Genomic DNA, 57,671 nt, shown 5'->3' with positions numbered 1-57,671 from the left:
GTCCAGCAGGCACACCACGGGATTGGAGTCCAGCAGCCCCTGCTCGACGGCGGCCCGCACCACCAGGTCCCGCCGCTCGGCGGCGCCCTCCGCGCCCCGCCGCTCGGCAGCACCCTCCGCGTCCCGCCGCCCGGCGGCGCCCCCACCGACCCCGCGCCCGGCGGCGCCTTCCGTGTGCGTCTCGGCAGCCATGTGCTTCAGCCAATCATCCGGCGGGTCCGCCTGCAGCTGTTGACTGAATCTATTCAGCCAGCCAGGATGTGAATAGATTGACCAACACCGGAGGAGGCACCGCCATGTCAGGACCCCGCCCCGTACGTGCCGCGCGAGGCACCGAGCTCAGCGCCCTGGGATGGCAGCAGGAGGCCGCGCTGCGGATGCTCCAGAACAACCTCGACCCCGAGGTCGCCGAGCACCCCGACAAGCTCGTCGTCTACGGCGGCACCGGCAAGGCCGCCCGCGACTGGCGCTCGTACGACGCGATGGTCCGCACCCTCCAGACCCTCAAGCAGGACGAGACGATGCTCGTCCAGTCCGGCCGCCCGGTCGGCGTCATGCAGACCCACGAGTGGGCGCCGCGCGTCCTGCTCGCGAACTCCAACCTCGTCGGCGACTGGGCCAACTGGGAGGAGTTCCGCCGCCTGGAGCAGCTGGGTCTGACCATGTACGGCCAGATGACGGCCGGTTCCTGGATCTACATCGGCACCCAGGGCATCCTCCAGGGCACCTACGAGACCTTCGCCGCCGTCGCCGCCAAGAAGTTCAACGGCACCCTCGCCGGCACCATCACCCTGACCGCCGGCCTCGGCGGGATGGGCGGCGCCCAGCCGCTGGCCGTCACCATGAACGACGGCGTCGCGATCTGCATCGACGTCGACCCGCGCGCCATCGAGCGCCGCATCGAGCACCGCTACCTGGACGTCAAGGCCGACAACCTCCGCCACGCCCTCCAGCTGGCCGTCGAGGCCCGCGACGCCCGCAAGCCGCTCTCCATCGGCCTGCTCGGCAACGCCGCCGAGCTGCTCCCGCAGATGCTGGCCGAAGGCGCGCCGATCGACATCGTCACCGACCAGACGAGCGCCCACGACCCGCTCGCCTACCTCCCCGTCGGCGTCGACTTCGACGACATGGCCGCCTACGCCGCCAAGGACCCGGCCGGCTTCACCACCCGCGCCCGCGAGTCGATGGCGAGGCACGTCGAGGCCATGGTCGGCTTCATGGACGCGGGCGCCGAGGTCTTCGACTACGGCAACTCCATCCGCGGCGAGGCCCAGCTGGCCGGCTACGACCGCGCCTTCGCCTTCCCCGGCTTCGTCCCCGCCTACATCCGGCCCCTCTTCTGCGAGGGCAAGGGCCCCTTCCGCTGGGCGGCCCTGTCCGGCGAGGCCTCGGACATCCACAAGACGGACAAGGCGATCCTCGACCTCTTCCCGGAGAACGAGTCCCTGCACCGCTGGATCAAGATGGCGGGCGAGCGCGTCCACTTCCAGGGCCTGCCCGCGCGGATCTGCTGGCTCGGCTACGGCGAGCGCGACAAGGCCGGCGAGCGCTTCAACGACATGGTGGCCTCGGGCGAGCTCGCCGCCCCGCTGGTCATCGGCCGCGACCACCTGGACTGCGGTTCGGTGGCCTCCCCGTACCGCGAGACCGAGGCCATGCTCGACGGCTCGGACGCCATCGCCGACTGGCCGCTGCTCAACGCCATGGTCAACGTCGCGTCCGGTGCCTCCTGGGTCTCCCTGCACCACGGCGGCGGCGTCGGCATGGGCCGCTCCATCCACGCCGGCCAGGTCACCGTCGCCGACGGCACCCCGCTCGCGGGCGAGAAGATCCGCCGCGTCCTGACCAACGACCCGGGCATGGGCGTCATCCGCCACGTCGACGCCGGCTACGACATCGCCGAGACGGTCGCCGACGAGCGCGGCGTCCGCATCCCGATGCGCGAGCAGTCCGCGTGAGCGAGGCACATGTCCCGGGCGCGGGGGTTTCCGGGCCGAGTGCGGCACCGTCGCCGGGGGCTCAGCCCCCGGCCCCCGCTTCGAACGCCGGCGCGGCCGGAGCGGACGGGCGGGGGGAAGGCAGCTCCTTCCACGGGATGTGGGCCGACCTCGCGCCCATCGGCCGCCACGCGGAGTCCGGCGGCTACCGCCGCTTCGCGTGGACCGGGGCGGACGCCGACTGCCGGACCTGGTTCCGGGAGCAGGCGGAGGCCCGCGGGCTGACGTACGAGACCGACCGCAACGGCAACCAGTGGGCCTGGCTCGGCGATCCCCTCGCGGGCGACGCCGTGGTCACCGGCTCGCACCTGGACTCCGTCCCCGACGGCGGGGCCTTCGACGGCCCCCTCGGGGTGGTGTCCTCCTTCGCGGCCCTGGACGAACTCCGCAGGAGGGGCGCGGAGTTCGCCAGGCCCCTGGCCATCACCAACTTCGGTGACGAGGAGGGGGCCCGGTTCGGGCTCGCCTGCGTCGGCTCCCGGCTCGCCGCCGGGCAGCTGACCAAGGAGAAGGCGTACGAACTCCGCGACGCGGACGGCATCAGCCTGCCCCGCGCCATGGAGGCCGCCGGCTACGACCCCGGGACCATCGGGGCGGACCCCGAGCGCCTCGGCCGCATCGGCGCCTTCGTCGAGCTCCACGTGGAACAGGGCCGGGCCCTGGACCTGTCCGGCGACCGCGTGGGCATCGCCTCCGCGATCTGGCCGCACGGCCGCTGGCGGTTCGACTTCCACGGGGAGGCCAACCACGCCGGCACCACCCGCCTCGTGGACCGCCGTGACCCGATGCTCACGTACGCGGCGACCGTGCTGGCGGCCCGCCAGGAGGCGGCCCTCACCGGGGCCGTCGCCACCTTCGGGAAGATCGCGGTCGAGCCCAACGGGGTCAACGCCATCCCCTCCCTCGTCCGCGGCTGGCTCGACTCCCGCGCCGCCGACCAGGCCACCCTCGACACGGTCGTCACCGCCATCGAGAAGGCCGCCCGCGAGCACGCCGACCGGGACGGGATCGACCTGGACATCGTCCGCGAGTCCTTCACCCCGGTCGTCGAGTTCGAGCACGCGCTGCGCGACGAGCTCAACCGGATCCTGGGCGGGGCCGTCCCCGTCCTCGGCACCGGCGCGGGACACGACGCCGGAATCCTCTCCGCGGCCGTGCCGACCGCGATGCTGTTCGTACGGAACCCGACCGGCGTCTCCCACTCCCCGCGGGAGTTCGCCGCCGAGGACGACTGCGTGGCCGGCGTCCTCGCCCTCGCCGACGTACTGGAAGGCCTAGCGTGTCGCTGATCGCGCACAAGACGTACTGGCTGGAGCACGCCTGGCTCGGCACCCATGTCGAGCCGGGCGTCGCCCTGGAGGTGAACGGGGACGGCCGGATCGCCGCCCTGCGCACCGGCGTGGCCGCCCCGCCCTTCGGTACGGAGGTCCTGCGCGGGCTGACGCTGCCGGGACTGGCCAACGCGCACTCCCACGCCTTCCACCGGGCGCTGCGCGGCACGGTCCAGGTGGGCTCCGGGACCTTCTGGACCTGGCGCGAGTTCATGTACACGGTCGCCCAGAACCTCACCCCGGACAGCTACTTCGCGCTCGCGCGCGCCGTGTACGCCGAGATGGCGCTGGCCGGCATCACCAACGTCGGCGAGTTCCACTACGTCCACCACGCCCCCGGCGGCGTCGCCTACGCGGACCCGAACGCCATGGGCGAGGCACTGATCGAGGCGGCCGCCGCGGCCGGCATCCGGATCACCCTGCTGGACACGGCCTACCTGTCGGCGGGCTTCGGGGAGGCACCGAACCAGCACCAGCTGCGCTTCTCCGACGGCACCGCCGACGCCTGGGCGGAGCGGGTGAGCGCCCTCAAGCCGCGCGACCACGCGCTGATCGGCGCCGCGATCCACTCCGTCCGCGCGGTCCCGGCGGCGCAGCTGGCCACCGTCGCCCGCTGGGCCGAGGAGCGCCAGGCCCCCCTGCACGTCCACCTGTCGGAGCAGACCGCCGAGAACGACGCCTGCCAGGCCGCCCACGGCCGCACCCCGACCCAGCTCCTGGCCGACCACGGGGTGCTCGGCCCGCGCACCACCGGCGTCCACAACACGCACCTCACGGACGAGGACATCGCCCTCCTCGGCGCCGCCACCACCGGCACCTGCATGTGCCCCACCACCGAACGCGACCTCGCCGACGGCATCGGCCCCGCGACCCGCCTCCAGCAGGCGGGCAGCCCGCTCTCCCTGGGCAGCGACAGCCACGCGGTGATCGACCTGCTGGAGGAGGCGCGGGCGATGGAGCTGAACGAGCGGCTGCGCAGCCGGACGCGGGGGCACTGGACGGCGAACGCGCTGCTGGCCGCCGCGACGGCCGACGGGCACGCCGCTCTCGGCCGGCCCGACGCGGGGCGCCTCGCGGCGGGCGCGCTCGCGGACTTCACCACCGTCGCGCTGGACTCCGTACGGACGGCGGGCCCGCTGCCGCGGCTCGGTGCCGAGACCGCCGTCTTCGCGGCCACCGCCGCCGATGTCCGCCACACGGTGGTGGCGGGCCGCCACATCGTCCGCGACGGCCACCACACCCTGGTCCCGGACGTCGCGTCCGCCCTGTCCGAGTCCATCGCGGCCCTGCGCGCCTGACGGCCCCCGCTTCCTGACGGCCCCCGCTGCGCGGAGCCTCCCCCACCCCGCCCCTTCCCGAAACCGGGGGCTCCGCCCCCAGCCCCCCGCCGGGCTCCGCCCGGACCCGCGCCTCAAACGCCGGCGGGGCTGAAATGGCGCTCCGCGCCATCCAGCCGCCGGGCGGGCGTATCCAGCCTCGCCGGCGTTTGAGGCGCGGGGGTGCGGGGGCGGCGCCCCCGCCGGGGTCCGGGGCGGAGTCCCGGGAACGGGGGGCTGGGGGCGGAGCCCCCAGTTCGGGAAGGGGCGGGGTGGGGGAAACAAAACCACTCGACCACCACGAGGAACCATGACGACCACCACCGCCATCACCAACATCGGCAGCCTCGTCACCAACGACCCCGCCCTCGGCGAAGGCCCCCTCGGCCTCATCGAAAACGCGGCCGTCGTCATCGACGGCGACCGCATCGCCTGGGTCGGCCCCGCCGACAGGGCTCCCGCCGCCGACGCCGCGTTCAACGCGCAGGGCCGCGCCCTGATCCCCGGCTTCGTCGACTCGCACTCCCACCTCGTCTTCGCCGGCGACCGCACCGCCGAGTTCAACGCCCGCATGTCCGGCCGGGCCTACTCCGCCGGCGGCATCCGCACCACCGTCGCCGCCACCCGCGCCGCCTCCGACGCCGAACTCGAAGCCAACCTGCTGCGCCACCTCCACGAGGCCCGCCGCCAGGGCACCACCACCTTCGAGACCAAGTCCGGCTACGGCCTCACCGTCGCCGACGAGGCGCGCGCCCTGCGCATCGCCGCCGCGCACACCGAGGAGGTGACCTACCTCGGCGCGCACATCGTCTCCCCCGACTACGCGGACGACCCGGCCGGCTACGTCGACCTCGTCACCGGCGAGATGCTGGCGGCCTGCGCCCCGTACGCCCGCTGGGTGGACGTGTTCTGCGAGAAGGGCGCCTTCGACGGGGACCAGGCCCGCGCGATCCTCACCGCGGGCGCCGCCGCCGGCCTGGTCCCGCGCGTCCACGCCAACCAGCTGGGCCACGGCCCCGGCGTCCAGCTCGCCGTGGAGCTGGAGGCCGCCTCCGCCGACCACTGCACCCACCTCACCGACGCCGACGTGGACGCCCTGGCCCAGGCCGCCGGCACCACCGTCGCCACGCTGCTGCCGGGCGCCGAGTTCTCCACCCGCGCGCAGTGGCCCGACGCCCGCCGCCTGATCGACGCGGGTGCGACCGTCGCGCTGTCCACGGACTGCAACCCCGGCTCCTCCTATACGAGTTCCATGCCGTTCTGCATCGCGCTCGCGGTCCGGGACATGCGCATGACCCCCGACGAGGCCCTCTGGTCGGCCACCGCCGGCGGCGCCCGCGCCCTGCGCCGTACCGACATCGGCACCGTCACCCCCGGAGCCCGCGCCGATCTCGCCCTGCTGGACGCCCCCAGTCACGTCCACCTGGCCTACCGGCCGGGTGTCCCGCTCGTTTCCGCGGTGTGGCAGAAGGGTGTCCGCGCCCACTGACCAACGGTCAATTCCGGCCTGCCCTTTGTCTTCCCTCCGTAAGGCCCCGGGCGTACCTTGAGCCACCAATCTGATGTGTCGTCAGTAACTTGTGGTCCCGAGGTCCGAGGGGAAGACGAAGGTGTCCGACCGGAAACGCTCCACCGCGCTCGCGCTGGCCTCCGCGCTGGCGGCCGGATCGGCGGTCCTGCTGGCCGCCCCCGCAGCCCACGCCGACGTCGTCGACGTCGCGTACGACTGCAAGACCCCGATCGGGGACAAGTCGGCGGTCTCGCCCATCGACATCAAGGCCGTCAAGGAAGGCGACGGCTACAAACTGACGATGTCCTTCCAGAAGGGCGTCTCCTCCAGCCCCGTCGAGCTCGGCAAGGGCGCGATGAGCCCCAGCGCCGTCATCCTCGTCGACGGCGCCGAGAAGGCCTCGGTACCGGTCTCGGGCCCGCCCAACCCCGAGGCCGTGCCCGCCAACACCCCCATCAAGATCACCGACCTCTCGGGCACCTACACCCCCAAGAAGAGCGGCAAGGCCACCTTCACCGCCGGCGTGCTCACCATCAAGGCACTGGGCACCACGACCACCTGCACCCCCGGCAACAGTCCCAAACCGTCCCTGGAACTGGACGTCACGGCCGCCGGCGGCTCCGGCGCGCAGTCCGGCGGAGGTTCCGGGGAGGACACCCTCCCGCAGACCGGACCCACCGACTCCGCCCTCGCCCTCGGTACCCTCGGCGGCACCGTGCTGCTCTCCGGCGCCGCCGGCGTGCTCTGGCTGACCCGGCGCGGCCGGCGGGCCGGGTCCTGAACGGAGCACCCCCGGCCATGCCCGTGCTCCGCACCCGCCCCCGGCTCGGGGCGCTGCTCCTCGCGGCCGCCGTGCTGCACATGGCCCCCGCGGTCCCGGCCGCCGCCGACGAGCCCGGCTGGACCGCCGAGCCCGCCGCCGGCGAGGCCGCGGCCCGGGCCGGTGGCGTCCGCCCGTACTTCTACCTCGCGGGCACCGCCGGCACCGTACTGGAGGACCGGCTGACCCTGGCCAACCCCACCGACCGGGAACACACCGTCACCCTGCGCGGCGCCGACGCCTACAACACCGCCGACGGCGCCCTCGCGGTACGCCCGGCCGCAGGCCGCCCGACGGACACCGCCACCGCCGCCGGGGCGTGGTTCAGCTTCGGCGCCGGCGCCACGGTGAAGATCCCGCCCCGCACCCGTGCGGTGGTCCCCTTCACCGTCACCGTCCCGGCCTCCTCCCCGCCCGGCGATCACCCGGCCGCCGTGGTCGCCACCGAAGCCGGCCACGGGGTGCGCGTACGGGTCCACCTGCGGGTCAGCGGCCCCACCCTGGCCGCCCTCACGGTCGAGGACGTCGCCGTGCGCGGCAGGGGCCCGGCCGCGGTCGTCGCCTACACCCTCGTCAACCGGGGCAACGTGGCCCTCACCCCCCAGCCGTCCCTGCGCGCCGACGGCCTCTTCGGCCCGCTCCCCGGCCGCGGCGCCCGCACCCTGCCGGTGGAACTGCTCCCCGGCCAGCGCGTGGAGCTGACCGAACCCTGGCCCGGAGCCCCGGCCTTCGACAAGGTCCGCCTGCGTCTCACGGTCACCGCCCCCGGCGGAGCCCGCGCCACCGCCACCGCCTCGGCCTGGTGCGTGCCCGGGGGGACCACCGCCCGCACCGGCCTCGGCCTGCTCGGCCTCGGCGGGACCGCGCTCGGCGCGCTGCTCCTCGTACGCAGCCGGCGGACCCGCCGGGACCCGCCCGACGGCACGGCGCCCCCGGCCGGACCGACGACCCCCGCACCGGAACACGAACTGACGGGAGCCTCCAGGTGAGAAGAGTCGGAGCCCTGCTCGCCGCGGTGGCGGCGGCGTGCGCGCTCGCGCTGCTCCCGGCTGCCCCGGCCGCAGCCGCCACGGCCACCGCGTCCGCCGCCGTCTTTGCCGAGCCGAAGCCCGCCGTGACGCTCTCCCTCCAGGAGGCCGCCAAGGGCACCGAGATCACCGTCAACGGCACCGGCTGGCCCGCCAAGACGCTGGTGATGCTGCTGGTCTGCGGCCAGAACATGATCGGCGGCACCAACAGCTGCGCCAACGCCGACGGCACCGCCGTCTCGGTCGCCGACGACGGCCGCTTCGCCGCCAAGCTGCCCGTGGTGGCACCGCCCAAGCCCTGCCCCTGCGTCGTCAACGTCACCTCCGTCAACGGGGACCAGTCGACCGTCGCGACCCCCCTGAAGATCACCGACCACCCGGTGGCCGAGCTGCCCGCCGAATCCGGCACGGCCCGCCTCGCGATGCTCACCGGCGTCCGGCTGGAGGGCGAGGACGGGGTGCTGACCTGGTTCGGCGCCCCGCCCAGCCGCACGTTCAAGGTCACCGTCGGCAATCTCGGCTCGGCCCCGGTCAAGGACCCCGTCTTCCAGCTCGGCACCGCCCACGGGGTGTTCGCCCCGCTGTGGGAAGAGGTCCGCTGGAAGGGCACGATCCCGCCGGGCGGCAAGGCGGAGGTCGCCCTGGACGCCACCCTGACCGCGGGCGCGTACGGCGACTACACGATCTCCCTCAAGTACGGCGAGACGGTCGTGGCCACCCAGCCCTGGGGCGTGGACCGCCCGTACGGGGTCCTGCTCTTCTGGGGCCTGCTCCTGCTGGTGATCCCGGCCGCGGTCTTCCGCATCGGCATGGCCGTCGTCGACAAGGTCCGCCCCCGCGCCCCGGGCGCGGCCGGCCGCCACCGCGGCGCGCGGCTCCCCGAAGCGGCGGCGGCCGTGACGGCCCGGCTGCCGAGGATCCCCGCGGTACGGCGCTCCGCGCCGGCCGGGTCGGAGCCGCCGGCGGGATCCCCCCAGACGACCACGGCGGTCCTGCCGTGGTTCACCCCGGACAGCGCGCCGGGCCCAGCACCACAGGCGTCCGCACCGTCTGAGAACCGTTCGACGACGAAGGGACATTCGTGAAGACCCAACGGAGGGTGAGCGCGGCCGTGGTCGCGCTGCTGCTCGGCGGCGCGGGTATCGCCATCGGGGTTTCCCCCGCCCAGGCCGCCGAGGCCACATTCAAGGTCAAGTGCGTTCCGCCGGCCGGCGGCGGCGACCCGGTGGAGGGTGAGACCACCGCCAAGATCAGCGCTCCGGCCACCGCCAAGGTCGGCGACGAGGTGGACGTGTCCTGGGAGACGGTGAAGCCGGCCTCGAACAACACGGACCTGATGGACATACCGCAGGACTCGGTCCAGCCCACCGGCTGGATCACGGTGGGCGGCGGGGGCGGCGAGCTGAAGGTCGTCGGGGAGAAGAAGAACCCGCCGATCCCGAAGAAGGCGCCCATGGTGATGTCCACCATGAAGGGCAAGCTGAAGCTCACCAAGGCCGGCAAGGTCACCCTGACGCCCGGCAAGTACGACGTCGCCGTCACCTTCTCCTTCGGCACGTTCGTCACCAAGTGCGCGCCCGTGGGTGAGGTGAGCGTCGGGGCCACCATCGACGTGGCGGCCGGCTCCAGCGGCGGCACGACCAGCGGGGGCACGACCAACGGCGGCACCACGAGCGGTGGCACGACCGGCGGGACCACGACCGGCGGGACGACGACCGGCGGGACCACGACCGGTGGAACCACCAGCGGCGGCTCCACCAGCGGCGGAGGCGGCGGTCAGACCGACTTCCCGGGCAAGGCCGTCGAGGTCGCCTTCGACTGCGGTCCGGTCGTCCCCGGCGGCATCAAGACCCCGGTCACGATCAACGCCAAGAAGAACGGCGGCAGCTACGACCTGACCGTCAAGACGGCGAAGGGCGCGATGGCCGCGCCCATGGCCCTGCCGGCCGGGGCCCTCAAGCCCTCGATGAACGTCAAGCTCGGCGGCGCCGACAGCGGCACGGTCAAGGTCTCCGGCCCGGCCAACGCGGAGCCCATCCCGGACAAGGCCCCGGTCAGCCTCAACGACATGACCGGGACCTACAAGCCGGGCAAGAGCGGCAAGGTCACGCTGAGCCCGGACCAGCTGACGATCGACGTCACGATGGCCCCGGGCTCGACGCCGATCAACGTTCCCTGCAAGGCGACCAGCAGCGGCGTCTCGCTGGAGCTGGACACCGCCGCCCAGCCGGGCGGCTCCGGCTCCCCGTCCACCACCGGCGCCGCCACCACCACCTCGGGCGGCCTCGCCGAGACCGGCGCCGAGGACGAGGGCGGCATCAAGGCCCTCGCCCTCGTCGCCGGCACGGTGATCCTGCTCGGCGGCGCGGTGTTCACGTTCACCCCGTGGCGCCGCCTGCGCGGCACCCGGTAACCCCGGCAGAACGCGGAGCGGCCCGGCACACCGTGAGGCGTGCCGGGCCGTTCCGTTGGTTCAACCCCGGGCGGGGGTGCGTCAGTGGACGCCGCCCATGAGGGCCTGGACCTTCTTGCGGTAGGCGTAGACCGCGAAACCGGCCAGGGCGGCGGCGGCCGCCTGCAGGGCGATCACGCCGAGGCCGTTGAGGTCCACACCGGCGATGGAGAGCAGGCTGGTGATGCAGTCACCGGCGGTGACCGCGAGGAACCAGACGCCCATCATCTGGGAGGCGTACTTCTGCGGGGCCATCTTGGTGGTGACCGAGAGGCCGACCGGGGAGACGCACAGCTCACCGATGGTCTGGATCATGTAGATCGAGACGAGCCACATCGGGGAGACCTTGACGTCGCCGCCCGCCATGTTCATCGGGACGATGAAGACGAAGAACGAGGCACCGATCAGGACCAGGCCCATCGCGAACTTCACGATGGTGTTCGGCTCCTGGTTCTTACGGGCCAGCCACAGCCACAGCCAGGCGAACACCGGGGCCAGGGCCATCACGAACAGGGGGTTCAGCGACTGGTACCAGGTGGCCGAGAAACCGAAGCCGAACATGGTGCCCGCGGTCTTGTCGTCCGCGAACAGGGACAGCGTGGAGCCACCCTGGTCGTAGATCATCCAGAAGACGGCGGCGGCGATGAAGAACCAGATGTACGCGGTCATCTTGGACTGCTCGGCGCCCGACAGCTCCTTGTCGCGCTTGATGCGCGTCAGGACGGCGATCGGGATGATCAGACCGGCCAGCGTCAGCGGGACCAGGGCCCAGTTCAGGGTGTAGGCGCCGAGGGCGACCACGGCACCGTAGAAGACGGCGATGCCCAGAACGGCGAAGACGACCTTGGTGAGGACGGCCTTGCGCTCCTCCGGCGACAGCGGGTTCGGGACCAGGCTGCTCTTCGGGCTCAGGTGCTTGGTGCCGAGCAGGAACTGGGCGAGGCCCAGGCCCATGCCGACGGCGGCCAGGGCGAAGCCCAGGTGCCAGTTGTGCTCCTTGCCGACCGTTCCGACGACCAGCGGAGCGACGAAGGCGCCGAGGTTGATGCCGATGTAGAACAGCGTGAAGCCACCGTCACGGCGCGGGTCCTCGGGACCGTCGTAGAGGTGGCCGACCATCGTCGAGATGTTGGCCTTCAGCAGGCCGGAGCCCACCGCGACGAGGATCAGACCGACGAAGAACATCGCCTGACCGGGCAGGGCCAGCGACAGGTGGCCGCCCATGATGACGAAACCGGCGATGGCGACCGTCTTGCGGGCGCCCCAGACGCGGTCGCCGAACCAGCCGCCGGGCATGGCCATGAGGTAGACCATCGACACGTACACGGAGTAGATGGCCGTGGTCGTGGCCGCCGTCATCGCCAGGCCGCCGCCCTGGCTGCCCGTGGCGGCGTCGGCGCCGCCCGAGACCAGGTAGTAGACCAGAAGTGCGCGCATGCCGTAGTAGGAGAAACGCTCCCACATCTCGGTCATGAACAGAGTGGCCAGGCCACGGGGGTGGCCGAAGAAGGTCTTCTCGGCGGACGCCGCAGAACCCTCCGTCAGGCTGGAAGCCATGGTCGATCCTTGCTTGCTCGGGACGCCTGGCTTCGTGAGCTCATCAGCGCCCGGTGGGGGGTGGCCGGCACCGGCGACGGAGGCCCTGCCCCACGCCCTGGGGTCCGCCCCCCTGGTGCGGGGAGCGAGGGAACATCCGTAACCGGGATCCACGCCCGTCCGCGCATCCTCGCGCGGCGGGCCCGGCCCACAGGTCATTCACTGTCATCAAGCCCGGACAGGCCAGTCGCAAGACTGCCCGGTCCGGTCAGGACAGAAATAGAGACCTTTGGCTCGGTTTTCGGCACAAAGGTCCCTGAGGTAGTGCATCAGGCGTCTCGCCACCATACGACACGACACGGCGGCATATGAATGGACTTGAGATATGGATCACAGGCGGCGCGGGAACCGCCCGACCATATTCGAAGGTGGGTAGTAGGTCATAAGCGCAGATAGGCAGGGGTCTGCAGGCACGACCCTGGTTTCACCTCCTGCGGACTACCATCACCCACATGACGCGTGTACTGCTCGCCGAGGACGACGCATCCATCTCGGAACCCCTGGCCCGCGCCCTGCGCCGGGAGGGCTACGAGGTCGAGGTCCGGGAGGACGGCCCCACCGCCCTGGACGCCGGACTGCAGGGCGGCGTCGATCTCGTCGTCCTGGACCTGGGCCTGCCGGGCATGGACGGCCTGGAAGTCGCCCGCCGGCTGCGAGCCGAGGGCCACGGCTTCCCGATCCTGGTCCTCACCGCCCGCGCGGACGAGGTCGACACGGTCGTCGGCCTGGACGCCGGCGCCGACGACTACGTGACCAAGCCCTTCCGCCTCGCCGAGCTGCTGGCCCGCGTCCGGGCCCTGCTCCGGCGCGGCGCCACCGAGGCCAACCAGCCCCCCGCCACCCACGGCGTGCGCATCGACGTCGAGTCGCACCGCGCCTGGATGGGGGAGGAGGAGCTCCAGCTCACGGCCAAGGAATTCGACCTGCTGCGGGTCCTGGTCCGCGACGCCGGCCGCGTCGTCACCCGCGACCAGCTGATGCGCGAGGTCTGGGACACCACCTGGTGGTCCTCCACCAAGACCCTCGACATGCACATCTCCTGGCTCCGCAAGAAGCTCGGCGACGACGCGGCCAACCCCCGGTACATCGCGACCGTCCGGGGCGTCGGCTTCCGCTTCGAGAAGAGCTGACCTCCCCCTCGCCATGCGCCGCCGACTGATCAACTCCACGCTCGCCGTGGTCCTCGTCGTGATCGCCGTCTTCGGGGTCTCGCTGGTGATCGTGGAGACCCGCACCATCACCAGCAGCGCCCAGGACCGCGTCGCGTCCGAGGCGCTGCGCCTGGTGGGGGTCGTCGAGTCGAACGTCCTGGAGAAGAAGCCCGTCGACCCCGAGGCGCTCGCCGAGCAGCTCGGCAGCGGCCGCTACGCCCGGATCACCGTCCCGGGGCAGCCGGCCGTCGAGGTGGGCGAGCGGATCCCCGACAGCGTCATCCGGGGCACCGCGCGCGGCGAACAGGGCGAGGTGGTGGTCGTCGAGGAGTCCCGCTCCACCGTGACCAAGGAGGTCGGGCGGACCCTGGCGGTGGTCGGCGCCGTGGCCCTGCTGGCCGTCGTGGCGGCCGTCCTGCTCGCCGTACGGCAGGCGAACCGGCTGGCCTCCCCGCTCACCGACCTGGCCGAGACCGCCGAGCGGCTCGGCTCGGGCGACCCGAGGCCCCGGCACAAGCGGTACGGGGTCCCCGAGCTGGACCGGGTCGCGGATGTCCTGGACTCCAGTGCCGAGCGGATCGGCCGGATGCTCACCGCCGAGCGGCGCCTCGCCGCGGACGCCTCGCACCAGCTGCGCACCCCGCTGACGGCGCTGTCGATGCGGCTGGAGGAGATCACGGTCACCGAGGACCTGGAGACCGTACGGGAGGAGGCGACGATCGCCCTCACCCAGGTGGAGCGCCTGACGGACGTGGTGGAGCGGCTGCTCACGAACTCGCGGGACCCGCGGACGGGCTCCGCGGTCCCCTTCGACCTCGACGAGGTCGTCAAGCAGCAGGTGGAGGAGTGGCGGCCCGCCTACCGCAGCGCCGGCCGGGCCATCGTGCGCTCCGGGAAGCAGGGCGTACGGGCCTTCGGCACGCCGGGAGCCGTCTCGCAGGTACTGGCGACGCTGGTGGAGAACGCCCTGATGCACGGGGGCGGCACGGTCGCGCTGCGTACCCGGGTGGTCGGGAACCAGGCGGTGCTGGAGGTCACGGACGAGGGCCCGGGGGTCCCGCCGGACCTGGGGAACCGGATCTTCGAGCGGGCCATCAGCGGCCGCAACTCCACCGGGATCGGCCTCGCCGTCGCCCGGGACCTCGCGGAGGCGGACGGCGGGCGTCTCGAGCTGCTCCAGGCGCAGCCGCCGGTCTTCGCCCTCTTCCTCAGCCGGACGGCGCCGGAACGGGCCGAGCCGGAGGCCACGGTCCGCTGACCCGCGGGACCCGCCCCGTCAGCTGTTCGCGGGCTCCGGCTGGGGCTCGGGCAGGGGCTCCGGCGCGCGGTCGGGCCGCGGCAGCGGGGCCGGCTCCGGCATCGGCTCGGCCTGCGGTTCCGCGGCCGGCAGGGCCCTGAAGACCCACGTCCGGTACGACCAGAAGCGGAAGACGGTGGCGGTGCCGATGCCGATGAACTTGAAGACGTTGCTGGCGACCGGGCCGTCCCAGCCGAAGCCGTAGGTGGCCGTGTACAGCACGCCGTTCTCGATGACCAGGCCGATCGCGCTGAAGGCGGCGAAGAGGGCCAGCTCGCGGGTGCGGCCGCTCTTGGCGCGGTCGCGGTAGGCGAAGTAGCGGAAGCCGACGTAGTTCGTGGCGATGGCCACGACGGTGGCTATCACGCTCGCCCGCACCACCTGGAGATCGGTGGTGTTGCGGATCAGGTTGAAGACCCCCAGGTTGACCAGGACACCCAGGCCGCCGACCGCCCCGAACTTCGCGACCTCGCGAACGAGAGCGCGGGCGCGTTCGAGGACGGATCCGTTCCTCGGCGTGCTCATCAGATGGTTCAGTCCCTGTCGGTCACCGCCCCGCACGGGGCGTCCGGTGTTCCAGTTCAACCCACCCATCGTAAGTGTCACCCCTGTGGTCCGTCTGTGCCTTCGGGGAGCGTGCGACGCACGGCACACCGGGCCCGGCCGACGGGTCCGCGCCACTCCCCGCGTCCGGATGGCGGAATACCGCCGGATACCCTGGAGGAGTGACGTTCCCGGTAGTCGGCATGGTCGGCGGCGGACAGCTCGCCCGCATGACCCACGAGGCGGGTATCCCCCTCGGCATCAGATTCAAGATCCTCAGTGACACCCCACAGGACTCGGCGGCCCAGGTCGTGAGCGACGTCGTCATCGGCGACTATCGCGACCTGGAGACGCTGCGCGCCTTCGCGCGCGGCTGCGACGTGATCACCTTCGATCACGAGCACGTACCCACCGAACACCTCAGGGCCCTGGAAGCGGACGGCATCCCCGTCCGCCCGGGGCCCGACGCGTTGGTGCACGCCCAGGACAAGGGGGTGATGCGCGCGAAGCTCGACGAGATCGGCGCGCCCAGCCCCCGCCACCGGATCGTGCGCGATCCGGCGGACGTGGCGGCCTTCGCGGACGAGGTGGGCGGCTTTCCCGTCATCCTCAAGACGGTGCGCGGCGGGTACGACGGCAAGGGCGTGTGGTTCGTCCGCACCCCCGAGGACGCGGAGGCCCCCTTCAAGGCGGGCGTCCCGGTCCTCGCCGAGGAGAAGGTGGACTACGTCCGCGAGCTCGCGGCCAACATCGTCCGCTCCCCGCACGGCCAGGCGGTGGCCTACCCCGTCGTCGAATCCGTCCAGGTGGACGGGGTCTGCGACACGGTGATCGCCCCCGCCCCGAACCTCTCGGAGGCCCTGGCGGGCGAGGCCCAGGCCCTCGCGCTGCGCATCGCCAAGGAGCTCGGCGTGACGGGCCACCTGGCGGTGGAGCTCTTCGAGACCACCGACGGCCGCATCCTCGTCAACGAACTGGCCATGCGCCCGCACAACAGCGGCCACTGGACCCAGGACGGTGCGGTCACCTCCCAGTTCGCCAACCACGTCCGCGCGGTCCTGGACCTCCCCCTGGGCGACCCGCGCCCCCGGGCCCGCTGGACGGTCATGGCGAACGTGCTGGGCGGGGACTACCCCGACATGTACGCGGCGTACCTGCACTGCATGGCCCACGACCCGCAGGTGAAGATCCACATGTACGGCAAGGACGTGAAACCGGGCCGGAAGGTCGGCCACGTCAACACCTACGGCGACGACCTGGACGATGTGCTGGAGCGCGCACGCCACGCTGCCGACTACCTCAGAGGAACGGTCACGGAATGAGCACCTCCCCAGCAGGCCCCGTCATCGGCATCGTCATGGGCTCCGACTCGGACTGGCCGGTCATGGAGGCCGCCGCCCAGGCCCTGGACGAGTTCGAGATCCCCTACGAGGTCGACGTCGTCTCCGCGCACCGGATGCCGCGCGAGATGGTCGCGTACGGGGAGGAGGCCGCCGGGCGCGGCCTCAAGGCGATCATCGCGGGCGCGGGCGGCGCCGCACACCTGCCCGGCATGCTCGCCTCGGTCACCCCGCTGCCCGTCATCGGCGTCCCGGTGCCGCTGAAGTACCTCGACGGCATGGACTCGCTGCTGTCGATCGTGCAGATGCCCGCCGGAGTTCCCGTCGCCACCGTCTCGGTCGCCGGGGCGCGCAACGCAGGTCTGCTCGCCGTGCGGATGCTGGCGGCGCACGACACCGAGCTGCTGGCCCGGATGCGCGAGTTCCAGCAGGAGCTGAACGACCAGGCGACCGAGAAGGGCAAGCGGCTGCGTACGAAGGTGGCGGGCGCGGAGTCCTTCGGATTCGGCAAGTGAGCGCGGCGCAGCGCCTGGCCGAGGCGCGCGAGCTGCTGGCCGAACACCCCGTCGTGGACGGCCACAACGACCTCCCTTGGGCGCTGCGCAAGCAGGTCCGCTACGACCTGGACCGGCGGGACATCGCCGGCGACCAGTCGGCGTACCTGCACACCGACATCCCGCGGCTGCGGGCCGGCGGCGTCGGCGCGCAGTTCTGGTCGGTGTACGTGAGCACCGAGCTCACCGGTGACGAGGCGGTCAGCGCCACCCTGGAACAGGTCGACGCCGTCGGCCAGCTGATCGACCGTTACCCCGCCCACCTGGCAGGGGCGCTGACGGCGGACGACATGGAGGCGGCCCGGGCCGAGGGCCGGATCGCCTCGCTGATGGGCGCCGAGGGCGGCCACTCCATCAACAACTCGCTCGCCACCCTGCGGGCCCTGCACCGGCTGGGCGTGCGGTACATGACGCTCACGCACAACGACACCATCGACTGGGCGGATTCGGCGACCGACGAGGCCCGGCACGGCGGCCTCACGGACTTCGGCCGCGAGGTCGTGCGCGAAATGAACCGCATCGGCATGCTGGTCGACCTCTCGCACGTGGCGGCGACGACGATGCGCGACGCCCTCGCGGTCTCCGCCGCGCCGGTGGTCTTCTCGCACTCCTCGGCGCGCGCGGTCTGCGACCACCCGCGCAACGTCCCGGACGACGTGCTGGCGCAGCTCCCGGCCAACGGCGGGGTGGCGATGGCCACCTTCGTACCGAAGTTCATCCTCCCGGAGGCCGTCGAGTGGACGCTGGCCGCCGACGAGAACCTGCGGGCGAACGGCCTCCACCACCTGGACACCACGCCCGAGGCGATGGCCCTGCACCGGGCCTTCGAGGCGGAGCGCCCGCGCCCGGTCGCCACGGCGGCGACGGTGGCCGACCACCTGGACCACATGCGCGAGGTGGCCGGCGTCGACCACATCGGCATCGGCGGCGACTACGACGGCACGGCCTTCACCCCGGCCGGGCTGGACGACGTGGCGGGCTACCCGAACCTGATCGCGGAGCTGCTCTCCCGCGGCTGGTCCCGCGCCGACCTGGCCAAGCTGACCTGGTCCAACGCGGTACGCGCGCTGCGCGACGCGGAGGCGGTGGCCCGTGACCTGTCGGCCTCCCGGGGCCCGTCGAACGCGGTGATCTGACGGGGGTCCGGCCCTGACCGGCCGGACCCCCCGGGCTCACGGCGGTTGCGTTGCCCGGCGTGACCTGCGGACTTCACCCGAATGCCGCATCCGCCGGGCGACCCGGGCGTCCCACATGTCACGGTGGCAGCATCTCTCCCTGCTGCCGCCGAGACCGGAGCGAACGCCATGGCCGACCTGCAGGATGAACCCCACTCAGTGGGCATCGGAGCAGAAGACCTTCCCGCACCCACGGTGGTGACCGCCGCCCTCGACCGGGCCGCCGTGCTGCTGTCCGAGCATCCCGTCGCGGACGGGTGCAACACCCTCGTCTGGACGCTGCGCCAGAGCCCGTACCACGACATCGACAAGCCGGGTGACAGCGGCGTCGACACCGACCTCCCGCGGCTGCGCGCCGGCGGGGTCGGGGCCCAGTTCTGGTCCCTGCTGACCCCGCCGCCCGAGCCCGCGGCCGCCGACCAGCTGGTCTCCGACACCCTCGAACAGATCGACGTGGCGCTCGCCCTGATGCGCCGCTACCCCGACAACCTGCGCCTGGCGCTCACCGCCGACGACATGGTGGACGCCCGCAACCGCGGGCGCATCGCCTCGTTCCTCGGCCCGGTGCCCGGCCGCACGCTGACCGATTCCCTGGGCGCGCTGCACGCGTTCCACGCGCTGGGCGTACGGATCCTCGCGCCGGCGGGAGCGCCCTGGGCCCAGGAGGGTCTGACGGCCTTCGGCCACGAGGTGGTCAAGGAGGCGAACCGGCTGGCGATCGTGCTGGACCTCACCGGGTGCGATCCGGCGGTGGCCTGCCAGCTGGCGGGCGCGTCCAAGTCCCCCGTGATCCTCTCGAACACGGCGGCGGCGGCACTGAACCCGCACCCCCGCAACGCCACCGACGAGGTCCTGCTCGCCCTGCGGGCGGCGAACGGCCTGGCGATGGTCACCTTCGAGACCGCCCGCACCGGCGACTCCCTGCACGCGGTGGCCGACCACCTCGACCACGTCCGCGCGGTCGCGGGCCCCGAGTGCGTCGGCCTCGGCGCCGCCTTCGGCACCGAACCCCACAACCCCCGCCCGGCGGGCCTGACCGACCCCTCCGGCTACCCGCTCCTGATCGCCGAACTCCTGGAACGCGGCTGGCCCGAGACGGACATCGCCCTCCTGACCTGGGGCAACGCCCAGCGCGTCATCCGGGCGGCGGAATTCGTCTCCCGCGCCGCCCAACACCGCCGCCCCAAGAACTCGTGACGCGGCCAGGGCCGGAAGCCGGCCCCGCCCGTCTCGAGGCGGCGGGGCCGGAGATCCAGACCCGCCGGGGTTCGGGGCGCGGGGCGCGGGCGGAGCCCCGGGAGGGGGCGCCGCACCGCCGCGTGCGTCAGGCCCTCGGGCGGCCCATCGCCCGGTAGGTCCACCCGGCGCTCCGCCACCGCACCGGATCCAGCGCGTTGCGGCCATCCAGGATGAGCCGGTCCGTTGCCACCCCACCCAGCTCCACCGGATCGAGGTCACGGAACTCGCGCCACTCCGTCAGGTGGAGGACGACCTCGGCCCCCCGGACCGCCTCCACCGCGGAGCCCGCGTAGCCCAGCGTCGGGAAGACGCGCCGCGCGTTGTCCATGCCCTTGGGGTCGTAGACGGTGACCTGCCCGCCCTGGAGGTGGATCTGCCCGGCCACGTTCAGGGCGGGGGAGTCGCGGACGTCGTCCGAATCCGGCTTGAAGGTGGCGCCGAGCACCGCCACCCGCTTGCCCAGGAACGACCCGCCCACCGCCTCGCGCGCCAGCTCCACCATGTGCCCGCGCCGCCGCATGTTGATCGAGTCGACCTCCCGCAGGAAGGTCAGCGCCTGGTCGGCGCCCAACTCGCCGGCCCGTGCCATGAACGCCCGGATGTCCTTCGGCAGGCAGCCGCCGCCGAAGCCGATGCCGGCGCGCAGGAACTTCGCGCCGATCCGCTCGTCGTAGCCGATGGCCTCCGCCAGCTTGACCACGTCGCCGCCGGCGGCCTCGCACACCTCCGCCATCGCGTTGATGAAGGAGATCTTCGTGGCGAGGAAGGAATTGGCGGCGGTCTTGACGAGCTCGGCCGTCGGGAAGTCGGTCACCACCAGCGGGGTGCCCTCCGACATCGGCGTCTCGTACACCTCCCGCAGCACCTTCTCGGCGCGCTCGCCCTGCACGCCGATCACGATCCGGTCGGGGTGCAGGGTGTCCTGTACGGCGAAGCCCTCGCGCAGGAACTCCGGGTTCCAGGCCAGCTCCACCTCCTCGCCGGCCGGGGCCAGCGCGGTCAGCTTCGCCGCCAGCCGCTCCGCCGAGCCCACCGGCACCGTCGACTTGCCGACGACCAGCACCGGCCGCGTCAGGTGCGGGGCCAGGGATTCGATCGCGGAGTCGACGTACGACATGTCGCACGCGTACTCCCCGTGCTTCTGCGGAGTGTTCACGCACACGAAGTGGACGTCGCCGAAGGCGGCGACCTCCTCCCACGACTGCGTGAAGCGCAGCCGCCCCGTCGAGCCCGGCAGCCCGGCCACGTGCGCGCCCAGCAGCTCCTCCAGCCCGGGCTCGTACATGGGCACCCGGCCCGAGGCCAGCATCTCGATCTTCTCCGGCACCACGTCCAGGCCGAGCACCTCGAACCCGAGCTCCGCCATCGCCGCGGCGTGCGTGGCACCGAGGTAACCGGTGCCGATCACAGTGATCCTGAGGGGGGCCATGGGTGCTCCAGAGGTGCGGGGCCGTTTGCGGCCACTGAGCATAGTCGGGCCCGCCCGGGGGGACGTTCCCAGGAGCGCCGCCGCTGTCACGCAGCTCACGTGGGCCGTCCATATCGCCATGCGTGTCCGGACACTAAGCTTTGGGTTACTTAACGGTAGTTAGCACACGCATCACCCTGGGGAGTGAGAGATCTTGGCGGGTTCTGCCGACTTCGACCTGTACCGCCCGGCCGAGGAGCACGACATGCTCCGCGAGTCCGTCCGCTCGCTCTGCGAGGCCAAGATCCTCCCGTTCGCCGCGGCGGTCGACGAGGAGTCCCGCTTCCCGCAGGAGGCCCTCGACGCCCTGGTCGCCAACGACCTGCACGCCGTCCACGTGCCCGAGACCTACGGCGGCGCGGGCGCCGACGCCCTCGCCACCGTGATCGTGATCGAGGAGGTGGCCCGCGTCTGCGCGTCTTCCTCCCTCATCCCCGCGGTCAACAAGCTCGGCTCCCTCCCGGTGATCCTCTCCGGCTCCGAGGAGCTCAAGGCCAAGTACCTCGGCCCCCTGGCCAAGGGCGACGCGATGTTCTCGTACGCGCTCTCCGAGCCCGACGCGGGCTCCGACGCGGCCGGCATGAAGACCCGCGCGGTCCGCGACGGCGACTTCTGGGTCCTCAACGGCGTCAAGCGCTGGATCACCAACGCGGGCGTCTCCGAGTACTACACGGTCATGGCCGTGACGGACCCGGAGAAGCGCAGCAAGGGCATCTCCGCCTTCGTCGTGGAGAAGTCCGACGAGGGCGTCTCCTTCGGTGCCCCGGAGAAGAAGCTCGGCATCAAGGGCTCCCCGACGCGCGAGGTCTACCTCGACAACGTCCGGATCCCCGCCGACCGCATGATCGGCGCCGAGGGCACCGGCTTCGCCACCGCGATGAAGACCCTGGACCACACCCGCATCACCATCGCGGCCCAGGCGCTCGGCATCGCCCAGGGCGCCCTGGACTACGCCAAGGGCTACGTCCAGGAGCGCAAGCAGTTCGGCAAGCCGATCGGCGACTTCCAGGGCGTGCAGTTCATGCTCGCGGACATGGCCATGAAGATCGAGGCCGCCCGCCAGCTGACCTACGCGGCCGCCGCCAAGTCCGAGCGCGTCGATTCCGACCTCACGTTCTTCGGTGCCGCGGCCAAGTGCTTCGCCTCCGACGTGGCCATGGAGGTCACCACGGACGCCGTCCAGCTCCTCGGCGGCTACGGCTACACGCGTGACTACCCGGTGGAGCGCATGATGCGCGACGCGAAGATCACGCAGATCTACGAGGGCACCAACCAGGTCCAGCGCATCGTCATGGCGCGCAACCTGCCGTAGGGGCCCGACCCCGCCGGACGCGAGGTCTCCCGGTCCGCGACCGGGGGACCGCGTGCGTTCCGGCCGGCGCCACCGCCTAGGCTGTGCGCCGGTCGGCCCGGGCGCGGGGCCTCAGGGGGGCGGGAACAGGATGTCCAGAGCAGATCGTCACATAGCGGAGATGCTCCGGCAGATCGCCCGTCGGCAGGACGTCGTCGACATCGCCCCCCAGGGCTCCAGGGCGAAGGCGGCCGCCCTGGCGTACGCGGCGGAGCAGTACGGCTACACGTACGGCGCGGCCTACCGGACGGGGTACAAGAACTCGCTCGTCCAGGTCCGGATGTACCGCGACCCGCGGCCCGAGGCGCGCGCCCGCGAGGCGGCCACGCTCACCGCCCATCCGCAGGCGGGCAACGGCGGGACGGTGCCGGGGCTGCGGCCGGGGTCGCTGAAGCCGGTGACCGGGGCGGCCGGCGCGGTGGCCGTGCTGAACGACCTGGTCACCTTCGACGTCATGGCCCTGTACGTCGCCGACCGGGGCCAGATGGTGAAGGGCTACCTCGCCTGCGCGGCCCTGACGGCCCTCCTGCTCATCGACAAGTCGCCGGTCGAAGCGCTGGCCTCCGGCGGGGCGCTCGCGCTCTTGCTCACCGCGGCGCTCAGGACGGGCTCGATCCGCCGCGCGAGGTGCGCACGGCGGCTGACGGACGCCGGGTTCTTCGCGGTGCGCGACGAGCAGGGCCGGCAGCGGTTCCTGCGCCCGGGGCAGCAGTTGCCCGGACACGCGAACCCGTTCGCGTCCTAGGGCCGGTCGTCAGACTCCCGTCGTCGCCCGAGGGCGGGAGTTTGACGACAGGCCCTAGGGCCTGGCCTGCGGCGCAGGCCGACGCACGCATCAAGCCGCGCGCGCCCATGGGGGGCACTCGCATGGGCTAAATTTGGGGCTTCGTACGCCGGAATCGGTTGGGGAGAACGCAATGACGGAAGCGATCCTGCTGGTCGGCGGACAGGGGACACGGCTGCGTCCGGTGACGGTCAACACGCCCAAGCCGATGGTCCCGACGGCAGGCGTCCCGTTCCTCGCCCACCAGATAGCCAGGGCCGCCGCCGCCGGCGTCACCCACATCGTGATGGCCACCTGCTACCTCGCCGAGGTCTTCGAGCCCTATTTCGGCGACGGATCCGACTTCGGCCTGCGCCTCGAGTACGTCGTCGAGGAGGAGCCGCTCGGCACCGGCGGGGCCATCCGCAACGCCGCGCAGCGTCTGACCGGCGGTCCGGACTCCTCCGTCCTCGTCTTCAACGGGGACATCCTCACCGGCCTGGACATCGCCGGCCTCGTCGCATCCCACAAGACCGCCGACGCCGACGTCTCCCTGCACCTGGTGCGCGTCGAGGACCCCCGGGCCTTCGGCCTGGTCCCCACCGACTCCGAGGGGCGGGTGCTGGCCTTCACCGAGAAGCCGCAGACCGCCGAGGAGATCATCACCGACCAGATCAACGCCGGCTGCTACGTCTTCCGCCGCAGCGTGATCGACTCCATCCCGGCCGGGCGCCCCGTCTCCGTCGAGCGCGAGACCTTCCCCGGCCTGCTCGCCGCCGGGGCCAGGCTGCACGGGGTCACCGAGAACACCTACTGGATGGACCTCGGCCGGCCCGAGTCCATCATCCAGGCCTCCGCCGACCTGGTCCGCGGCGTCGTCCCCTCCCCGGCCGTACCCGGCCGCCGGGGCGAGTCCCTAGTGCTGCCCGGCGCCCAGGTGGCCGCCGGCGCCAAGCTGTCGGGGGGCACCGTCGTGGGTGCCGGAGCCCGGATCGAGGCCGGAGCGGTCGTCCAGGGCTCGATCGTCCTCGACGGCGCCGCCATCGGCCCCGACGCCCAGGTGAACGCCAGCCTCGTCGGCGCCCGCGCCTCGGTGGGCGCCCGTACGGTCCTGGACGGCGCGGTGATCGGCGACGGCGCGGTCGTGGGCGCCGACAACGAACTGCGCGCGGGGGCCCGGGTGTGGTGCGGGGCCGAGCTGCCGGCCGCCTCGATCCGCTTCTCCCCGGACGCCTGAAGAACGGCCCTCCCGGCCCCGGTCGGGGGCCGGGAGGGCGAGCCGGTCAGTTACCGCGGACGGTGACCTTCTCGTCGTTCTGGATCTGCTTCACCAGCTGCTGCACCTTCGCCTTGTCCCAGACGAGGTTGCCGGCGTGCTGGCCGGAGATCGGCATGTTCATCGAGACGCCGTCGCCGCCGTTGACGCCCTTCATCGCGAAGAACATCTGGCCCATGTCCCACAGGCCCATGTCCCTGTCCACGATCAGCGTGTCCAGGCCCGCGCCCAGCAGCGGGTAGAGCTCGAAGGGGTTCAGGACGGTCGACGGCGTCGCCGCCTGGCTCGCCAGCGCCGACAGGAACTTCTGCTGGTTCTTCGTCCGCTGCAGGTCCGACTCCGCGAAGGCGTAGCGGGTCCGTACGAAGGCCAGCGACTGCTCGCCGTTCAGCGTCTGCTTGCCCGCCTTGAAGTCGGCTCCGGACTTCTCGTCCTTGAAGCCCTGCTCGATGTCCAGCTCCACCCCGCCCAGCGCGTCCACGATGTTCGCGAAGCCGGCGAAGCCGATCTCCGCGTAGTGGTCGATGCGCAGGCCGGTGTTGTGCTCGACCGTGCGCACCAGCAGCTCCGGGCCGTCCTCCGCGTACGCCGCGTTGAGCTTGACCCGCCGCCCCTGCGCCGGGAACTTCTTGCCGGACTGGGAGCCGACGAAGGAGGGGATCTCCACCTCCGAGTCACGCGGCAGCGAGATCATCGTGTTCCCGCTGGAGCACTTCGCGAGGATCATCATCGAGTCGGTCCGCTTGCCCTCGGCCGAGCCCGTGTGGAGCTTCTTCTTCTCCTCGTCGGACATGCCCTCGCGGCTGTCGGAGCCCACGATCAGGTACGTGGTGCAGTCGCCCTCCTTGGGGCGCTCGATGACCTTGGAGAGGTCCACCTCGCGGCGCACCTTTCCGTCGGCCCAGAAGTAGGTGGAGACCGTGGTCACCAGCAGCGCGGAGACCAGCACGATCGAGCCGATCTTGATCCGCCTGCGCCAGTCCGGCGCGGGGCCGGGCGCCCGTCCGGGCCCCGCCGGGGGCTGCCCGGGGCCGCCGGGCCTGCCCGGAGCGCCGCCCGCGGGCGAACCGTAGACCTGGCCGGTGTTGTAGCCGCTGTCGTAGCCGCCGTAGGTGTCGGGGCTCTGCGCCTGCTGCGGGGGCACGGAGGGCCTGCCCGGGCGCGCGGGCCGCTGGGGCTGGGGCGGCACCGGCGGCCGTCCGGGCTGCTGCGGGGGCCGGGGAGGCTGCTGCCGCTGCACGTGGCGCATCCGCTGCGCCCCCTCGGGCTGCGCCTGCGCGCTGCCGCGCCCGTACCCGTCGTCGCGGCGGCCGCGGTCCTCGCGGTCGCCGTTCCACCCTGCCGGCCATTCATTCATGCGCCCAAGGATGCCTGGCCGGGCGTGTCGTCCGACAGCCCGGGGCGGTTTCCGTACCCCGGCTGTTGCAGAGCTGATGCCTGCCCTGCGCATCTAAGGTGGCCGTATGACAGAGATAGCGGACGCGCCGGCCGGGAAGCCGGTCTCGGCCTCCCGGACCACCCTGAGCCACATCATGACCGCCAACGACACCAACCTCCTCGGCACGGTACACGGCGGAGTGATCATGAAGCTGGTGGACGACGCGGCCGGCGCCGTGGCCGGCCGCCACTCCGGCGGCCCGGCGGTCACGGCCTCCATGGACGAAATGGCCTTCCTCGCTCCCGTACGGGTCGGTGACCTCGTGCACGTGAAGGCGCAGTGCAACTGGACGGGCCGCTCCTCCATGGAGATCGGCGTACGGGTCCTCGCGGAGCGGTGGAACGAGTCCACCCCCGCCACCCAGGTCGGCAGCGCCTACCTCGTCTTCGCGGCCGTGGACGCCGAGGGCAAGCCCCGCCAGGTGCCGCCCGTCCTCCCCGAGACGGAACAGGACGAGCGGCGCTACCAGGAGGCCCAGATCCGCCGCACCCACCGCCTGGCCCGGCGCCAGGCCATCATGGCGCTGCGCGAGGAGCGGGCGGCCCAGGGCTTCGACGAGTGACCCCGCCGGCCCGTGGCCCCGCCGACGCCGGGGCCACGGGCCGCGTCACTGTCCGCAGACCACCTGGTCGCCCGTGACCACCCCGAAGGAGCCCTGGTGGGGTTCCTCCGCCCGCACCGGCACCACCTTGCGGTAGTCCGAGCCCGCGATCACCAGCACCGTCCGGCCCTGGCCCGCCACCGCCCGCAGCTCGCTGCCCGGCAGCGCGGTCGACACCGACCGGGCGGAGCGGTCCCAGCGCGGGTCGTAGGCGACCACCGTGCGCCTGACCTCGCGGCTGGCGCCGTTGCCCGGGGCGCCGGTGGTGTCGAAGCCCGTGGCGCGCAGCGCGGCGTCGACCCGGCCGCCCAGCCCGTCGATCCGCGTCCCGTTCTCCACCTGGACCCGGACCTGCTGCGGGGGCACGTCCACCGGGACCGCCGCCGGCGGGCCGCCGGTCTTCCCGGGCCGGGGCGGGGCGAGCGGCCGGTCCTCCCGTAGCGCCTCGAACAGCTTGGCGGCCTCGGGCTCGTCCCACTTCACCGTGGAGCCGATGCCCTTGACCGGGAAGGAGGGATTGCCGACGGGCACGGAGGCGAATTCCGAGGAGGAGGGGCTGAAGTCGCGCATCGCCTGTCCGAGGGCGAGCATCTGCTCCGAGCCGAATCCCGTGTCGGCCCGGACGGAGCCGAGCAGCGTGGAGCTGACCTGCTTGAACTTCACCGGGTTGAGCAGCACCCCGCCGCCGGTCGCCTGTTTGATCAGGGCGGCCATGAACCGCTGCTGGCGCTGCATCCGGCCGAGGTCGGAGGCCCCGTCGACGTGGCGCGAGCGCACGTACTGGAGGGCCTGTCCGCCGCTGAGCCGGTGGTTGCCCGGCAGCAGGTCGAGGCCGGTGTTCGGATCGCGCATGGTCTTGGCGGTGCAGATGTCCACGCCGCCCACCGCGTCGACCGTCTTCATGAAGCTGGTGAAGTCGACCTCCAGGTAGTGGTCGATCTTCACCCGGGTCATGTTCTCGACGGTCCGCACGGTCAGATTGGGCCCGCCCTCCGCATAGGCGGCGTTCAGCTTCACGGGATGCGCCTTGTGCGCCTTGCCGGTCACCAGGTCCTGGTGCGCGGGCACCTCGGCGTAGCTGTCGCGGGGCAGGCTGACCACGCTCGCCCGTTCGCGGTCCGCCGACAGGTGGACCAGCATGATCGTGTCCGTGCAGTGGCAGGGGGCCCCGCCGAGGCGGTACTCGCGCTTCTCCTCCGGGCTGATCTTCTCCCGGCCGTCGGTGCCGACCAGGAGGACGTTCAGGCCGTGCCCGGCCTGCGGGCGGTTCTTCATGTCCTTGAACGGGTCCACCCGCTCGATCCCGGTGTCCAGGCCGGTCATCACGGCGTGCCCGACGGCCCCCGAGACCAGTACCGCCACCGCCAGCCCGCCCGCGAGCCGCACCCCCCACCGGGGCCGCTGACCCCGGCGCCGGACCGGTCCGCCCGTACCGCCGCGCCGTACGCGCTGCGGCTGGGGCGGCCTGGCGGGACGGGTGGGCCGGTGCGGCTGGGGCACGGTGGACACCTCCGCGGGATCAGCTGGGGGACCGGTCGGGGGACGGGTCGGATCGGTCTGATTCGTCAGAACAGTAGGCCCATACGATCAGCCGCTGTCCGTACCGCTCACTCGGCGCGCACCCGGTTCCCCCGTACGCGGTAACGTGACACCGGTACCCGACCGTGAAGGACCACATGCCCGCCCAGCAGCCCCCCGTCTCGGTGATCATGCCGGTGCTCAACGAAGAGCACTACCTCCGCGATTCCGTCCGCCACATCCTGGAACAGGAGTACGCGGGCGAAATGGAGGTGGTGATCGCGCTGGGCCCGTCCACGGACCGCACCGACGAGATCGCCGCCGAACTCGTCGCCGAGGATCCCCGAGTCCACACCGTCCCGAACCCCACCGGCCGGACCCCGGCGGCCCTCAACGCCGCCATCAAGGCCTCACGTCACCCGATCGTGGTACGCGTCGACGGCCACGGCATGCTCTCGCCGAACTACATCGCCACCGCCGTACGCCTCCTGGAGGAGACGGGCGCGCAGAACGTCGGCGGCATCATGCACGCCGAGGGCCAGAACTCCTGGGAAGAGGCCGTCGCCGCCGCGATGACCTCCAAGATCGGCGTCGGCAACGCGAAGTTCCACACCGGCGGCGAGGCGGGCCCGGCCGAGACCGTCTACCTCGGCGTCTTCCGCCGCGCCGCCCTGGAGCAGGCGGGCGGCTACAACGAGGAGTTCATCCGCGCCCAGGACTGGGAGCTGAACTTCCGCATCCGCGAGGCCGGCGGCCTGATCTGGTTCTCCCCGGAGCTGAAGGTCCAGTACCGCCCGCGGCGCTCCGTACGGGCCCTCGGCAAGCAGTACAAGGACTACGGGCGCTGGCGGCACGTGGTGGCCCGCTACCACGCGGGCTCCATCAACGTCCGCTACCTGGCCCCGCCGACCCTGGTCTGCGCGATCACGGCGGGCGTGGTGGTGGGCGCGGCGCTCACCCCGTTCGGTTTCGCCGTCCCGGCCGGCTACCTCGCGGCGATCGCCCTGGGATCCGTCCCGGCGGGCAAGGGTCTCTCCCTCAAGGCGCGGGCGCAGATCCCCGTCGCGCTGGCCACCATGCACATGTGCTGGGGCTACGGATTCCTGACCAGCCCGCGCGCGCTCGCCGAGAAGGTCATCGCCAGCCGCCGCCCGATGGCGCACCGCGACCCCTCGCAGGTCTGAGACGTACGAAGGGGCCCGGAGCGGCGACTGTGGTCCACACAGCCGCCGCGCCGGGCCCCTTTCGCGTACGCGGCCCCGGATCCCTGCTCACATGGGCGCAGGGCGCTCCCCGCGCGTCAGCCGGGGCGCGCGGTCACCAGGTGAAGCCCGGCTGGATCGGCATGCACGCCTGGTCGTTGTCCCCGTTGAGGGCGTGGGCGGAGTCCGGGGCCTTGGTCGGGGCGGGCGGCGGCGGGGTGGGCGCGTCGCCGGTCCGCCAGTCCTTGCCGACGAACAGGGTGATCCCCGCTACCTCGTCGGACTTCTGCACCGCGGAGGCAGGCAGGCCGAGTGCGGTGGCCACGGCGGCGGCGTCCGCCGCCTGGGAGTCACCGGCGAAGCGGATCACCGTGGTGTCCTCGGCCCCGGTCTGGGTCTCGGCGGTGGCCTTGGTGAAGCCCTTGCCGGTCAGCAGCGCGGCGACGTCGCTCGCCCGGTTCTTGGCCCTGGCCTGGGCCCCGTCCTTGCCGCCCGTGGCGTTGCGGACGGCGACCGCGATCCTGGAGGGCGGCGCGGCGGGCGTGGCCGCGGCGGTGGCCGGCGGCTGGGCCGGGGGAGCCGAGGTGGTGGCGGGCGCCGGCGAGGCGCCGTTCGCGGGGGTTCCCGAGCCCTTGCCGTCGAGCGCGATGTCCTCACGGATCATCCTGAACACGTCCTCGGCCTCGCCCGCCATGGGCTCGACCCGGCCGTCCATGCCGGGCCGTGTGCTGTACACCCACGGCATGGTGGTCATGGTGATCCGCCCCGGCGGGACCTTCTTGAGCTCCATGCTGAGGTCGTACAGCTTGTCGATCTTGTTGAGGCCCGGGTCCACGACCATGGCGTCGATGGCCGCCTTCGCGAGGCTGTTGAGCTTGACCGGGTTGGTGAGCTTGGCGTTCTTGCGGAACTCGCGGGCCATGGAGTTCATGTACTGGTGCTGGGCGTGGGTGCGGCCGATGTCCGTGCCGTCCTCGAAGCCGTAGCGGGTGCGCAGCCACTGCAGGGCCTGCTCGCCCTGGATGACGGTCGTGCCCTTCTGCAGCTTCAGACCGGAGCCCTTGCCGTCGCGGGTGCGCGAGTGGACGTTCTGCTCGACGCAGACCGGGACGCCGCCGATGGCGTCCGCCATCGAGACCACGCCCTTGAAGTCGATCATCATGAAATGGTCGATGGGTATCTTCGTCAGCTCGATCCAGGCGGCGACCGTACAGCCCGGTCCGCCGCGCTGGAGGGACTCGTTGGTCTGGACGAGTCCCTGGCTCTCGGGGTGCACCTTGCCGTTCGGCTCGGTGCACTTGGGCATCTTCAGCATCGTGTCGCGCGGCATCGACACCACGGACATGTTGCTGCGGTCGGCGGACAGGTGCAGCAGCATCTGCACGTCCGCGAGCGGCGGGCCGTCGAAGGTGTCCGTGGCCCCGCCGAGGGCCTGGTTGGCCGCGTCGTCGCGCGCGTCGGAGCCGATGAGGAGGATGTTCAGCGGGGTCTGACCGAAGGCATTGGGCTTGGAACCGCCCAGTTTGGTCTCGCCGAGGTTCAGCGGGTCCGTCTTGATGCTGCCGTTCAGATGGCGGTAGTAGAGGTAACCGGCCGCCGCCGTCCCGAGTATGAGCAGGGACAGGACGGACGACACCCAGCGCAGCACGCGCCGCCGGCCCCGCCGGGTGGGACGGCCCGCCGCCCGTCTGGCCGATCTGGATCCGCCCCGCGGTGGGGGCACCGTGCCGGGCGCGCCCGCACCGCCGCCGGGTATGTCCCCGGCGGCCTGGGCGACCGCCCCCTCCCCCCGCACGCTGCTGTGCCTCACGTGTCCCCCCTCGAAATCCCTGATGGTCGGTGGTGCCGGTCGCACCGGCACCGGCGCGCTATTTCGCGCAGACGGCCTTGTCGGCCTGGGCCTGCTGGACGTCCTTGGACAGCTCCTGCGGAACCGGGGGTGCCAGCGGGGCACCCGGTTCCTTGAAATCCGGTCCCAGCGTCAGCTTCATCGGCGTCCTCGCCGCGGCGTCCGCCGTGCCCATCTTCATCGCGCCGGCCGGGAGCCCCAGCATCTCGGCCAACGCCCGGGCCTGGTCAGCCTGGTTGGGCGCGTACTCGAGCTGCGTGGCGCCGACCTTCGCCGGGGCGTTGCCCTGGTTGCCGGCCTTGGACACGCCCTTGGTGTTCTGCAGCCAGCTCAGGGTGGTGGACGCGGAGCCCTTGGGGCCGCCGCCGTTGTAGACGTCCACCCGTACGTCCGCCGCCGGCGCCTTGGCGCCCTGGAGCAGCGCGTCCTGCTTGGCCTTGGCGTCCGCGTCGGCCGCGTCCTTCGCGGCCTGTTCCTTCTTCTCGACCTCCGTGAGCGAGATGTCCCCCCGGATCATCGCGAGCAGCGGCTCGGCCAGCGGCTGGTCGACCACGACGGTGGCCCTCCGGTTCGCCGGCTCGTCCGGGTTGTCGCGTACCGGCACGGTCGTGAAGGTGATGTTCTTGAGGTCTATGTCCTTCAACTCGCCCGCAAGGTCGGTGAGTTTGTTGATGGACCCCAGACCCTGGTCCACGGTCAGCGACTTGGTGGCCGCCTCCGCGAGCGAGAAGAACTTCTTCGGACTCGTCAGCGTTTCCTTCGACTTCATCTCGCGCATCATCGAGCCGAGGAACTGCTGCTGCGTCTTGATCCGGTCCAGGTCGCTCTCGTTGCCGAAGGCGTGCCGGGTCCGTACGAAGGCCAGGGCCTGCTCGCCCGACAGCCGGTGCTCGCCTTCCGACAGCTTGAGCTTGGAGTCCGGGTCGTCGACGGCCTTCGCCAGGCAGACGGGGACTCCGCCGACCGCGGTGCTCAGGGTCTTCACCGCGTTGAAGTCGACCATCATGAAGTTGTCGACCTCGATCCCGGTCAGCTCCTTCACGGTGCGCATCGTGCAGCCCGCGTCACGCCCCTCCTGGCCGAGGCTGTTGTTGAAGCGGGTGGCCTTCGTGCCGTGGATCTCCTTCGTCGAACCGTCCGGCTGCTTCGTGGGGCAGGACGGGATGTCGGTGATCAGGTCGCGCGGGATGGACAGCGCGGTGGCGTTGGAGCGGTCCTTGGCGACGTGGAAGAGGATCGTGGTGTCGGCGTGGCCGACGCTGTCCTTGTCGCCGTAGCCCTCGTTGCCGGCGCCGCTGCGCTTGTCGGTGCCGATGACCAGGATGTTGATGGCCTGGTCCTTCTTGAAACCGCCCGTGCCGGCGCCCGCGACGTCGGTGACGCTGAGGTTGCCGTTCAGGTGGTCGTAATAGAGATACGCGCCCACCGCGCCGCCCACCAGCAGGAAGGCCAGCGTTCCGCCGGTGACGACCAGCCCCTTCTTGCGCCGGCCGCCGCCACCGCCGCCCTTGCGGGAGCGGCCGCTGCGCCGGCCGCCGGGCGGGCCGTCGCCGCGCCGGGGCCCCGGTACGGAGGGGGAGGGGGCGGTGGGGGCCGGCGCCGAGGGGGAGGCTCTGCGCGGCGGGGCCACCGAGGCGCGGCGCGTTTGCGCTGCGGGGTTGCCCAGTCGCAATTCGTAGTTGCCGGTGCGGGGGTTGAGCACCCACTGGTCTGCGGGGTCGATTTCATCGGCCCGTCCACGGCTCTGCGCATCCACGGTTGCTCGAATCCTCCGTCGGGTGCCTCGCGACGCGCCTCCCCCGGGGCGCACGGTCAACGATCCGGCTGTCGGGTGCCCGGTCTCTGGTCCGGCCGGGCCACCGGATCGCTCACCTTATCCGTCAGGTTCGGCTGCAAACCATGCTGGTGACAAATTCCACTCCCCTTATAACGGGGCGAACCGCCCATCCCACTCGGTTCGGTCACCGGCTTTTGGGATTGCTTTACCGGCAGTCGGTGGTCCCCGCGGTGGTCCCGGTAAAGGTGGGGACGGGGGTCGGGGCCGGGGCGGTTCCACTGCCGGCGGGATCGGTCGGGTCGGCGGCCATCGCAGCCCCCGTCACCTTCGCGGACCCCGTCGTGACCAGGGGCTCCGGCTCCGGCTCCGGCGTGGGCGGCGGTGGGGCGACGGTGACCGGCAGGTCCATCCGCAGCTGCCGGAACAGCCGGGCCGCGTCCGGCTCCACCAGCTCGTCGCGGTTGGGGTCGGCGGCGTAGGGCTTGCGGGGCACGGTCAGGAACATCACCTGGGCGGTCGGTATGTCCCGTATGCCCCGCGCGAGTTCGTACAGGCCGCGCAGCGAGGCCAGCCCCGGGTCCGTGGTCACCGAGGAGGTCGCCGCGTCCAGCAGCGGGTACAGCCGGGCCGGATTGAGCAGAACACCGTTGCTCTGCACCTTCTTGACGAGCGAGCCGAGGAACTGCTGCTGGCGCTCCATCCGTTCGGTGTCGCTGCCGTTGCCCAGGCTGTAGCGGGCCCGCACGAAGCCGAGTGCCTGCTCGCCCTGGAGGGTCTGGCGCCCGGCGGGCAGCCGCAGCTTGGCCTCCGCGTCGGCCATGGGCTTCCTGAGGCAGACCTCCACCCCGCCGATGACGTCGACCATCTTCTTGAAACCGCCGAAGTCGATCACCATGTGGTGGTCGACCCGGATCCCGGTGAGGTTCTCCACCGTACGGATCGTGCAGGCGGCCCCGCCCCACTGGAAGGCCCAGTTGAACTGGGCGAACTGCTCTTCGGTGCGGTTGCCGTCCGTCCTCAGGCAGGCCGGTATCCGCGTCATGAGGTCCCGGGGTATCGACACCGCGGTCGCGCTGCGCCGGTCCGCCGGCAGGTGCAGCAGGATCGTGGTGTCCGAGCGCTGGGTGCCCTGGTCCTGCCCGTACCGGGCGTTGTCGCTGCCGGAGCGCGAGTCCGAGCCGATCAGCAGGATGTTCTGGGCCCCGCCGGCGAAGTGGGCCGGCCGCTCACGTTCGTAACGCCGCAGCTCGGCCGCCGCCGACGTGTCCTCCGTGATGTTCCCGTCGAGCTTGTTGTAGAGCCACCAGCCTGCGGCCGCCCCCGCCAGGACCAGGAAGGCCATCCCGAGACCGACCCAGCGCAGCAGTCGGCGCCTGCGGCTGCGGGGCGGCCTGGAACCGCCTCCGGCGGCCGCGCCGGTCCCGCCCGGTATGCCTGCGCTGTTCGTCACTGGCGTCCGTCCCCTCGCCGCTACGACAAGCAGCCGTACGGGTGAGCACGGCCACTGCCGATCCTCCCTCCGGGGGGCGAAGGCAGCCCGGGGGCAGGGCCCCGTCTAGGGCCATGTGGGTGATAAATGGACGATTCCGGTAGGGATCGGTGGGTTCGCAGGGGGAGGGGACGGGAGGGGGACCGGGCCGGGCCGGTCCCCGCCGGGCCGGGGAGGGCCGCGGCCGCCCGTCAGACCGTGTGGGTGACGCGCTCGCTCTCGGTGCGCTGCGCCAGCCCGTCGGCCGACAACCGCTCCTGGTTCCGGCACAGCACCACGGAGCCGCCGGCGGCCAGCGGCGCGAACAGCCCGGCCGACAAACCCTCCCAGGTGTCGTAGCCGCGCCCGGTCAGGACCCGCGAGCCCTCGGTGAGACCGAGCTTCGCCGCGTCCTCGCGGGCACGGGCGGTGAGCGCCGCGTACGAGAGCTCCTCGCCGCCGACCACCAGCCCCGGCCCCTCCGGGTCCACGGGCACGAAGGGGGCGAAGCGGTCGCCCTGCCCGGGCACCTCGACGGCGTAGTCGGCGAACCCGGCCGGCGGCTGCGGGAACCGCCCGCCGAGCGGCCGCAGCGCGAGCGCCACCCGCTCCCCTCCGCAGGCCAGGGCCCGGTCCAGGGTGTCCGGCCCGCTGACCACGAGGTCGGCCTCGCCCGGATCACCGTCCACCTCGGCGACGACCCCGACCGAGGCGCAGGCGAGGAGCCAGACGGCGCTCTGCCAGTGCGCGGGGAGCAGCAGCGCGAGGCGGTCGCCGGGCTCGGCGCCCAGGTCGCCCTGGAGCAGATTGGCGGTCTTGGCCACCCAATTGGCGAAGGTGGCGACGGACAATTCCACGCGCTCGCCCGTGGCGTCGTCGTAGAAGGTGACGAGGGGGCGGCCCGGATCGGCGGCGAGCGCGGATCGCAGCAGGTCGGCAGGGGTGCGGTCGTTGGCGTTCACCCGCCCCAGCGTACGCGGGCCCCTCCCCCGTACGGCGGCCCCCGGCTCCTCCGTCCGGGGGAGGGTACGGGCGCGCCCACCGGACGGAGCGTCAGTTCCCGGATGGCGCCGCGCGGCGTGGGTACTCACGATCCTTTTCATGCGTGGATTCCTTGCTTCCTCGATCGGCGTCGCGACGGCTGCCGCACTGGCCCTGCCGCTCGCGCTCCCCACTCCCGCCCTGGCCGAGACCTCGCCCACGACCCCCGCCGGGTCCACCCAGTCGCTGCCGCTCGTCCCCCTGGGACCCTCGGCGGACCGGACCCCCGGCATCCCCGGCATGAGCGCCTCGCCCCGCCTCCCCGAAACACAGGGCCTGGCCGCCCGCGAGGTCAAGACGTTCTCGCTGGTCGGCGTCGTCTGGGACGACGTCTCGACCCAGCTCCACGGCCGGGTCCAGGTCCGCACCCGCTCCCTGCGGACGGCGACCTGGTCCGACTGGCAGGACGTCGAAACGCACAACAGCGAGCACGCGGCCGACCCCGACGCGGCGGAACGCGGTTCCGGCCGGGTCCGCGGCGCCACCGCCCCCCTGTGGGTCGGCGAGTCCGACGGTGTGGAGGTCCGCGTCCAGGCGGAACCGGACGCCCCGGCCGGCCGCGCGGGCTCCCGGCTGCCCTCGGGCATGCGGATCGAACTCGTCGACCCGGGGGCGCAGACGCCGCCGTCGGCGTCGGACGGCAAGAACAGCGGCCCCGAGGGCGACGACAAGGGGGAGGAGGCGGCGATGCCGGGCATGACCATGGAGATGGCCGAGGCCTCCGCCGCGAACCTGCCGCACGCCGAACTGGGCGCGAACGAGATCACCGCCCTCGACAAGGCCGACTCCACCGCCGACGCCATCGCGGCGACCGACGGCGAGCTGAGCGCTGCGGCCCGCCCCTACATCGGGCCCCGCCCGCGCATCGTCACCCGCAAGGGGTGGGGCGCGGACGAGAGCCTGCGCGAGCCGGGCTTCGTCTACACGAGCACGGTCAAGGCCGCCTTCGTCCACCACAGCGCCTCCGGCAACAACTACGCCTGCAAGGACGCGCCCGCGGTCATCCGCAGCCTGTACCGCTACCACGTGCTGAGCAGCGGCTGGCGCGACATCGGCTACAACTTCGCGGTCGACAAGTGCGGCACCGTCTACGAGGGCCGGGCGGGCGGGGTGTCCAAGGCGGTGCTCGGCGCGCACACGATGGGCTTCAACACGGCCAGCATGGGCGTGGCGGTCCTGGGCACCTACACCACCACGGCCCCGCCGGCGGCGGCGGTCGACGCGGTCGCCCGCCTCACGGCGTGGAAGCTCGGCCTCTTCGGCCGGGACCCGCGCGCGAAGACCACCCTGACGTCGGGCGGCGGCAACCGCTACCCCAAGGGCAAGAACGTGTCGATGAACGTCATCTCGGGCCACCGGGACGGCTTCGCCACGGAATGCCCCGGCAAGAAGCTGTACGGCAAGCTCCCGTCGACCCGCACGGCGTCGGCCAAACTCCAGGGCCGATAGCCTCCGGCGGGCAGGCAGACCCGCTCACCGCCCGCGGCACCATGCAACCGGGCAGGAGCTCCGCCCGGGCTCCCTGGGGCTCCGCCCCGGACCCCGCGCCTCAAACGCCGGCGAGGCTGGAGTTTGCCCCGCCGCCCTTCAGGTGCGGCCCACAGCCCAGCCGCAGACAAAATCAGCCCCTCCGGCGTTTGAGGAGCGGGGTCCGGGGCGGAGCCCCGATCTTGTACCCGCACCTGCCCACGCCGGGGCAACCCAGCCCCGCCGGCGTGTGAGGCGCGGGGTGCGGGGCGGCGCCCCGGGGGCGGGGCCGGGGAGCCGGTCCGCGGGCTACGCTCGACGCATGGCCGGCCGCTTCGATCCCCTCACCCCTGCCGCCGCGCGCGGGGGCCGCACCCACGTACCCCCCGGCCGGGGCCGCACGGCGGGGGCCGGGGCGAAGGCCCGCCGCTGGACCCCCGACGGCCCCGTCGACCTCGGGCTCACGCTCGGCCCGCTCCGCCGCGGCCCGTCCGACCCCACCTTCCGCACCACCCCCGACGGCTCCGTCTGGAAGGCGACCCAGACCCCCCAGGGCCCGGCCACCCTCCGCGTATCGCACAGCGGCAGCGACATCGGCGCCGAGGCCTGGGGCCCCGGGGCCGACTGGATCCTCGACCACCTCCCCGCCCTGCTCGGCGCCGGCGACGACCCCGCCGCCTTCGTGCCCCGCCACCGCCTCGTGCACGCCAGCCACCGCCGGCGCCCCGGCCTGCGCCTCACCCGCACCGGACTGGTCCTGGAGACCCTGATTCCCACCGTGCTGGAGCAGAAGGTCACCGCCGACGAGGCCTACCGCGCCTGGCGCCGCCTCGTACGGCAGTACGGGGAGCCCGCCCCCGGCCCGCAGCATCCGCACCCGCAGGGCCTGTACGTCATGCCCACGATCGCCACCTGGGCCCGTATCCCGTCCTGGGACTGGCACAAGGCCGGCGTCGACACCAAACGCTCCGACACCATCCTGCGCGCCGTCCGCGTGGCGAACCGCCTGGAGGAGGCCGCCGCGATGGCCCCCGCGCAGGCCGCCGCCCGGCTGGAGGCCGTCCCCGGCATCGGCCCGTGGACCTCCGCCGAGACCCTCCAGCGCAGCAACGGCGACCCCGACACCGTCACCACCGGCGACCTCCACCTGCCCGGCATCGTCGGCTACGCCCTCGCGGGCGACCGCGATGCCGACGACGCCACCATGCTGGAGCTCCTCGCCCCCTACGCCGGCCAGCGCCACCGCGCGGCCCGCCTGATCCTCCTCGCGGGCCGCGTACCGCCCCGCCGCACCCCGAAGATGCCCCGGACCGACATCGGCGCGTTCTGAGCCGCCGGCTCCACGCGTACGAGCCGAAGAGCACCGCCTCCCGGCGGCGGCTCAGCGCACCTCGATGAACGCCTCGGCGGACCGCGTCGCCCGCGCCGGCGGAGCGGCGGCCGGGTGGCCCACCGCGACCGCCCCCATCGGGTCCCAGTCGTGCGGCAGCCGCAGGACCTCGCGCACCACGTCCCGGCAGAACATCGTCGAGGACACCCACGCGGTGCCCAGCCGTTCCCCGGCCAGCGCGACGAGGAAGTTCTGCACGCCCGCGCCCATCGCGACCACGAACATCTCGCGCTCCGCCGCGTCGCGCCGGGCGTGCCCGTAGTGGTGCGCGCCGTCCGTGACCAGACACGGCACCACCAGGTACGGGGCGGCGCGCAGCACCTCGCCGCGCCGTACCCGCTTCGCGATGGACTCCTCGGACTTGCCGTCCGCCCGCAGGTCCGCGATCCACGCGTCCCGCATCGCGTCCAGCAGTTCCCGTCGCGCCGCCGCCGACTCCAGCAGGACGAACCGCCACGGTGTCGTGTGGTGCGGGGCCGGGGCCGTCACGGCCGCCGCCACGGCCCGCCGGACCGCGCCCGGGTCGACCGGCTCGGCCGTGAAGGCCCGTACGGTGCGGCGCTGGGTCACGGCTTCCCGTACCGCCTCCGAGGTCCCCAGCCGGAACATGTCGTCGGCCGGCGTGCGCACCAGGTCCCGGGCCGTCGACCCCTCGCCCAGTACGTGGGCCAGCCCGCGTACGACGGCGACGGGCAGCCCGGCCGCCTTGCCCTTGACCAGGTCTCCGGCGGCGGCCAGCTCGTCCGCGGTCGCCACTATCGTCGCGCTCAGCGGATTGCCGTGGGCGTCGCTGCCGCCCCGCAGGTCGTCCAGGACCCGGACGCCGGCCGAGCCGATCGCCACGTCCGTCAGCCCGGTGCGCCAGGGCCGCCCGAAGGTGTCCGTCACGACCACGCCCACGTCCACGGAGAGGATGTCGCGCAGCCCGGAGCGGATCGCGGCGGCCGAGGCGTCGGGGTCCTCGGGCAGCAGCAGCACCGTGCCGGGGGCCGTGTTGGACGCGTCCACCCCGGCCGCCGCCATCACCAGGCCCTGACGGTTCTCGACGATCCGCAGGGGCCCCCGGCGCGCGACCACCCGTACGGTCTCGGCGTCGATCGCCTCCTCGCGCGAAACGGCCTCGACGATCCGGCCCTCCGCCTTCGAGACGATCTTCGAGGTGACCAGCAGGACGTCCCCGTCCCGCAGGCCCGGCGCGGCCACCGCGATCAGCTTCGCCAGGTCGTCGCCCGGTCTGACCTCCGGTATCCCGTCGACCGCCCGCACCTCGTACGAGGGCACGCGGCCGGGGGGCGCGACCGTCACCGGGACGCCTCCGCCAGGTCCAGCGCGGCCCGGGCCATCTCGGCGGTGGCCTCGATGTCGGTCATCATCAGCGGCACCGCGCGACAGGTGATCCCGGCGGCCTCCACCTCGGCGACGGCGTCCGCGTCGGCGGTGTCGACGAGCCAGCCGTCGAGCAGCCCGGTCCCGTAGTGCAGCGCGACCGCCGCGGCCGTGGACTCGACGCCCACCGCGGCCAGCACCTTGTCGGCCATTCCGCGCACGGGGGCGCCGCCGACGATGGGGGAGAGGCCCACGACCGGGGCCTGGGAGGAGGCCACGGCCTCCCGGATCCCGGGCACGGACAGGATCGTCCCGATGGAGACCACGGGGTTGGACGGCGGGAAGATGATCACATCGGCGGCCGCGATGGCCTCCAGCACTCCGGGCGCGGGCTTGGCCTGCTCGGCACCGACGGGGACGACGGCCTCCGCGTCCACCGAGGCGCGCAGCCGGACCCAGTACTCCTGGAAGTGGATGACCCGGCGCTCGCCGGTACCGGCCTCGGTGATCGCGACGTGGGTCTCGACGCGGTCGTCGGACATGGGCAGCAGCCGGACCCCGGGCTGCCAGCGGTCGCACAGGGCCTCGGTGACGGCGCTCAGCGGGTAGCCCGCGCCGAGCATCTGCGTACGGACGATGTGGGTGGCGAAGTCGCGGTCGCCGAGGCCGAACCACGTGGGTCCGACCCCGTAGGCGGCGAGCTCCTCCTTGACGGTGAAGGACTCGTCGGTGCGGCCCCAGCCCTGGGCCTCGTTGATGCCACCGCCGAGGGTGTACATCACCGTGTCCAGATCGGGGCACACCTTGAGCCCGAACAGGTGAATGTCGTCACCGGTGTTGCCGATGACCGTGATGTCAGCGTCGGGCACGGCCGACTTGAGTCCGCGGAGGAACCGGGCGCCGCCTATACCGCCGGCCAGAACAACAATGCGCATGCACCGAAGTCTGTCAGGCCCGGCGGCCCTGGTCAGGCAGGTACGGACGCCGGGCGGGCCGGCGAGCAGTTGTGCATCGGCATCTCGGTCAGCCCCGGGAAGTAGACGTGCAGGCTGACCGCGCCGTCGAGGGTGTCGTTGACGACCTCGTGGGCGTAGCCGGGGGCGAAGACGCGCTGCGCGCCGGGGCCGTGGGTGAGCGGTCCGCGCGGGGTGTGCTCGGTGAGCTCCCCGTCCAGCACGGTCAGTACGCCGGAGGAGGCGCCGTGGTCGTGCAGGCCGCTGCCCTGGCCGGGGACCCAGCTCAGCAGCCAGACCTCGTAGCCGGGGCCGGTGCGCAGCCGGTGGTACCAGCGGGTGGTGGCGTCGTAGCGGACGAGGTGCTCCCAGGAGGCGCGGTCCTCGGCGATGGAGCGGGCGAGGCCCACGAACTCGGCGACGGTGGCCGGGTGTTCACGGGCGGGCTGGAGGAGGTGCTGGACGGCGAGGATGTCGCCGGCGATCTGGAGGTCGCTCTCGATGACGCTGCTGCGGGGGGCGGTGGCGCCGGGAGCGGTGGTGCTGTTCATCGTGGGGGTTACCTCGACGGTGTCAGTCGTGCTGGCGGTTGCTGTGGGGGGCGGCCGGAGCTCAAGGGAGCCGAAGCTCCGAAGGCATCAACAGCTGCAACAGCAACAGCGAACCTGGGCAGCGCACAGGAACCCACGAATGGGGGTCCGGGTGGCGGCTGCGGGCGCTGACATGCGAACAAGGAGACCGGGTCGAGGGCCGGACTGTCAACTCAATGTCTGGTTTGACGCAAAAGTTTCACCTCATCCGGTTGCTGTGTGCGGAGAAAGGTTTGTGCAGACCGCACCCGGGGATGTGGCGCTGTGCACGGGCTCAAACCCAACCCGCCATCTCGTGATCGTAATGTGATCTACGCCGCTTCTTTGGCCGGATCGCAACCCCACCTGAGAGTGACACGTCGATTACGGGTGAAGCCGGGCATCGTGGGGCGCCTGTGGCATGTGTCACGATTTTTGGCGATATGAACACTTACTGCATAGCCTTGGTTCCGCAGAGTGAATAAGGGGCCCAATAGCAGATCTCGGCTTGACTGCGCTGGAGCCACGCACTTGTAATTTCACTCGTGTCGTTACGTAGCGATCAGTAACGGCATGACCACGGGGACGCAATGACAGAGCGAGGGGCGCACATGACCGAGCTGTTTCAGGAACTGCTGGTCGAGGAGGCGGACGAGGAGCTCGGCTGGCAGGAGCGCGCTCTGTGCGCCCAGACCGACCCCGAGTCCTTCTTTCCCGAGAAGGGCGGCTCCACCCGCGAGGCCAAGAAGGTCTGCCTCGCCTGCGAAGTCCGCTCGGAATGCCTGGAGTACGCCCTCGCCAACGACGAGCGATTCGGGATCTGGGGCGGCCTGTCCGAGCGCGAACGCCGCCGGCTGAAAAAGGCAGCGGTCTGATACCCGCCCGGAAACATCCCGCCGGGCACCACCGCACATCGCACGACATATCGAACCGCACGACCGACAACCGCACGGCACGCACGGCACAGAGCAAACGGTCCGCCTCCTGCACCTTCCCCGCTGGAGGCGGACCGCCGCTTTTCCAGCCGTTAGGGTGGGGCGCTGTCCAGCAGCCTCCGAGGGAACACCACCCCCGGACCCTCCCCCCGACTCCGTCCGGGGGGACCCCCAGGCCGGAGGGCCCGTACAGCGATGTCCCTGCACAGCCAGTCGGCGGCCTCGTACCAGGCCCCCGCCACACCCGAGTTCCCCCGGCACGTCGTCACCGCGGTACTCGTCGCCCACGACGGCGACCGCTGGCTGCCCCGGACACTCGCCGGCCTCCTCGGCCAGGAACGCCCCGCGCAGAACCACGTCGCCGCCGACACCGGCAGCGCCGACACCTCCGCGCGGCTGCTCACCGAGGCCTTCGGGGACGACCGCGTCCTGCACCTGGCCCGACGCACCGGCTTCGGCGCCGCGGTCGACGAAGCCGCCCGCACCGCCGGCACCCTGCCCCCCGAGGACCTCCCGTACCTCAAGCGCCCCAGCGGCTGGGACCCCGTCAGCCGCACCTGGCGCGACGACGCGTACGACCTCCCCGAACTGCCCCACGGCGAACCGGTCCAGTGGCTCTGGCTCCTCCACGACGACAGCGCCCCCGAACCCGACGCCCTCACCGAACTGCTGCGCGTCGCCGACGACAACCCCGACGCCGCCGTCATCGGCCCCAAACTGCGCGGCTGGTACGACAAGAAGCAGCTCCTCGAAGCCGGCGTCACCATCGCCCGCAGCGGCCGCCGCTGGACCGGACTCGACCGGCGCGAACAGGACCAGGGCCAGCACGACCAGGTCCGCCCCGTCCTCTCCGTCTCCACCGCCGGCATGCTGATCCGCCGCGACGTCTACGACGCCCTCGGCGGCTTCGACCGCCGCCTGCCCCTCATGCGCGACGACGTCGACCTCTGCTGGCGCGCCCAGAGCGCCGGCCACACCGTCCTCGTCGCCCCCGACGCCGTCATGCGCCACGCCGAGGCCGCCGCCCGCGAACGGCGCACCGTCGACTGCGCCGGCCGGACCAGCGCCAGCCCCCACCGCGTGGACAAGGCCGGCGCCGTCTACACGATGCTCGCCAACAGCTCCGGCCGCGCCCTGCCGTACGTCCTGCTGCGCGTCCTGCTCGGCACCGTGCTGCGCACCCTCGCCTACCTCATCGGCAAGGCCCCCGGCCAGGCCGTCGACGAGATCACCGGCCTCCTCGCCACCCTCCTGCGCCCCGGCCGCATCCTCGCCGCCCGCAGGCGCCGCCGCCGGCCCGTCGTCCCCGGCGCCGAACTGCGCCCGCTCTTCCCGCCGCCCGGCGCCTCCCTGCGGGCCAACGCCGAACAGCTCGCCGGCTACTTCGCCGACGGCCGCGACAGCGACCCCGCCCCCGCCGGCCGGCACGGCGGAGGCAGCATCCTGAACGCCCCCGGCGAAGAGGACTTCCAGGAGACCGAGCGCTTCGCCCGCCTCAAGCGGATCGCCCGCAACCCCGCGCCCGTCCTCTTCGCGCTCCTCCTGCTCCTCTCCCTCGGGGCCTGCCGCGCCCTCATCGGCGGCGGCTCCCTCATGGGCGGCGCCCTGCTCCCCGCCCCCGACAGCGGCCCCGACCTCTGGCGCGCCTACACCGACGGGTGGCAGGCCGTATCCACCGGCTCCACCGCCGACGCACCCCCCTACCTCGCCGTCCTCGGCGCCTTCGCCACCCTCCTCTTCGGCTCCACGCAGGCCGCCCTGACCCTGCTCCTCGTCGGCTCCGTCCCCCTCGCCGGCCTCACCGCCTACTTCGCCTCCCGGCCGCTCGTCGGATCCCGGCTGCTGCGCGCCTGGGCGGCCATCGCCTACGCCTTCCTGCCCGCCGTCACCGGAGCCCTCGCCGGCGGCCGCCTCGGCACGGCCGTCCTCGCCGTCCTGCTGCCGCTGATCGCCCGCTCCGCCGTCGCCGCCTTCGGCCTCGGGGCCGAGGACCGCGGCGGCCGGCGCGCCGTGTGGACGTACACCCTCCTGCTGACCCTGGCCACCGCCTTCACGCCCGTCGTCTGGCCGCTCGCCGCCGTACTGGGCGCGGCCGCGCTGGGTCTGCGCCTCGTGCGCTCGAAGACGCAGCCGGGGAAGTCCCCATGGAAGACGTACGCGGCGCGGTTGCTCGCCCCCCTCGTCGTCCCGGTCCTCGTCCTCGCCCCCTGGTCGCTGGGCCTGTTCACCCACCCCGGCCGACTCCTCGACGAAGCCGGACTGCCCTACGGGGCCGGCTCCGCCACCGCCCTGGACCTGCTCGGCACCAGCCCCGGCGGCCCCGGCACCACCGGCGGCCTGCTGCTCGCCGGCCTCGTCCTCGCCGCCCTCGCCGCCCTGCTGCGCACGGACCGCCGGTTCGCCGTCCGCGCCGCCTGGGCCGTGGCCCTCACCGCCCTGCTCCTCGCCGTCGTCCTCAACCGCAGCGGCTGGGCCGGCCCCGCCACCCTCGTCTACGGACTGGCCCTGCTGGCCGCCGCCGCGCTCGGCGCGGACGGCGCCAGGGAACGCGTCGCCGCCCGCAGCTTCGGCTGGCGCCAGCCGCTGGCCGCGCTCGTCGCCCTGGCCGCCGCGGCCGGACCGCTGCTCGCCGCCGCTGCCTGGGTGATCGCGGGCGCCGACGGCCCGCTCCAGCGCCGCGACCCCGTACAGGTCCCCGCCTTCGTCGCCGACGCGGGCGGCGACGACAACCAGACCCGCACCCTCGTCCTCGCCCTGGACCGGCCCGGCACCGTCTCCTACAGCCTCGTGCGCGGCTCCGGCGGCCGCCTCGGCGACGCCGAGACCGCCGCCCGGACGGGCAGCGACCCCCGCCTCGACAAGGTCGTCTCCAACCTCGTCGCCGGCTCCGGCGCCGACCAGTCCAGCCAGCTGAGCGCCTACGCCATCCGGTTCGTCATGTTCCGCCCCGGCGGCCCCGCGGAGATCCGCCGCGTCCTCGACGCCACCCCCGGCCTCAGCCGCCGCCACCAGCAGGACGGCACCGCGCTGTGGGGCGTCGAACCCTGGCTGCCCCGTGCCGTCATCGTCTCCGGCAAGCAGGGCGAAGCCCCGATCCCGGTCCCCGCGGGCCCCGTGGAGGCCCACGGAAAGATCCCGGCCGGCGAGGCGGGCCGCACGCTGCGCATCGCCGACCGCGCCGACTCCGGCTGGCAGGCCACCCTCGACGGCCACGCCCTCAAGCCCAAGACCCTCGACGGCTGGGCCCAGGGCTTCGAGCTGCCCGCCGAAGGCGGCCACCTCGACCTCGTCCACGAGGACTCCGTCGTCAAGGCCGCCTGGCACTGGACGCAGGGCCTCCTCGCCCTGGTCCTGCTGGTGATGGCCCTGCCCGGCCGCCGCGAGCGGCTCGACGACGACCTCCCCGAGGAAGAGGCCGCGATCCCCGCCCAGCCCGGCCCCGGCGAACCCGGCGAAGGCCGCCGCGCCCGCCGGCTGCGCGCCGAAGCCGAGCCCGCACCCGCCCCCGTGGAGGCCGCCGTGGCCGCCGACCCGTACGCGGAGATCCCGGCGCAGCCGGCCTACGGCCAGGAGACGTACGCCTACCCGTCCTACGGCGACCAGGGCGGCTACGCCTACGGGCAGCAGCAGCCGTACGAGGAGCAGTACCAGCAGGGCTACGAGCCCCCGTACCCGCCGCAGCAGCAGCCGGACCAGCAGCAGTACCCGTACCCGTACCCGTACGAGCAGTACGAGGCCTACGACCCCCACGCACCGCACGACCCGCGTCCCGACGGGAGCCCCCAGCAGTGAAGCAGCGCGCACCCCTGACGCTGGCGGCCGTGACCGCGGCGCTGGCCGCCCTCACCGGCATCGCCTCCCTCACCGCCCCCTCCCCCGAGGGGAAGGCGGCCGACGGCACGGCGGCCGCCGCGTCCCGGATGCCGGTGGAGCGGTCCCTGCTGGTGTGCCCGGCGCCCAGCTCCTCGGACATCGCCGACACCACCTACACGGCCTTCACCCCCGGTGCGGCCGCCCCGGCCGAGGGCAAGGGCACGGCCCGGCTGCTCGGCGCCACCAAGGAGGCCAAGCCGGTACTGGAGTCCAAGGAGGTCGGGAAGCCCTTCGGAGCGACCGCCTCCGGCGCCGACGCGCCCGCGCTGACGGGCAGCGCCGACGGGATCCTCGCCCCGGGCTGGACCGCGCAGCAGACCACCAAGGTCTCCGTCGGCCGGGCCCGCGGCGTCCTCGGCGTCGGCTGCACCGCACCCGGCACCGACTTCTGGTTCCCGGCCGTCGGCACGGCCAAGGGCCGCGAGGACTACCTCCACCTCACCAACCCCGACGACGCCGCGGCCGTCGTCGACATCAAGCTCTTCGGCCCCGACGGGCTGGTCAAGGCCGAGGCGGGCACCGGCGAGGGCATCCGGATCGACCCCAAGTCCGGCAAGTCCGTCCTGCTCTCCTCCCTCGTCCCGGGAGTCCAGCTCGCGGACGCCACCGCCCACGTCACCACCCGGGCCGGCCGGGTCGGCGCCTCGGTACAGGCCGCCGAGGAGGGCGTCGGAGCCGACTGGCTGCCGGCCTCCGCGGACCCGGCGGGCTCACTGGTCCTGCCGGGCATCCCGGCCGACGCCGCCTCCGTCCGGCTGGTCGCCTTCGCCCCCGGCGAGGAGGACGCGGACCTGAAGATCCGGCTGGCCGGGCCCGGCGGCCCCATCACACCGGCGGACAACGAGCAGCTGCACGTCAAGGCCGGCATGACGGCGAGCGTCGACCTCAAGGACGTGACGCGCGGCGAACAGGGCTCCCTGGTGCTGACCCCGGCCGATCCCAAGCGGGCCACGCCGGTGGTCGCGGCGGTACGGGTGGTCCGCGGCAGCGGCGCCAAGCAGGAACTCGGCTTCGTCCCGGCCGCCGGACCGGTGGGCCCGCGGGCCACCGTGGCCGACAACCGGCCCGAGGAGAACGCGACCGTACTGACCCTCACGGCGCCCGGGGACAAGGACGCGAAGGTCAAGGTGACGGCCTCGCCCGGCACGGGCGGCGGGGAGGCGGCCTCCAAGGAGGTCACCGTCAAGGCGGGCACGACACAGAAGGTCGACATCGCCCCGGCGGGTGCCAAGGGCTCCTACGCCCTCACCGTCGAAACCCTCTCCGGCGGCCCGGTCCACGCCTCCCGCACTCTGTCCCTTCCGCACGAGGGCATCGCGATGTTCACCGTCCAGACCCTGTCCGACGACCACTCCACGGTCTCGGTCCCCCGGGCCACCGAGGACCTCTCGGTCCTGACCCGGTAGCCCGCCGGCGTTCGAGGCGCGGGGGCTCGGGGGCTCGGCGGCGAGCCCCCGCAGTGGCGCCGCACGGCGCGGAGGGGCTCCGCTCAGTCCTGCCCGTAACGCGGATCGACGGTCTCGGGCGACAGCCCCAGCAGCTCCGCCACCTGTTCCACCACGATCTCGTGCACCAGCAGGGCCTTCTCGTCCCGCGTCTTCGTACGGATCTCCACCGGCCGCCGGAAGACCACGATCCGCGCCGGCCGGCCCTCGCGGGCCTCGTGGAGCCCGCCCAGCGGCACCGCCTCGTCGTTCCAGCCGCCGTCCGGACCGCCCGGCGGGCCCGGCACGTCACCGACCAGGAACTCCACCTCGGCCAGCTGCGGCCAGCGCCGCTCCAGCCGCTCCACGGAGTCCCGTACGAGGTCCCCGAACAGCTCCGACCGGCTCGCCGACAGCGGCACCTGCGGCGGCGCCACCGGCCCGCGCATCCCCCGTCCGTGCCGGTCGCGGCGGCGCGGCCGCGGCTCGACGGGGGCCCCCACGGGGGGCTCTGAGGGGCGGGAAGGCAGGGGGCTGTCGGTCACCCCCGCAGGGTAGCCCTCGGCACGACACGGGGGAGTGAGGGGCGGGAGAGTCGTCGCGGCCCGGTCAAGAGTGCGGTACCGTCCAACGTCGTGAGCCTTGTACGTCGCTGTTCGCGCACCGCGTGCGGCCGCCCTGCCGTCGCGACACTGACGTACGTCTACGCCGATTCGACCGCAGTTCTCGGCCCGCTCGCCACCTACGCCGAACCCCACTGCTACGACCTGTGTGCCGAGCACTCGGAGCGCCTGACCGCCCCGCGCGGCTGGGAGGTCGTCCGCCTGTCCGACGGGTCCGCGCCGTCGCGCCCGAGCGGTGACGACCTCGAAGCCCTCGCCAACGCGGTACGCGAAGCCGCCCGCCCGACGGAGCGCGCGGCCGAGGCGGGAGGGTCCGGGCAGAACGGCCGGTCCACCGGCGAGACGCGCCGCGGACACCTGCGCGTCCTGAGATCGCCCGATTCCTGACAGTCGGCTCATCTGAAGAGCCGCTCCGGGTACAGGGTAGGTTGACCGGACCGGACAGAACCTTCAGGAGGGCAGGCAGTGGCCGCAGATCTTTCGAACATCGTCAAGGCGTACGACGTGCGTGGCGTCGTGCCGGACGAGTGGGACGAGTCACTGGCGGAGCTGTTCGGTGCGGCTTTCGTCGAGGTCGTCGGTGGCTCGGCGATCGTGGTGGGCCATGACATGCGGCCGTCGTCGCCGGGCCTGTCGGCGGCGTTCGCGCGGGGCGCGGCAGCACGCGGAGTGGACGTCACCCTGATCGGCCTGTGCTCGACGGACCAGCTGTACTACGCCTCGGGCTCGCTGAACCTGCCCGGCGCGATGTTCACGGCCTCTCACAACCCGGCCAAGTACAACGGCATCAAGCTGTGCCGGGCGGGCGCGGCCCCGGTGGGCCAGGACACCGGCCTGTCGCAGATCCGCGCGCTGGTGGAGAAGTGGTCGGACGAGGGCGCCCCGGCGATCCCCGCCGACACGGTCGCGGGCAAGGTCACGGAGCAGGACACCCTCACCGGCTACGCCGACCACCTGCGCGGCCTGGTGGACCTGACCGCGATCCGCCCTCTCAAGGTCGTCGTCGACGCGGGCAACGGCATGGGCGGCCACACGGTCCCCACGGTCTTCGAGGGCCTGCCCCTCGATCTGGTCCCCATGTACTTCGAGCTGGACGGCACGTTCCCGAACCACGAGGCCAACCCCCTCGACCCGAAGAACATCGTCGACCTCCAGGCCCGGGTGATCGCCGAGGGCGCGGACCTCGGCATCGCGTTCGACGGGGACGCGGACCGCTGTTTCATCGTCGACGAGCGCGGCGAGGGGGTGTCCCCGTCGGCGATCACGGCGCTGGTGGCGGCCCGCGAGCTGGCCCGCAACGGGGGCACGGGCACGGTGATCCACAACCTGATCACCTCCTGGTCGGTGCCCGAGGTGGTCCGTGAGAACGGCGGTACCCCGGTCCGCACCCGGGTGGGCCATTCCTTCATCAAGGAGGAGATGGCGAAGACGGGTGCGATCTTCGGTGGTGAGCACTCGGCGCACTACTACTTCAAGGACTTCTGGAACGCGGACACGGGCATGCTGGCCGCGCTCCACGTCCTGGCGGCCCTGGGCGGGCAGGACGGCCCGCTCTCCGGCCTGACGGCCGCGTACGACCGTTACGCCGGTTCGGGGGAGATCAACTCGACGGTCGCCGACCAGGCGGACCGCCTCGCCGCGGTCAAGGCCACCTACGGGGGCCGTGAGGACGTCACGCTGGACGAACTGGACGGCCTGACGGTCACGGGTGGCGACTGGTGGTTCAACGTCCGCGCCTCCAACACGGAGCCCCTCCTGCGCTTGAACGTGGAGGCCCGCGACGAGGCGACCCTGTCCAAGATCCGCGACGAGGCCTTGGCCCTCATCCGCGCCTGACGCCCCTGGGACCCCGGCGGGACCACATCCAGCCCCGCCGGCGTTCGCGGCGCGGGGTCCGGGGCGGAGCGCCGGCCGCGGCGCCGCACACGAGAGCCGGCGGGACCACATCCAGCCCCGCCGGCGTTTGAGGCGCGGGTCCGGGCGGAGCCCGGTACCCGGCGGAGCCGGGTGTCCCCGGGGCGGAGCCCCGGCCACGGCGCCGCACCGGCACAACGACACGACCCGGGCCGGCCCGGAACCCCGGCACACTCCAGGCCGCACCGGAGGTGACTCGGCGGTACGCTGACCACGCCCCACCCGCACCCCCGAAGGGAACCCGCCCCCATGCCGCTCGAAGCCGGTCTGCTCGAGATCCTCGCCTGCCCCGCCTGCCACGCGCCCCTCGAGGACAAGTCGGCCGACGAGACGGCCCCCGAGCTGCTCTGCACCGGCCAGGACTGTGGCCTCGCCTACCCCGTCCGTGACGGCATCCCGGTACTCCTCGTGGACGAGGCCCGCCGCCCCGCCTGAGCGCCACCACGCCGCGCGACGCGCAGACTGGTTCCGTCACACAACAGCCGGAGGCCGCCATGCTCGACGAGTCGCTTCTCGACGCACCGGACGATCTCGCCCGCGCCGACCGGCGGGGCCTTCTCCGAGGTGCCGCCGAGGCCGGCGCCAGAGTCCGCACCGCGGCCCGGCACGCGGCCGAAGCCGGGCTCGGAGACCTGCGCCCCGACGGCCGCCCCCGCGCCGTCCTGATCGCGGGCCCCGGCACCGCGGCCACCGGCGTCGCCGACCTGCTCGGCGCCCTCGCCGGAGCGTCCGCGCCCGTCACCCGCCTGCACCCCACCGGCGTCGCGCACGCCGCCGGCGCCCTGCGCTGGACCCTGCCCGGCTGGTCCGGCCCGCTCGACCTGCTGCTCATCGCCACCACCGACGGCACCGAGCCCGGGCTCGGCGTCCTCGCCGAACAGGCCTACCGGCGCGGCTGCACGGTCGTCGCCGTCGCCCCCGAACGCTCACCGCTGAGCGAGGCGGTGGACGGCGCGCACGGGCTCCTCGTACCGATGGCCAAGGCGCCGTACCAGGAGTACGACGAGTCCGCCGCGGCCGGCCCGGGCGCGCTGTGGGCGCTGCTGACGCCCCTGCTGCTGCTCCTCGACAAGGTCGGCCTGCTCACCGCGGCCCCCGACACCCTCCAGCTCGTCGCCGACCGGCTCGACCGCACCGCCGAACGCTGCGGCCCCGCCATCGCCACCTACTCCAACCCGGCCAAGACCCTCGCCGCCGAGCTGGCCGACTCCCTCCCCCTCATCTGGAGCGAGGGCGACGGCGCCGGCCCCGCAGGCCGCCGCTTCGCCGCCACCCTCGCCGAGCTCGCCGGCCGCCCCGCACTGGCCGCCGCGCTCCCCGAGGCACTCCCCGCCCACGGTGTCCTGCTCGCCGGCTCCTTCGCCGCCGGCGCCGATCCCGAAGACTTCTTCCGTGACAGGGTCGAAGAGCCCCAGGCTCTGCGCGCCCGCGTCGTCCTGCTGCGTGACCGGCCGGCCGGCGGCCTGACCGCCGCCCCCGCCGCACGCGAGCTCGCCCTCAGCCACGACACGGCCGTCAGCGAGCTCGAACCCGAGGAGGGCATGGAGCTGGAACAGCTCGCCGAGCTCCTCGCCGTCACGGACTTCGCCACCGCCTACCTGGCGTTGGCCTCCGGGGGACACAGCTGAGGTACACCCCCGTGCCCGGCGCTATCCAGGAAGACGACGATGGACCGCCTGACCAACACCATTCGCCCCTACGCCTGGGGTTCGACCACCGCCATTCCCTCCCTGCTCGGCGTCGAACCCACCGGTGAACCCCAGGCCGAGATGTGGATGGGGGCCCACCCTGCCGCGCCTTCCCGCCTCGACCGCGGCCACGGTGAGACGGCCCTCTCGGACGTTATCGCCGCCGACCCCGAGGGCGAGTTGGGCGCCCCCACCGTCGCCAGGTTCGGCCCGCGGCTGCCCTTCCTCCTCAAACTGCTCGCCGCCGGCGCGCCCCTCTCCCTCCAGGTCCACCCCGACCGCGCCCAGGCCGAGGCGGGGTTCGAGGACGAGGAACGCCGCGGGGTCCCCATCGACGCGGCCCACCGCAACTACAGGGACCCCCACCACAAGCCCGAAATGCTGTGCGCCCTCACCCCGTTCGACGGACTGTGCGGCTTCCGCCCCCCGGAACAGGCCGCCGACCTGATCGAAGGCCTCGGCATCGGCTCCCTCAAGCCGTACGCCGACCTGCTGCGCGCCCACCCCGTGGACGCCGCGCTGCGCGAGGTCCTCACCGCCATCCTGACCGCCGACCGCGAGGAGATGGCCCACACCGTCACCGAGGCGGCGGCCGCCGCGGACCGCCTCGGCGGCCCGTACACCCCGTACGCCTCCCTGGTCCATGACTACCCGGGCGACCCGGGGGTCATCGCGGCCATGCTGCTCAACCACTTCCGACTCCAGCCCGGCGAGGCCGTGTTCCTCGGCGCGGGCGTCCCGCACGCCTACATGAAGGGCCTCGGCGTCGAGTTGCTGGCCAACTCCGACAACGTGCTGCGCGCCGGGCTCACCCCCAAACACGTGGACGTGCCCGAGCTGCTGAAGATCGTGAAGTTCGAGCCGGGGGACCCGCACGTGCTGCGCCCCGAAGGCGACGGCGAGGAGGTCTACGAGACCCCCATCGAAGAGTTCCGGCTCTCCCGCTTCGTCCTGGCGCCGGGCGCGGCCGCCCGCACGATCCCGGCGGACGCCCCGCAGATCCTGCTCTGCACCGCCGGTTCCCCGCACCTGGGCGAACTGACCCTGGTTCCGGGCGACTCGGTGTGGGTAAAGGCGGGCGAAAAGGCCGAACTGTCCGGTACGGGCACCGTCTTCCGCGCCACCGTGCTGGTCTGACGTAGCGTCCACGGTGGCGGCTGCGACAATGTGCGGCCGGTAGTCAGTGGCTAGGAAGGACACCCTGCACCCATGAGCGCGTCGGGCGGTACCAAGGCGATCGTGGCGGCACTCGCCGCCAACCTCGCCATCGCTGTAGCCAAATTCGTGGCGTTCCTCTTCAGCGGCTCCTCGTCGATGCTCGCGGAAAGCGTCCACTCGGTGGCCGACTCCGGGAACCAGGGGCTGCTCCTCCTCGGCGGAAAGAAGGCCCAGCGCGAGGCCACGCCCCAACACCCCTTCGGGTACGGGCGCGAGCGCTACATCTACGCCTTCCTCGTCTCCATCGTGCTGTTCTCGGTCGGTGGCATGTTCGCCGTCTACGAGGGCTACGAGAAGATCAAGCACCCGCACGAGATCGAGGCCTGGTACTGGCCGGTCGGCGTCCTCGTCTTCGCGATCATCGCCGAGGGCTTCTCCTTCTTCACGGCCATCAAGGAATCGAACGAGACCCGCGGCGACCTGTCCTGGAAGGACTTCATCCGCCGCGCCAAGGCCCCCGAGCTGCCCGTGGTCCTCCTGGAGGACCTCGGCGCACTCGTCGGCCTGGTCCTGGCCCTCGCGGGCGTCGGTCTCGCCCTGCTGACCGGTGACGGCGTCTGGGACGGCATCGGCACCCTCTGCATCGGCATCCTGCTCATCGCCATCGCGATCGTCCTCGCCGGGGAGACCAAGTCCCTGCTGCTCGGCGAGTCCGCCGGCACCGAAGAGGTCGAGAAGATCAAGGCCGCGGTCATCGACGGCGAGACCGTCACCGGTCTGATCCACATGAAGACCCTCCACCTCGGCCCGGAGGAACTCCTCGTCGCCGCCAAGATCGCCGTCCAGCACGACGACACCGCCACCGAGGTGGCCGACGCGATCAACGCCGCCGAGGCCCGCATCCGCGCCGCCGTCCCGATCGCCCGGGTGATCTACCTGGAGCCGGACATCTACCGCCCGGCGGCCAAGACCGGCCTGACCAAGTAGTCCCCCCGGCCGTTGGGAAAGCCCCCGCGAGTGACAGCCCGCGGGGGCTTTCCCGTACCGAGGGGGTCTCGTCGGTCAGGCCGGATCAGCGAGACGCCCCGCCCGGGCCGGGGTCGACGTGTACCGCACCCCACACGGGCAGGGCCGGCGCAGGCTTCCTCCGACGCGCCACCAGGGCCGCGACCCCGAGCCCCGCGCCGACGAGGAAGAGCGGGATCGCACAGAGGGCGACGGCGCCGGCCGCCAGATACGCGACGGGCGCCTCGATCGCCCTGCCGAGCACGGCGGAAACCGCGACCGTGCCCTTGCCCTCCTCATCGGGGTTGAAGGAGGAGTCGTTGGAATTGCCCCGGTTGTCGCCCATCAGGAAGACGCGGCCGGTGGGAACGGTGACGTCGAACGGGACGGCCGCCGGAACCGCCCGGTTCAGGAGGTAGGGCTCGGCGAGCGGCTCGCCGTTGAGCCGGAGCGCCGACTCGCCGCGCGTGTAGGAGATCCGGTCCCCGCCGACGGCCACGACCCGCTTCAGCGCCGGCCCGCCGGGGACCCACGGAACCGATACGAGTACGACGTCGCCGCGCCGGACGTCCGCGAGCGGACCGCCCTCGAACCAGACCCGTTCGCCGGGCACGTAGGAGGGCCGCATCGAATCGCCGCCCATCCGCCTCATGTCGTAGCCGTGCTGCGGGGTGGACACGACTCCGTAGGCCGAGGTGCCCACCACCCCGAGTGCCCCGAGGACCAGCAGCACGATGGCCCAGATTCCCCGTCTCCGCCCCGGCCTGCGTTCCATGAGCCATCCCCTCCCGAACGTGTAGGTGCGCGGGCAGCGTACGGAACGCCGCCGGGCCCCTCACCGCCAGGGTGGTCAGGGGCCCGAGCAGGAGGTGGGGCTACCGGATCTCGCGCAGCACGTCCAAGACGGCCCGCTCGTCCGGGGCGGAGCCCAGCCGGTCCCGGAAGCCGCCGTCCATCAGCTTGCGCGACAGCAGCGCCAGGATCCGCAGGTGCTCGTCCCCGGCCGCGGCCTCCGGCACCGAGATCATGAACACCAGCCGGGCCTTCGTCCCGTCCAGCGCGCCCCACTCGATGCCCCGGTCGGACCGGGCGAAGCCCACCGTGGGCCGGGTGACCGCGTCCGTCTTGGCGTGCGGGATCGCGATCGACTCGCCGAGGCCCGTCGTGCCCTGCGCCTCCCGCGCGAGGGCGACCCGTACGAGCTCGTCCACGTCCCGGACGTTGCCGGTGCCGGCCAGCATCTCCGCCATCTCGCGGATCGCGGCCTCCTTGGTCCCCGCGGCCAGCTCCGTCCTGACGGTCTGCTCGGTCAGGTAGCCGGACAGTACCTCCGGCGGCCCGTCCGGGGCAGCGCCCGGGGCGTCCGCCCGCGTCCGTACGGAAGTTCCGGCGGCCCCCGCGCCGGTGCCCGCCCCCACACCGGCCAGGACCGGCTCGGGCGATACGGACACCCGCGGCTCGGCCCGGCCGCTCCTGCGCTCCTTGATGTCGATCAGCGCGTTCGTGGTCAGCGCCGTGACGACCGTCCCCGCCGCGATCGCGACGAAGAACATGGCGACCCCGCTGACGGCGCCGAACAGCGAGACGATCGGGCCACCGTGCGGCACCGAGTCCCCGACCCCGGCCAGGCCCGCGATCGCACCGGCCACGGCGCCGCCCAGCATGTTCGCCGGGATGACCTGCGCCGGCCGCGCCGCGGCGAAGGGGATGGCGCCTTCCGAGATGCCGAAGAAGCCCATGAACAGCGCGGCCACGCCCGTCTCCCGCTCCTGGTCGCTGTACAGCTTGCGGCGCAGCAGCGTCGCCAGGCCCTGGCCGAGCGGCATGACCGGGATCGCGGCCGCGGCCATGCCCATGACGTGGTTGTTGGTGCCGATCAGGCCCACCGCGACGAGGAAGGCCGTCTTGTTGACCGGGCCGCCCATGTCGAAGGCGATCATCAGCCCGATCAGGGCGCCGAGCACGATCGCACTGGAGCCGGTCATCCCGTTCAGCCAGTCGGTCAGGTGGGTGAAGACCCAGGAGATGGGCTGCCCGATCACGTAGATGTAGAACAGGCCCAGAGCCAAGGTCGAGACGATCGGGATCACGATGATCGGCATGATCGGCTGGACGAACTTCGGGACCTTGACCTTCTTGATCCAGACGACCAGATAGCCGGCCAGGAAACCGGTCGCGATCGCGCCCAGGAAACCCGCGTTCGCGTCGGCCTTGTAGAGGGTCGTGGCATCGGCGGCGAGGAAGCCGCCGATCATGCCCGGCACGAGCGCGGGCCGGTCGCCGAGGGCGTAGGCGATGTAACCGGAGAAGATCGGCAGCATCAGCTTGAAGCCGAGACCGCCCAGGGCGTTCACGTAGAACCAGAAGCTGCCCTCGTCGAAGGTGATGCCCTCGGAGGTGCTGTGCCCGCCGAGGGCGATCGAGAGGGCGAGCAGCAGACCGCCGACGACCACGAACGGGATCATGTGCGAGACGCCGTTCATCAGCGCCTTGTACGCGACCCCCCGCTCCCGCCCGCCACCGCCGGCGGCACCGCCACCACCGCCGGTCGCCGCGGCCGTCCCGCTCTGCACGGGCGCGCTCCGCACCCGCTCGATCAGCTCCTCCGGCTTGTGGATGCCGTCCGCGACACCGGTGGACAGGACCCGCTTGCCGGCGAAGCGCCCGCGGTCGACCTCCGTGTCCGCGGCGATGATGATCCCGTCCGCCTCGCTGACATCGTTGTCAGTGAGCACGTTCTCGGCCCCGATGGATCCCTGGGTCTCCACTTTGATGTCGATACCGAGGCGCTCGGCGGCCTGCTGGAGCTTCTCCGCGGCCATGTAGGTGTGTGCGATCCCCGTGGGGCACGCGGTCACGGCGAGCAGCTTCGGGCGCTTCGGCCCGCTCGCGCCCCCGCCTGCGGGAGGGCCTGCCGGAGTAGTCACTGGAATCTCCTTCACGCCAAGGGACCTGCTTCACGCCAAGGGACCTGCGGGATGCGGATGGCGCGGACGGCCCCGCACGTCTCGCAGAGGCCGCGCACGGATCGCGCACGTGTTCCGATCCACCGGCCATCCTTCCCCGGACAAGGGGTTGATCAAAAGTCCGAAAGGCCCCGAACGTGACGCCGGAAGACCCCGGCCGACGACACGGCGCGATGTGCGGTCGACTGGGGCACGCTGCGCCGATCGGTGTAGATTCGTCATCAGTGTCAGACGTCGCTGCTGATGGCGGTCGGGCGGTCTTCGCGACCGGCCGAGGGGAGAGAGGGCCTCCGACGGACTGTGCTCGGTGCTTCGTCCCCCGGGACGGCGCACGGCTCAGCCGTACCCACCCTCTCGAACCATGAGGAGCAGCACGCATGGACTTCAAGGTCGCAGACCTTTCCCTTGCCGCTTTCGGCCGCAAGGAGATCACGCTGGCCGAGCACGAGATGCCGGGCCTGATGTCGATCCGCGCCGAGTACGCGGAGGCCCAGCCCCTGGCCGGCGCGCGCATCACCGGCTCGCTGCACATGACCGTGCAGACGGCCGTGCTCATCGAGACCCTCGTCGCGCTCGGCGCCGAGGTCCGCTGGGCCTCCTGCAACATCTTCTCCACCCAGGACCACGCGGCCGCCGCCATCGCGGTCGGCCCGAACGGCACCCCGGAGAACCCGCAGGGCGTCCCCGTCTTCGCCTGGAAGGGCGAGACGCTGGAGGAGTACTGGTGGTGCACGGAGCAGGCGCTGACCTGGCCGAACACCCCCACCGGCGGCCCGAACATGATCCTCGACGACGGTGGTGACGCCACCCTCCTCGTCCACAAGGGCGTCGAGTTCGAGAAGGCGGGCGCCGCCCCGGACCCGTCCACGGCGGACTCCGAGGAGTACGCCCACATCCTCACCCTGCTCAACCGCACCCTCGGCGAGAGCCCGCAGAAGTGGACGCAGCTCGCGTCCGAGATCCGCGGCGTGACCGAGGAGACCACGACCGGTGTCCACCGCCTCTACGAGATGATGGCTGAGGGCACCCTGCTCTTCCCGGCGATCAACGTGAACGACGCCGTGACCAAGTCGAAGTTCGACAACAAGTACGGCTGCCGCCACTCCCTGATCGACGGCATCAACCGCGCCACCGACGTCCTCATCGGCGGCAAGGTCGCGGTCGTCTGCGGTTACGGCGACGTCGGCAAGGGCTGCGCGGAGTCCCTGCGCGGTCAGGGCGCCCGTGTCATCGTCACCGAGATCGACCCGATCTGCGCCCTGCAGGCGGCGATGGACGG

Annotated in this window: 47 protein-coding genes (1 of these 47 running past the window's edge); 31 read left to right on the top strand and 16 right to left on the bottom strand. The window is 72.8% G+C overall.

Annotated elements, in window-relative coordinates:
* Positions 1–192, bottom strand: the beginning of a protein-coding gene (locus ACIP5M_RS32620; protein WP_401203651.1) for a diaminopimelate decarboxylase. 1,230 nt of this gene lie to the left of the window's left edge; only the first 192 of its 1,422 coding nucleotides appear in the window; its start codon is at positions 190–192; the stop codon falls past the left edge of the window.
* Between the two features lie 104 nt (positions 193–296).
* Here ACIP5M_RS32620 and hutU point away from each other — a divergent pair, with 104 nt between their 5' ends.
* The 8 genes from hutU to ACIP5M_RS32580 all read left to right on the top strand — a co-directional run bounded on the left by hutU (position 297) and on the right by ACIP5M_RS32580 (position 10,415).
* Positions 297–1,958, top strand: a complete 1,662-nt coding sequence (gene hutU / locus ACIP5M_RS32615) for a urocanate hydratase (RefSeq protein WP_401203649.1) — start codon at positions 297–299, stop codon at positions 1,956–1,958.
* 137 nt (positions 1,959–2,095) lie between these two features.
* Entirely contained in the window at positions 2,096–3,286 is a 1,191-nt protein-coding gene (locus ACIP5M_RS32610; RefSeq protein WP_401203647.1) for an allantoate amidohydrolase, read from the top strand.
* A complete protein-coding gene (locus tag ACIP5M_RS32605) occupies positions 3,286–4,626 on the top strand; it encodes a formimidoylglutamate deiminase (RefSeq protein ID WP_401203825.1) in 1,341 nt (446 codons plus the stop codon). The genes ACIP5M_RS32610 and ACIP5M_RS32605 overlap by 1 nt, the downstream gene beginning before the upstream one ends.
* A gap of 328 nt (positions 4,627–4,954) precedes the next feature.
* A complete protein-coding gene (gene hutI, locus ACIP5M_RS32600; protein WP_401203646.1) occupies positions 4,955–6,133 on the top strand; it encodes an imidazolonepropionase in 1,179 nt (392 codons plus the stop codon).
* A gap of 121 nt (positions 6,134–6,254) precedes the next feature.
* Positions 6,255–6,935, top strand: coding sequence for an LPXTG cell wall anchor domain-containing protein (locus ACIP5M_RS32595; RefSeq protein ID WP_401203644.1), 681 nt, complete (start codon positions 6,255–6,257; stop codon positions 6,933–6,935).
* A gap of 17 nt (positions 6,936–6,952) precedes the next feature.
* Positions 6,953–7,963: a hypothetical protein gene (locus tag ACIP5M_RS32590; RefSeq protein WP_401203641.1), complete on the top strand. Its 1,011-nt coding sequence runs from the start codon at positions 6,953–6,955 to the stop codon at positions 7,961–7,963.
* Positions 7,960–9,087 (top strand): hypothetical protein, encoded by a 1,128-nt coding sequence (locus tag ACIP5M_RS32585; protein ID WP_401203638.1) that lies wholly within the window; start codon positions 7,960–7,962, stop codon positions 9,085–9,087. The genes ACIP5M_RS32590 and ACIP5M_RS32585 overlap by 4 nt, the downstream gene beginning before the upstream one ends.
* Positions 9,084–10,415 (top strand): hypothetical protein, encoded by a 1,332-nt coding sequence (locus ACIP5M_RS32580; RefSeq protein WP_401203636.1) that lies wholly within the window; start codon positions 9,084–9,086, stop codon positions 10,413–10,415. The genes ACIP5M_RS32585 and ACIP5M_RS32580 overlap by 4 nt, the downstream gene beginning before the upstream one ends.
* 81 nt (positions 10,416–10,496) lie before the next feature.
* Here the strand turns inward: ACIP5M_RS32580 and ACIP5M_RS32575 are convergent, their stop codons facing one another.
* On the bottom strand, positions 10,497–12,011 hold the full coding sequence (locus ACIP5M_RS32575) for a peptide MFS transporter (RefSeq protein ID WP_401203634.1): 1,515 nt from the start codon (positions 12,009–12,011) through the stop codon (positions 10,497–10,499).
* A 491-nt stretch (positions 12,012–12,502) separates the two neighbouring features.
* On the opposite strand from ACIP5M_RS32575, the gene ACIP5M_RS32570 reads away from it, so the two are divergent.
* Both ACIP5M_RS32570 and ACIP5M_RS32565 read left to right on the top strand, forming a co-directional pair.
* Positions 12,503–13,180, top strand: a complete 678-nt coding sequence (locus tag ACIP5M_RS32570; protein ID WP_401203631.1) for a response regulator transcription factor — start codon at positions 12,503–12,505, stop codon at positions 13,178–13,180.
* 13 nt (positions 13,181–13,193) lie between these two features.
* Positions 13,194–14,459 carry an ATP-binding protein gene (locus ACIP5M_RS32565; RefSeq protein WP_401203628.1) on the top strand — a complete coding sequence of 422 codons (1,266 nt, stop codon included), beginning with the start codon at positions 13,194–13,196 and terminating at the stop codon, positions 14,457–14,459.
* 18 nt (positions 14,460–14,477) lie between these two features.
* Here the strand turns inward: ACIP5M_RS32565 and ACIP5M_RS32560 are convergent, their stop codons facing one another.
* Positions 14,478–15,023 (bottom strand): GtrA family protein, encoded by a 546-nt coding sequence (locus tag ACIP5M_RS32560; RefSeq protein ID WP_401203626.1) that lies wholly within the window; start codon positions 15,021–15,023, stop codon positions 14,478–14,480.
* Positions 15,024–15,223: 200 nt separating this feature from the next.
* On the opposite strand from ACIP5M_RS32560, the gene ACIP5M_RS32555 reads away from it, so the two are divergent.
* The 4 genes from ACIP5M_RS32555 (at position 15,224) to ACIP5M_RS32540 (ending at position 19,307) form a co-directional block, all read left to right on the top strand.
* On the top strand, positions 15,224–16,363 hold the full coding sequence (locus ACIP5M_RS32555) for a 5-(carboxyamino)imidazole ribonucleotide synthase (RefSeq protein ID WP_401203623.1): 1,140 nt from the start codon (positions 15,224–15,226) through the stop codon (positions 16,361–16,363).
* Positions 16,360–16,896: a 5-(carboxyamino)imidazole ribonucleotide mutase gene (gene purE / locus ACIP5M_RS32550; protein WP_215020231.1), complete on the top strand. Its 537-nt coding sequence runs from the start codon at positions 16,360–16,362 to the stop codon at positions 16,894–16,896. The genes ACIP5M_RS32555 and purE overlap by 4 nt, the downstream gene beginning before the upstream one ends.
* Positions 16,893–18,071, top strand: coding sequence for a dipeptidase (locus ACIP5M_RS32545; RefSeq protein WP_401203620.1), 1,179 nt, complete (start codon positions 16,893–16,895; stop codon positions 18,069–18,071). Before purE ends, ACIP5M_RS32545 begins: the two co-directional genes overlap by 4 nt.
* A 168-nt stretch (positions 18,072–18,239) precedes the next feature.
* Positions 18,240–19,307 (top strand): membrane dipeptidase, encoded by a 1,068-nt coding sequence (locus ACIP5M_RS32540; RefSeq protein ID WP_401203617.1) that lies wholly within the window; start codon positions 18,240–18,242, stop codon positions 19,305–19,307.
* Between the two features lie 127 nt (positions 19,308–19,434).
* Here ACIP5M_RS32540 and ACIP5M_RS32535 read toward each other — a convergent pair whose 3' ends face one another.
* On the bottom strand, positions 19,435–20,778 hold the full coding sequence (locus tag ACIP5M_RS32535; RefSeq protein ID WP_401203614.1) for a UDP-glucose dehydrogenase family protein: 1,344 nt from the start codon (positions 20,776–20,778) through the stop codon (positions 19,435–19,437).
* A gap of 193 nt (positions 20,779–20,971) precedes the next feature.
* Here ACIP5M_RS32535 and ACIP5M_RS32530 point away from each other — a divergent pair, with 193 nt between their 5' ends.
* From ACIP5M_RS32530 to ACIP5M_RS32520, 3 genes are all read left to right on the top strand, one after another.
* A complete protein-coding gene (locus ACIP5M_RS32530) occupies positions 20,972–22,129 on the top strand; it encodes an acyl-CoA dehydrogenase family protein (RefSeq protein ID WP_401203612.1) in 1,158 nt (385 codons plus the stop codon).
* A 130-nt stretch (positions 22,130–22,259) separates the two neighbouring features.
* A complete protein-coding gene (locus ACIP5M_RS32525; protein ID WP_401203610.1) occupies positions 22,260–22,913 on the top strand; it encodes a hypothetical protein in 654 nt (217 codons plus the stop codon).
* Positions 22,914–23,085: 172 nt separating this feature from the next.
* Complete coding sequence (locus tag ACIP5M_RS32520; RefSeq protein ID WP_401203607.1) at positions 23,086–24,168, top strand: sugar phosphate nucleotidyltransferase; 1,083 nt, start codon at positions 23,086–23,088, stop codon at positions 24,166–24,168.
* Between the two features lie 46 nt (positions 24,169–24,214).
* Here ACIP5M_RS32520 and ACIP5M_RS32515 read toward each other — a convergent pair whose 3' ends face one another.
* Positions 24,215–25,564, bottom strand: coding sequence for an LCP family protein (locus tag ACIP5M_RS32515; RefSeq protein WP_401203605.1), 1,350 nt, complete (start codon positions 25,562–25,564; stop codon positions 24,215–24,217).
* A gap of 106 nt (positions 25,565–25,670) precedes the next feature.
* Between ACIP5M_RS32515 and ACIP5M_RS32510 the strand changes: the two genes are divergently transcribed.
* Positions 25,671–26,207, top strand: a complete 537-nt coding sequence (locus tag ACIP5M_RS32510) for an acyl-CoA thioesterase (RefSeq protein WP_401203602.1) — start codon at positions 25,671–25,673, stop codon at positions 26,205–26,207.
* A 45-nt stretch (positions 26,208–26,252) separates the two neighbouring features.
* Here the strand turns inward: ACIP5M_RS32510 and ACIP5M_RS32505 are convergent, their stop codons facing one another.
* Entirely contained in the window at positions 26,253–27,632 is a 1,380-nt protein-coding gene (locus tag ACIP5M_RS32505; protein WP_401203822.1) for an LCP family protein, read from the bottom strand.
* Positions 27,633–27,922: 290 nt separating this feature from the next.
* On the opposite strand from ACIP5M_RS32505, the gene ACIP5M_RS32500 reads away from it, so the two are divergent.
* Positions 27,923–28,948, top strand: a complete 1,026-nt coding sequence (locus ACIP5M_RS32500) for a glycosyltransferase family 2 protein (RefSeq protein WP_401203599.1) — start codon at positions 27,923–27,925, stop codon at positions 28,946–28,948.
* A 133-nt stretch (positions 28,949–29,081) separates the two neighbouring features.
* On the opposite strand, the gene ACIP5M_RS32495 is transcribed toward ACIP5M_RS32500, so the two are convergent.
* The 4 genes from ACIP5M_RS32495 to ACIP5M_RS32480 form a co-directional block, all read right to left on the bottom strand.
* Entirely contained in the window at positions 29,082–30,776 is a 1,695-nt protein-coding gene (locus ACIP5M_RS32495; protein ID WP_401203596.1) for an LCP family protein, read from the bottom strand.
* Between the two features lie 58 nt (positions 30,777–30,834).
* Positions 30,835–32,571 (bottom strand): LCP family protein, encoded by a 1,737-nt coding sequence (locus ACIP5M_RS32490; RefSeq protein WP_401203593.1) that lies wholly within the window; start codon positions 32,569–32,571, stop codon positions 30,835–30,837.
* A 226-nt stretch (positions 32,572–32,797) separates the two neighbouring features.
* Positions 32,798–34,042 carry an LCP family protein gene (locus ACIP5M_RS32485; protein ID WP_401203591.1) on the bottom strand — a complete coding sequence of 415 codons (1,245 nt, stop codon included), beginning with the start codon at positions 34,040–34,042 and terminating at the stop codon, positions 32,798–32,800.
* Between the two features lie 230 nt (positions 34,043–34,272).
* Positions 34,273–35,022 (bottom strand): TIGR03089 family protein, encoded by a 750-nt coding sequence (locus ACIP5M_RS32480; RefSeq protein WP_401203589.1) that lies wholly within the window; start codon positions 35,020–35,022, stop codon positions 34,273–34,275.
* 139 nt (positions 35,023–35,161) lie between these two features.
* Between ACIP5M_RS32480 and ACIP5M_RS32475 the strand changes: the two genes are divergently transcribed.
* On the top strand, positions 35,162–36,550 hold the full coding sequence (locus ACIP5M_RS32475) for a peptidoglycan recognition protein (RefSeq protein WP_401203587.1): 1,389 nt from the start codon (positions 35,162–35,164) through the stop codon (positions 36,548–36,550).
* A 340-nt stretch (positions 36,551–36,890) separates the two neighbouring features.
* Positions 36,891–37,898, top strand: coding sequence for a DNA-3-methyladenine glycosylase family protein (locus tag ACIP5M_RS32470; protein WP_401203584.1), 1,008 nt, complete (start codon positions 36,891–36,893; stop codon positions 37,896–37,898).
* A gap of 51 nt (positions 37,899–37,949) precedes the next feature.
* Here ACIP5M_RS32470 and ACIP5M_RS32465 read toward each other — a convergent pair whose 3' ends face one another.
* Genes ACIP5M_RS32465 through ACIP5M_RS32455 form a run of 3 tightly spaced genes read right to left on the bottom strand, consistent with a single transcriptional unit; the run spans position 37,950 to position 40,788 of the window.
* Entirely contained in the window at positions 37,950–39,263 is a 1,314-nt protein-coding gene (locus ACIP5M_RS32465; RefSeq protein ID WP_401203582.1) for a coenzyme F420-0:L-glutamate ligase, read from the bottom strand.
* Positions 39,260–40,219 carry a 2-phospho-L-lactate transferase gene (gene cofD / locus ACIP5M_RS32460; protein ID WP_401203579.1) on the bottom strand — a complete coding sequence of 320 codons (960 nt, stop codon included), beginning with the start codon at positions 40,217–40,219 and terminating at the stop codon, positions 39,260–39,262. Before cofD ends, ACIP5M_RS32465 begins: the two co-directional genes overlap by 4 nt.
* A gap of 32 nt (positions 40,220–40,251) precedes the next feature.
* Positions 40,252–40,788 (bottom strand): cysteine dioxygenase, encoded by a 537-nt coding sequence (locus tag ACIP5M_RS32455; protein WP_401203576.1) that lies wholly within the window; start codon positions 40,786–40,788, stop codon positions 40,252–40,254.
* Positions 40,789–41,417: 629 nt separating this feature from the next.
* On the opposite strand from ACIP5M_RS32455, the gene ACIP5M_RS32450 reads away from it, so the two are divergent.
* The 3 genes from ACIP5M_RS32450 to ACIP5M_RS32440 all read left to right on the top strand — a co-directional run bounded on the left by ACIP5M_RS32450 (position 41,418) and on the right by ACIP5M_RS32440 (position 47,020).
* Entirely contained in the window at positions 41,418–41,681 is a 264-nt protein-coding gene (locus ACIP5M_RS32450) for a WhiB family transcriptional regulator (RefSeq protein WP_003983763.1), read from the top strand.
* 255 nt (positions 41,682–41,936) lie between these two features.
* Positions 41,937–45,533: a glycosyltransferase family 2 protein gene (locus ACIP5M_RS32445; RefSeq protein WP_401203572.1), complete on the top strand. Its 3,597-nt coding sequence runs from the start codon at positions 41,937–41,939 to the stop codon at positions 45,531–45,533.
* A complete protein-coding gene (locus tag ACIP5M_RS32440) occupies positions 45,530–47,020 on the top strand; it encodes a DUF5719 family protein (RefSeq protein ID WP_401203569.1) in 1,491 nt (496 codons plus the stop codon). Before ACIP5M_RS32445 ends, ACIP5M_RS32440 begins: the two co-directional genes overlap by 4 nt.
* An 83-nt stretch (positions 47,021–47,103) precedes the next feature.
* Here the strand turns inward: ACIP5M_RS32440 and ACIP5M_RS32435 are convergent, their stop codons facing one another.
* A complete protein-coding gene (locus tag ACIP5M_RS32435) occupies positions 47,104–47,583 on the bottom strand; it encodes a metallopeptidase family protein (protein WP_401203566.1) in 480 nt (159 codons plus the stop codon).
* 90 nt (positions 47,584–47,673) lie between these two features.
* Here ACIP5M_RS32435 and ACIP5M_RS32430 point away from each other — a divergent pair, with 90 nt between their 5' ends.
* The 6 genes from ACIP5M_RS32430 to ACIP5M_RS32405 all read left to right on the top strand — a co-directional run bounded on the left by ACIP5M_RS32430 (position 47,674) and on the right by ACIP5M_RS32405 (position 53,408).
* Positions 47,674–48,048: a DUF3499 domain-containing protein gene (locus tag ACIP5M_RS32430; RefSeq protein WP_401203563.1), complete on the top strand. Its 375-nt coding sequence runs from the start codon at positions 47,674–47,676 to the stop codon at positions 48,046–48,048.
* 78 nt (positions 48,049–48,126) lie between these two features.
* Positions 48,127–49,497, top strand: coding sequence for a phosphomannomutase/phosphoglucomutase (locus ACIP5M_RS32425; protein WP_401203560.1), 1,371 nt, complete (start codon positions 48,127–48,129; stop codon positions 49,495–49,497).
* 327 nt (positions 49,498–49,824) lie between these two features.
* Positions 49,825–50,010 (top strand): Trm112 family protein, encoded by a 186-nt coding sequence (locus ACIP5M_RS32420; protein WP_401203557.1) that lies wholly within the window; start codon positions 49,825–49,827, stop codon positions 50,008–50,010.
* Positions 50,011–50,069: 59 nt separating this feature from the next.
* On the top strand, positions 50,070–51,203 hold the full coding sequence (locus ACIP5M_RS32415) for an SIS domain-containing protein (protein WP_401203554.1): 1,134 nt from the start codon (positions 50,070–50,072) through the stop codon (positions 51,201–51,203).
* 39 nt (positions 51,204–51,242) lie between these two features.
* Complete coding sequence (manA, locus tag ACIP5M_RS32410; RefSeq protein ID WP_401203551.1) at positions 51,243–52,400, top strand: mannose-6-phosphate isomerase, class I; 1,158 nt, start codon at positions 51,243–51,245, stop codon at positions 52,398–52,400.
* A gap of 72 nt (positions 52,401–52,472) precedes the next feature.
* A complete protein-coding gene (locus ACIP5M_RS32405; protein WP_401203548.1) occupies positions 52,473–53,408 on the top strand; it encodes a cation diffusion facilitator family transporter in 936 nt (311 codons plus the stop codon).
* A gap of 85 nt (positions 53,409–53,493) precedes the next feature.
* Here ACIP5M_RS32405 and lepB read toward each other — a convergent pair whose 3' ends face one another.
* Together lepB and ACIP5M_RS32395 are read right to left on the bottom strand one after the other, a co-directional pair.
* Positions 53,494–54,201 (bottom strand): signal peptidase I, encoded by a 708-nt coding sequence (gene lepB, locus ACIP5M_RS32400; protein WP_401203545.1) that lies wholly within the window; start codon positions 54,199–54,201, stop codon positions 53,494–53,496.
* 100 nt (positions 54,202–54,301) lie between these two features.
* Positions 54,302–56,353, bottom strand: coding sequence for a fructose-specific PTS transporter subunit EIIC (locus ACIP5M_RS32395; RefSeq protein ID WP_401203543.1), 2,052 nt, complete (start codon positions 56,351–56,353; stop codon positions 54,302–54,304).
* A gap of 416 nt (positions 56,354–56,769) precedes the next feature.
* Here ACIP5M_RS32395 and ACIP5M_RS32390 point away from each other — a divergent pair.
* Positions 56,770–57,671 (top strand): adenosylhomocysteinase (locus ACIP5M_RS32390; protein ID WP_401203540.1); only part of this gene is annotated, 902 nt, incomplete at its 3' end.

The organism is Streptomyces sp. NPDC088762 (assembly GCF_044750905.1).
Classification (GTDB): Bacteria; Actinomycetota; Actinomycetes; order Streptomycetales; family Streptomycetaceae; genus Streptomyces.
This window is presented reverse-complemented; position numbering and strand designations above follow the sequence as displayed.

Coding starts and splice junctions, on each gene's coding strand:
- hutU (WP_401203649.1), top strand. CDS start 297: ATGTCAGGACCCCGCCCCGTACGTGCCGCGCGAGGCACCGAGCTCAGC.
- ACIP5M_RS32610 (WP_401203647.1), top strand. CDS start 2,096: ATGTGGGCCGACCTCGCGCCCATCGGCCGCCACGCGGAGTCCGGCGGC.
- hutI (WP_401203646.1), top strand. CDS start 4,955: ATGACGACCACCACCGCCATCACCAACATCGGCAGCCTCGTCACCAAC.
- ACIP5M_RS32590 (WP_401203641.1), top strand. CDS start 6,953: ATGCCCGTGCTCCGCACCCGCCCCCGGCTCGGGGCGCTGCTCCTCGCG.
- ACIP5M_RS32575 (WP_401203634.1), bottom strand. CDS start 12,011: ATGGCTTCCAGCCTGACGGAGGGTTCTGCGGCGTCCGCCGAGAAGACC.
- ACIP5M_RS32570 (WP_401203631.1), top strand. CDS start 12,503: ATGACGCGTGTACTGCTCGCCGAGGACGACGCATCCATCTCGGAACCC.
- ACIP5M_RS32565 (WP_401203628.1), top strand. CDS start 13,194: ATGCGCCGCCGACTGATCAACTCCACGCTCGCCGTGGTCCTCGTCGTG.
- ACIP5M_RS32560 (WP_401203626.1), bottom strand. CDS start 15,023: ATGAGCACGCCGAGGAACGGATCCGTCCTCGAACGCGCCCGCGCTCTC.
- purE (WP_215020231.1), top strand. CDS start 16,360: ATGAGCACCTCCCCAGCAGGCCCCGTCATCGGCATCGTCATGGGCTCC.
- ACIP5M_RS32540 (WP_401203617.1), top strand. CDS start 18,240: ATGGCCGACCTGCAGGATGAACCCCACTCAGTGGGCATCGGAGCAGAA.
- ACIP5M_RS32535 (WP_401203614.1), bottom strand. CDS start 20,778: ATGGCCCCCCTCAGGATCACTGTGATCGGCACCGGTTACCTCGGTGCC.
- ACIP5M_RS32525 (WP_401203610.1), top strand. CDS start 22,260: ATGTCCAGAGCAGATCGTCACATAGCGGAGATGCTCCGGCAGATCGCC.
- ACIP5M_RS32520 (WP_401203607.1), top strand. CDS start 23,086: ATGACGGAAGCGATCCTGCTGGTCGGCGGACAGGGGACACGGCTGCGT.
- ACIP5M_RS32515 (WP_401203605.1), bottom strand. CDS start 25,564: ATGAATGAATGGCCGGCAGGGTGGAACGGCGACCGCGAGGACCGCGGC.
- ACIP5M_RS32510 (WP_401203602.1), top strand. CDS start 25,671: ATGACAGAGATAGCGGACGCGCCGGCCGGGAAGCCGGTCTCGGCCTCC.
- ACIP5M_RS32500 (WP_401203599.1), top strand. CDS start 27,923: ATGCCCGCCCAGCAGCCCCCCGTCTCGGTGATCATGCCGGTGCTCAAC.
- ACIP5M_RS32475 (WP_401203587.1), top strand. CDS start 35,162: ATGCGTGGATTCCTTGCTTCCTCGATCGGCGTCGCGACGGCTGCCGCA.
- ACIP5M_RS32470 (WP_401203584.1), top strand. CDS start 36,891: ATGGCCGGCCGCTTCGATCCCCTCACCCCTGCCGCCGCGCGCGGGGGC.
- cofD (WP_401203579.1), bottom strand. CDS start 40,219: ATGCGCATTGTTGTTCTGGCCGGCGGTATAGGCGGCGCCCGGTTCCTC.
- ACIP5M_RS32455 (WP_401203576.1), bottom strand. CDS start 40,788: ATGAACAGCACCACCGCTCCCGGCGCCACCGCCCCCCGCAGCAGCGTC.
- ACIP5M_RS32450 (WP_003983763.1), top strand. CDS start 41,418: ATGACCGAGCTGTTTCAGGAACTGCTGGTCGAGGAGGCGGACGAGGAG.
- ACIP5M_RS32445 (WP_401203572.1), top strand. CDS start 41,937: ATGTCCCTGCACAGCCAGTCGGCGGCCTCGTACCAGGCCCCCGCCACA.
- ACIP5M_RS32420 (WP_401203557.1), top strand. CDS start 49,825: ATGCCGCTCGAAGCCGGTCTGCTCGAGATCCTCGCCTGCCCCGCCTGC.
- ACIP5M_RS32415 (WP_401203554.1), top strand. CDS start 50,070: ATGCTCGACGAGTCGCTTCTCGACGCACCGGACGATCTCGCCCGCGCC.
- manA (WP_401203551.1), top strand. CDS start 51,243: ATGGACCGCCTGACCAACACCATTCGCCCCTACGCCTGGGGTTCGACC.
- ACIP5M_RS32405 (WP_401203548.1), top strand. CDS start 52,473: ATGAGCGCGTCGGGCGGTACCAAGGCGATCGTGGCGGCACTCGCCGCC.
- lepB (WP_401203545.1), bottom strand. CDS start 54,201: ATGGAACGCAGGCCGGGGCGGAGACGGGGAATCTGGGCCATCGTGCTG.